Source organism: Paraburkholderia sp. MPAMCS5, assembly GCF_036016995.1.
In the GTDB taxonomy this organism is placed as follows: Bacteria; Pseudomonadota; Gammaproteobacteria; order Burkholderiales; family Burkholderiaceae; genus Paraburkholderia.
The window spans coordinates 228,885-286,090 of sequence record NZ_JAYXBK010000003.1 but is presented as its reverse complement, the minus strand read 5'-3'; the positions used below and the strand labels follow the sequence as shown (position 1 = coordinate 286,090).

General features: G+C 61.9%; 48 protein-coding genes, 2 pseudogenes and 1 riboswitch (1 of these 51 only partly in view). Of the genes and pseudogenes, 26 read left to right on the top strand and 24 right to left on the bottom strand.

All coding sequences use genetic code 11. The features are described 5' to 3' along the window. From ppsA to VOM14_RS08825, 3 genes are all read left to right on the top strand, one after another. A protein-coding gene (ppsA, locus tag VOM14_RS08835; RefSeq protein ID WP_327628340.1) for a phosphoenolpyruvate synthase crosses the window boundary here: on the top strand, nt 1-2,091 show its 3' portion. Its footprint begins 315 nt before the window's first position; 2,091 of the gene's 2,406 nt are visible here — the last part of the coding sequence; the start codon falls outside the window, past its left edge; the stop codon is at nt 2,089-2,091. A 177-nt stretch (nt 2,092-2,268) separates the two neighbouring features. Continuing rightward, nucleotides 2,269-2,706: an NfeD family protein gene (locus VOM14_RS08830; RefSeq protein WP_327628339.1), complete on the top strand. Its 438-nt coding sequence runs from the start codon at nt 2,269-2,271 to the stop codon at nt 2,704-2,706. A gap of 30 nt (nt 2,707-2,736) precedes the next feature. After that, complete coding sequence (locus VOM14_RS08825; protein ID WP_327628338.1) at nt 2,737-3,669, top strand: SPFH domain-containing protein; 933 nt, start codon at nt 2,737-2,739, stop codon at nt 3,667-3,669. A 120-nt stretch (nt 3,670-3,789) separates the two neighbouring features. On the opposite strand, the gene smpB is transcribed toward VOM14_RS08825, so the two are convergent. Further along, nucleotides 3,790-4,236 (bottom strand): SsrA-binding protein SmpB, encoded by a 447-nt coding sequence (smpB, locus tag VOM14_RS08820; protein WP_327628337.1) that lies wholly within the window; start codon nt 4,234-4,236, stop codon nt 3,790-3,792. 100 nt (nt 4,237-4,336) lie between these two features. Between smpB and VOM14_RS08815 the strand changes: the two genes are divergently transcribed. Next, nucleotides 4,337-4,774 carry a type II toxin-antitoxin system RatA family toxin gene (locus VOM14_RS08815; RefSeq protein WP_327628336.1) on the top strand — a complete coding sequence of 146 codons (438 nt, stop codon included), beginning with the start codon at nt 4,337-4,339 and terminating at the stop codon, nt 4,772-4,774. Further along, a complete protein-coding gene (locus VOM14_RS08810; RefSeq protein WP_327628335.1) occupies nt 4,771-5,103 on the top strand; it encodes an RnfH family protein in 333 nt (110 codons plus the stop codon). The genes VOM14_RS08815 and VOM14_RS08810 overlap by 4 nt, the downstream gene beginning before the upstream one ends. Nucleotides 5,104-5,184: 81 nt before the next feature. Here the strand turns inward: VOM14_RS08810 and VOM14_RS08805 are convergent, their stop codons facing one another. After that, the gene (locus tag VOM14_RS08805) at nt 5,185-6,165 is read right to left on the bottom strand and encodes a DMT family transporter (RefSeq protein ID WP_327628334.1); all 981 of its coding nucleotides are present in this window, start codon (nt 6,163-6,165) and stop codon (nt 5,185-5,187) included. Nucleotides 6,166-6,412: 247 nt separating this feature from the next. Between VOM14_RS08805 and guaB the strand changes: the two genes are divergently transcribed. The 3 genes from guaB to guaA all read left to right on the top strand — a co-directional run bounded on the left by guaB (nt 6,413) and on the right by guaA (nt 10,480). After that, the gene (gene guaB, locus VOM14_RS08800; protein ID WP_327628333.1) at nt 6,413-7,873 is read left to right on the top strand and encodes an IMP dehydrogenase; all 1,461 of its coding nucleotides are present in this window, start codon (nt 6,413-6,415) and stop codon (nt 7,871-7,873) included. Nucleotides 7,874-7,879: 6 nt separating this feature from the next. Next, a complete protein-coding gene (locus tag VOM14_RS08795; protein ID WP_327628332.1) occupies nt 7,880-8,689 on the top strand; it encodes a hypothetical protein in 810 nt (269 codons plus the stop codon). A 207-nt stretch (nt 8,690-8,896) separates the two neighbouring features. Next, nucleotides 8,897-10,480: a glutamine-hydrolyzing GMP synthase gene (guaA, locus tag VOM14_RS08790; RefSeq protein ID WP_327628331.1), complete on the top strand. Its 1,584-nt coding sequence runs from the start codon at nt 8,897-8,899 to the stop codon at nt 10,478-10,480. Nucleotides 10,481-10,991: 511 nt separating this feature from the next. On the opposite strand, the gene VOM14_RS08785 is transcribed toward guaA, so the two are convergent. After that, the gene (locus tag VOM14_RS08785) at nt 10,992-12,611 is read right to left on the bottom strand and encodes an outer membrane protein assembly factor BamB family protein (protein WP_327628330.1); all 1,620 of its coding nucleotides are present in this window, start codon (nt 12,609-12,611) and stop codon (nt 10,992-10,994) included. 553 nt (nt 12,612-13,164) lie between these two features. Here VOM14_RS08785 and VOM14_RS08780 point away from each other — a divergent pair. The 3 genes and pseudogenes from VOM14_RS08780 (at nt 13,165) to VOM14_RS08770 (ending at nt 16,848) form a co-directional block, all read left to right on the top strand. Beyond that, entirely contained in the window at nt 13,165-14,016 is an 852-nt protein-coding gene (locus VOM14_RS08780) for a fumarylacetoacetate hydrolase family protein (protein WP_327628329.1), read from the top strand. Between the two features lie 48 nt (nt 14,017-14,064). Beyond that, nucleotides 14,065-15,889 (top strand): annotated as a pseudogene (locus VOM14_RS08775) (FAD-dependent monooxygenase). Between the two features lie 17 nt (nt 15,890-15,906). Continuing rightward, nucleotides 15,907-16,848, top strand: a complete 942-nt coding sequence (locus VOM14_RS08770; RefSeq protein WP_327628328.1) for a VOC family protein — start codon at nt 15,907-15,909, stop codon at nt 16,846-16,848. A 93-nt stretch (nt 16,849-16,941) separates the two neighbouring features. On the opposite strand, the gene VOM14_RS08765 is transcribed toward VOM14_RS08770, so the two are convergent. Beyond that, complete coding sequence (locus VOM14_RS08765) at nt 16,942-17,349, bottom strand: OsmC family protein (protein ID WP_327628327.1); 408 nt, start codon at nt 17,347-17,349, stop codon at nt 16,942-16,944. Between VOM14_RS08765 and VOM14_RS08760 the strand changes: the two genes are divergently transcribed. Further along, on the top strand, nt 17,348-17,479 hold the full coding sequence (locus tag VOM14_RS08760; protein ID WP_327628326.1) for a hypothetical protein: 132 nt from the start codon (nt 17,348-17,350) through the stop codon (nt 17,477-17,479). The genes VOM14_RS08765 and VOM14_RS08760 overlap by 2 nt on opposite strands. A 116-nt stretch (nt 17,480-17,595) precedes the next feature. Here the strand turns inward: VOM14_RS08760 and VOM14_RS08755 are convergent, their stop codons facing one another. Together VOM14_RS08755 and VOM14_RS08750 are read right to left on the bottom strand one after the other, a co-directional pair. Next, nucleotides 17,596-18,234, bottom strand: coding sequence for a hydrolase (locus tag VOM14_RS08755; protein WP_327628325.1), 639 nt, complete (start codon nt 18,232-18,234; stop codon nt 17,596-17,598). Nucleotides 18,235-18,544: 310 nt separating this feature from the next. Next, nucleotides 18,545-19,591: a LysR family transcriptional regulator gene (locus VOM14_RS08750; RefSeq protein WP_327628324.1), complete on the bottom strand. Its 1,047-nt coding sequence runs from the start codon at nt 19,589-19,591 to the stop codon at nt 18,545-18,547. Between the two features lie 122 nt (nt 19,592-19,713). On the opposite strand from VOM14_RS08750, the gene VOM14_RS08745 reads away from it, so the two are divergent. Beyond that, entirely contained in the window at nt 19,714-20,448 is a 735-nt protein-coding gene (locus VOM14_RS08745) for a GntR family transcriptional regulator (protein ID WP_327628601.1), read from the top strand. 59 nt (nt 20,449-20,507) lie between these two features. Here the strand turns inward: VOM14_RS08745 and VOM14_RS08740 are convergent. The 4 genes and pseudogenes from VOM14_RS08740 to VOM14_RS08725 form a co-directional block, all read right to left on the bottom strand. Beyond that, a pseudogene (locus VOM14_RS08740) lies at nt 20,508-21,526 on the bottom strand (porin). A gap of 266 nt (nt 21,527-21,792) precedes the next feature. Then, nucleotides 21,793-22,845, bottom strand: coding sequence for an MFS transporter (locus VOM14_RS08735; RefSeq protein ID WP_327628323.1), 1,053 nt, complete (start codon nt 22,843-22,845; stop codon nt 21,793-21,795). After that, entirely contained in the window at nt 22,797-23,048 is a 252-nt protein-coding gene (locus tag VOM14_RS08730) for a hypothetical protein (protein WP_327628322.1), read from the bottom strand. Before VOM14_RS08730 ends, VOM14_RS08735 begins: the two co-directional genes overlap by 49 nt. A gap of 475 nt (nt 23,049-23,523) precedes the next feature. Further along, on the bottom strand, nt 23,524-24,417 hold the full coding sequence (locus VOM14_RS08725; RefSeq protein ID WP_327628600.1) for a pirin family protein: 894 nt from the start codon (nt 24,415-24,417) through the stop codon (nt 23,524-23,526). Nucleotides 24,418-24,543: 126 nt separating this feature from the next. Between VOM14_RS08725 and VOM14_RS08720 the strand changes: the two genes are divergently transcribed. Further along, complete coding sequence (locus tag VOM14_RS08720) at nt 24,544-25,449, top strand: LysR family transcriptional regulator (RefSeq protein WP_327628599.1); 906 nt, start codon at nt 24,544-24,546, stop codon at nt 25,447-25,449. Nucleotides 25,450-26,156: 707 nt separating this feature from the next. Here VOM14_RS08720 and VOM14_RS08715 read toward each other — a convergent pair. The 5 genes from VOM14_RS08715 to VOM14_RS08695 form a co-directional block, all read right to left on the bottom strand. Beyond that, on the bottom strand, nt 26,157-28,487 hold the full coding sequence (locus VOM14_RS08715) for a bifunctional diguanylate cyclase/phosphodiesterase (RefSeq protein WP_327628321.1): 2,331 nt from the start codon (nt 28,485-28,487) through the stop codon (nt 26,157-26,159). 12 nt (nt 28,488-28,499) lie between these two features. Beyond that, nucleotides 28,500-29,153, bottom strand: a complete 654-nt coding sequence (locus tag VOM14_RS08710; protein ID WP_327628320.1) for a methylamine utilization protein — start codon at nt 29,151-29,153, stop codon at nt 28,500-28,502. Further along, nucleotides 29,150-29,605: a group I truncated hemoglobin gene (locus VOM14_RS08705; protein ID WP_327628319.1), complete on the bottom strand. Its 456-nt coding sequence runs from the start codon at nt 29,603-29,605 to the stop codon at nt 29,150-29,152. Before VOM14_RS08705 ends, VOM14_RS08710 begins: the two co-directional genes overlap by 4 nt. After that, the gene (locus VOM14_RS08700) at nt 29,605-30,456 is read right to left on the bottom strand and encodes a DUF3034 family protein (protein WP_327628318.1); all 852 of its coding nucleotides are present in this window, start codon (nt 30,454-30,456) and stop codon (nt 29,605-29,607) included. The genes VOM14_RS08705 and VOM14_RS08700 overlap by 1 nt, the downstream gene beginning before the upstream one ends. Nucleotides 30,457-31,116: 660 nt before the next feature. Beyond that, a complete protein-coding gene (locus tag VOM14_RS08695; RefSeq protein ID WP_327628317.1) occupies nt 31,117-31,407 on the bottom strand; it encodes a hypothetical protein in 291 nt (96 codons plus the stop codon). Between the two features lie 493 nt (nt 31,408-31,900). Between VOM14_RS08695 and VOM14_RS08690 the strand changes: the two genes are divergently transcribed. Continuing rightward, nucleotides 31,901-34,378 (top strand): sialidase family protein, encoded by a 2,478-nt coding sequence (locus VOM14_RS08690; protein WP_327628316.1) that lies wholly within the window; start codon nt 31,901-31,903, stop codon nt 34,376-34,378. A 173-nt stretch (nt 34,379-34,551) separates the two neighbouring features. On the opposite strand, the gene VOM14_RS08685 is transcribed toward VOM14_RS08690, so the two are convergent. After that, nucleotides 34,552-36,600, bottom strand: a complete 2,049-nt coding sequence (locus VOM14_RS08685) for a hybrid sensor histidine kinase/response regulator (protein WP_327628315.1) — start codon at nt 36,598-36,600, stop codon at nt 34,552-34,554. Between VOM14_RS08685 and VOM14_RS08680 the strand changes: the two genes are divergently transcribed. From VOM14_RS08680 to VOM14_RS08665, 4 genes are all read left to right on the top strand, one after another. After that, on the top strand, nt 36,587-37,402 hold the full coding sequence (locus VOM14_RS08680; RefSeq protein ID WP_327628313.1) for a DeoR/GlpR family DNA-binding transcription regulator: 816 nt from the start codon (nt 36,587-36,589) through the stop codon (nt 37,400-37,402). The two genes, VOM14_RS08685 and VOM14_RS08680, sit on opposite strands and share 14 nt — an antisense overlap. Nucleotides 37,403-37,550: 148 nt before the next feature. Further along, on the top strand, nt 37,551-38,537 hold the full coding sequence (locus tag VOM14_RS08675) for a tagatose kinase (protein ID WP_327628312.1): 987 nt from the start codon (nt 37,551-37,553) through the stop codon (nt 38,535-38,537). Further along, a complete protein-coding gene (locus tag VOM14_RS08670) occupies nt 38,530-39,813 on the top strand; it encodes a D-tagatose-bisphosphate aldolase, class II, non-catalytic subunit (RefSeq protein ID WP_327628311.1) in 1,284 nt (427 codons plus the stop codon). Before VOM14_RS08675 ends, VOM14_RS08670 begins: the two co-directional genes overlap by 8 nt. A gap of 226 nt (nt 39,814-40,039) precedes the next feature. Next, nucleotides 40,040-41,374, top strand: coding sequence for an ABC transporter substrate-binding protein (locus VOM14_RS08665; protein WP_327628310.1), 1,335 nt, complete (start codon nt 40,040-40,042; stop codon nt 41,372-41,374). 99 nt (nt 41,375-41,473) lie between these two features. Here VOM14_RS08665 and VOM14_RS08660 read toward each other — a convergent pair whose 3' ends face one another. After that, nucleotides 41,474-42,964, bottom strand: a complete 1,491-nt coding sequence (locus VOM14_RS08660) for an argininosuccinate lyase (RefSeq protein WP_442955524.1) — start codon at nt 42,962-42,964, stop codon at nt 41,474-41,476. Nucleotides 42,965-43,876: 912 nt separating this feature from the next. Between VOM14_RS08660 and VOM14_RS08655 the strand changes: the two genes are divergently transcribed. Continuing rightward, nucleotides 43,877-45,805 (top strand): putative bifunctional diguanylate cyclase/phosphodiesterase, encoded by a 1,929-nt coding sequence (locus tag VOM14_RS08655; protein WP_327628308.1) that lies wholly within the window; start codon nt 43,877-43,879, stop codon nt 45,803-45,805. Nucleotides 45,806-45,866: 61 nt separating this feature from the next. Here VOM14_RS08655 and VOM14_RS08650 read toward each other — a convergent pair whose 3' ends face one another. Continuing rightward, complete coding sequence (locus tag VOM14_RS08650; RefSeq protein ID WP_327628307.1) at nt 45,867-46,790, bottom strand: LysR family transcriptional regulator; 924 nt, start codon at nt 46,788-46,790, stop codon at nt 45,867-45,869. A gap of 112 nt (nt 46,791-46,902) precedes the next feature. Between VOM14_RS08650 and VOM14_RS08645 the strand changes: the two genes are divergently transcribed. Next, entirely contained in the window at nt 46,903-47,952 is a 1,050-nt protein-coding gene (locus VOM14_RS08645) for an aromatic ring-hydroxylating dioxygenase subunit alpha (protein WP_327628306.1), read from the top strand. Nucleotides 47,953-48,205: 253 nt separating this feature from the next. Next, a complete protein-coding gene (locus tag VOM14_RS08640; protein WP_327628305.1) occupies nt 48,206-48,910 on the top strand; it encodes a PDR/VanB family oxidoreductase in 705 nt (234 codons plus the stop codon). Between the two features lie 271 nt (nt 48,911-49,181). Here the strand turns inward: VOM14_RS08640 and VOM14_RS08635 are convergent, their stop codons facing one another. Beyond that, nucleotides 49,182-49,634: a DUF3597 domain-containing protein gene (locus VOM14_RS08635; RefSeq protein ID WP_327628304.1), complete on the bottom strand. Its 453-nt coding sequence runs from the start codon at nt 49,632-49,634 to the stop codon at nt 49,182-49,184. A 197-nt stretch (nt 49,635-49,831) separates the two neighbouring features. Between VOM14_RS08635 and VOM14_RS08630 the strand changes: the two genes are divergently transcribed. Continuing rightward, nucleotides 49,832-50,107, top strand: a complete 276-nt coding sequence (locus VOM14_RS08630; RefSeq protein ID WP_327628303.1) for a DUF883 family protein — start codon at nt 49,832-49,834, stop codon at nt 50,105-50,107. A gap of 120 nt (nt 50,108-50,227) precedes the next feature. Here the strand turns inward: VOM14_RS08630 and VOM14_RS08625 are convergent, their stop codons facing one another. The 3 genes from VOM14_RS08625 to VOM14_RS08615 all read right to left on the bottom strand — a co-directional run bounded on the left by VOM14_RS08625 (nt 50,228) and on the right by VOM14_RS08615 (nt 52,598). Next, complete coding sequence (locus VOM14_RS08625; RefSeq protein ID WP_327628302.1) at nt 50,228-50,701, bottom strand: PRC-barrel domain-containing protein; 474 nt, start codon at nt 50,699-50,701, stop codon at nt 50,228-50,230. Between the two features lie 62 nt (nt 50,702-50,763). Further along, the gene (gene crcB, locus VOM14_RS08620) at nt 50,764-51,144 is read right to left on the bottom strand and encodes a fluoride efflux transporter CrcB (protein ID WP_327628301.1); all 381 of its coding nucleotides are present in this window, start codon (nt 51,142-51,144) and stop codon (nt 50,764-50,766) included. Nucleotides 51,145-51,223: 79 nt separating this feature from the next. Next, a riboswitch (Fluoride riboswitch) is annotated at nt 51,224-51,362 on the bottom strand. Nucleotides 51,363-51,395: 33 nt separating this feature from the next. Continuing rightward, entirely contained in the window at nt 51,396-52,598 is a 1,203-nt protein-coding gene (locus VOM14_RS08615) for an ammonium transporter (protein WP_327628300.1), read from the bottom strand. A gap of 415 nt (nt 52,599-53,013) precedes the next feature. On the opposite strand from VOM14_RS08615, the gene VOM14_RS08610 reads away from it, so the two are divergent. Then, nucleotides 53,014-54,669 carry a sensor histidine kinase gene (locus tag VOM14_RS08610; protein ID WP_327628299.1) on the top strand — a complete coding sequence of 552 codons (1,656 nt, stop codon included), beginning with the start codon at nt 53,014-53,016 and terminating at the stop codon, nt 54,667-54,669. A gap of 269 nt (nt 54,670-54,938) precedes the next feature. On the opposite strand, the gene VOM14_RS08605 is transcribed toward VOM14_RS08610, so the two are convergent. Then, a complete protein-coding gene (locus VOM14_RS08605; protein WP_327628298.1) occupies nt 54,939-55,265 on the bottom strand; it encodes a hypothetical protein in 327 nt (108 codons plus the stop codon). Nucleotides 55,266-55,381: 116 nt separating this feature from the next. Further along, nucleotides 55,382-55,963, bottom strand: a complete 582-nt coding sequence (locus tag VOM14_RS08600) for a DJ-1/PfpI family protein (protein ID WP_327628297.1) — start codon at nt 55,961-55,963, stop codon at nt 55,382-55,384. Nucleotides 55,964-56,172: 209 nt separating this feature from the next. Between VOM14_RS08600 and VOM14_RS08595 the strand changes: the two genes are divergently transcribed. Together VOM14_RS08595 and VOM14_RS08590 are read left to right on the top strand one after the other, a co-directional pair. Next, a complete protein-coding gene (locus tag VOM14_RS08595) occupies nt 56,173-56,640 on the top strand; it encodes a hypothetical protein (protein WP_327628296.1) in 468 nt (155 codons plus the stop codon). A 93-nt stretch (nt 56,641-56,733) separates the two neighbouring features. Further along, nucleotides 56,734-57,189, top strand: coding sequence for an Rrf2 family transcriptional regulator (locus tag VOM14_RS08590; protein WP_327628295.1), 456 nt, complete (start codon nt 56,734-56,736; stop codon nt 57,187-57,189). Nucleotides 57,190-57,206 lie beyond the last annotated feature (17 nt).

Genomic DNA, 57,206 nt, shown 5'->3' with positions numbered 1-57,206 from the left:
CCCCAACTCGAAGCCGACATTCGTGCGGGCTTCGACACGCTGCAAAACAGCTCGCCTGAAGAGCTGTCGTTCGCCGTGCGCTCGTCGGCAACGGCGGAAGACCTGCCGGACGCATCGTTCGCGGGCCAGCAGGAAAGCTATCTCAACGTCGTCGGCATCGAAGACGTGCTCGATCGCATGAAGCACGTGTTCGCGTCGCTGTACAACGACCGCGCTATTTCCTATCGCGTCCACAAGGGCTTCACGCATGCTGAAGTCGCGTTGTCGGCGGGCGTGCAGCGCATGGTGCGCTCCGACGTCGGCGCGGCCGGCGTGATGTTCACGCTGGACACCGAATCGGGCTTCAAGGACGCGGTGTTCATCACATCGAGCTACGGCCTCGGCGAAACCGTCGTGCAAGGCGCCGTGAATCCGGACGAGTTCTACGTCTACAAGACCACGCTTGCGCAAGGCAAGTATCCGATCATCCGCCGCTCCATCGGCTCGAAGCTTATCAAGATGGAATTCACGAAGGCCGGCGAAGAAGGCCGCGTGAAGACCGTCGACGTGACGCACGAGCAGCGCAACCGCTTCTCGATCACGGACGAAGACGTCATCGAGCTGGCGAAATACGCCGTCATCATTGAAAAGCACTACGAGCGTCCGATGGACATCGAGTGGGGCAAGGACGGCCGCGACGGCAAGATCTTCATTCTGCAGGCACGTCCCGAAACGGTGAAGAGCCAGGCCGCGGGCAAGGCCGAGCAGCGCTTCAAGCTGAAGGGCCAGTCGAACGTGCTGGCCACCGGCCGCGCGATCGGCCAGAAAATCGGCGCGGGTCCGGTTCGCGTGATCCACGATCCGTCGGAAATGGACCGCGTGCAACCGGGCGACGTGCTGGTCGCTGACATGACCGACCCGAACTGGGAGCCGGTCATGAAGCGCGCGTCCGCCATCGTCACGAACCGCGGTGGCCGCACGTGCCACGCGGCGATCATCGCGCGTGAGCTGGGCGTGCCGGCAGTCGTGGGCTGCGGCGACGCGACCGACGTGCTGAAGGACGGCGCGCTCGTCACCGTGTCGTGCGCGGAAGGCGACGAAGGCAAGATCTACGACGGCCTGCTCGAAACCGAGATCACCGAAGTGCAGCGCGGCGAACTGCCGCCGATTCCGGTGAAGATCATGATGAACGTCGGCAACCCGCAACTCGCGTTCGACTTCTCACAACTGCCGAACGCCGGCGTGGGTCTCGCGCGTCTCGAGTTCATCATCAACAACAACATCGGCGTGCACCCGAAGGCGATTCTCGAGTACCCGAACATCGACCAGGACCTGAAGAAGGCCGTGGAAAGCGTCGCGCGGGGTCACGCGTCGCCGCGCGCGTTCTACGTCGACAAGCTGACCGAAGGCATCGCGACGATCGCGGCGGCGTTCTATCCGAAGCCCGTGATCGTGCGTATGTCGGACTTCAAGTCGAACGAGTACAAGAAGCTGATCGGCGGTTCGCGTTACGAGCCGGACGAAGAAAACCCGATGCTGGGTTTCCGTGGCGCGTCGCGCTACATCGCCGAAGACTTCGCCGAAGCGTTCCAGATGGAGTGCGCGGCGCTGAAGAAGGTGCGTGAGGAAATGGGCCTCGACAACGTCGAGATCATGGTGCCGTTCGTGCGTACGCTGAAGCAGGCGGAGCGCGTGGTCGGGCTGCTGGAAAAGAACGGCCTGAAGCGCGGCGAGAAAGGCCTGCGCCTCGTCATGATGTGCGAGGTGCCCTCCAACGCGATTCTCGCGGAAGAGTTCCTGCAATACTTCGACGGCTTCTCGATCGGTTCGAACGACCTGACGCAGCTCACGCTCGGGCTCGACCGCGACTCCGGCATGGAACTGCTGGCCGTCGATTTCGACGAACGCGATCCGGCCGTCAAGTTCATGCTCAAGCGCGCAATCGAAACGTGCCTGCGTCTGGACAAGTACGTCGGTATCTGCGGCCAGGGCCCGTCGGATCATCCGGATTTCGCTCAGTGGCTGACGGACGAAGGCATCAAGTCCATCTCGCTGAACCCGGACACGATCGTCGAAACGTGGCAGCAACTGGCGAAATCGTCCACGAAGTAAGCGTTGTGCGTGCCGCCTCGTAAGCGGCACGCATAGCGAAGACTGCGGCATATCAAAGGCGCTTCAAAGCCGTGTCGAATTCACGCTGACGCGCGCCCTGGCTGGCGGTTATCCGCATCGGCTTCGTGCTATAAACACCCCGGTATATCCGGGGTGTTTTGCTTTGTGGAGGTCGACGTGGCGCCTGGTGGATTGTTCTGGTGGATCGGGGCGGGAGTGCTGGTCGTGCTGGAATTGCTCAGCGGCACTTTCTATCTGCTGATGATCGCGCTCGGCTGCATCGCGGCGGCCATCGCACATATCGCGGGCGCGGGCGCCGACGTGCAGTTCGCCGTCGCCGCCGTCGTCGCGCTGGCGGCCGTGCTGTTGCTCAGGCGCTCGGGATTTGGACGGAGAACGCGCAAGGAGGCGTCGAAAAATCCGGACGTCAATCTCGACATTGGACAGACGCTGAGCGTGTCGGCGTGGCACGAGCGTCGCGCGCGGGCGAACTATCGCGGCGCGCAATGGGACGTCGAACTCGCGCCGGGCGAGCCCGAAGATGCGCAGACCTACGAAATCGCGGAGTTGCGCGGCAGTTGCCTCGTCGTCGTGGCAAGACTTCCAAAAATTTAATTAATCGAACTAAAAGTCTGGAGGGCAGGAATGGATTCGACCATCGTCGGGGCAGTGCTGCTGGTTATCGTGATCGTGCTGGCGGCGCAGACCATCAAGATCGTGCCGCAGCAGCATGCATGGGTGCTGGAGCGGCTCGGCCGCTATCACCGCACGCTGACGCCGGGCCTCAGCTTCGCGTTTCCTTTTGTCGACCGGATTGCGTACAAGCACATCCTCAAGGAAATTCCGCTCGAGGTGCCGAGCCAGGTTTGCATCACGCGCGACAACACGCAATTGCAGGTGGATGGCGTGCTTTACTTTCAGGTCACGGATCCCATGAAGGCGTCGTACGGGTCCAGCAATTTCGTATTCGCGATTACGCAGCTCTCGCAGACCACGCTGCGTTCGGTGATCGGCAAGCTTGAACTCGACAAGACTTTCGAGGAGCGCGACTTCATCAACCACAGCATCGTGTCCGCGCTCGACGAAGCAGCGGCGAACTGGGGCGTCAAAGTCCTACGCTACGAGATTAAAGATCTGACGCCGCCGAAGGAAATCTTGCACGCGATGCAGGCACAAATCACCGCCGAGCGCGAGAAGCGCGCGTTGATCGCGGCGTCGGAAGGGCGCAAGCAGGAGCAGATCAATATCGCGTCGGGCGGGCGCGAAGCCGCGATCCAGAAGTCGGAAGGCGAGCGGCAGGCGGCGATCAATCAGGCGCAAGGTCAGGCGGCGGCGATTCTTGCGGTCGCCGAAGCGAATTCGCAGGCCATCCAGAAGATCGCGGCCGCGATCCAGTCGCATGGCGGCATGGAGGCGGTGAACCTGAAGGTGGCCGAACAATATGTGAACGCATTCGGCAATCTCGCGAAGCAGGGCACCACGCTGATCGTGCCCGGCAACCTCTCGGAGATGAGTTCGATGATCGCGTCGGCGCTGACCATTGTCAGCAAGGGCAAGGGCGTGCCGGACGCGCGTTGAAGCGCTCGCCGAGCGCGGTCTTGCGAACTGGCGCTGAAAAAAATGGCCCGCATCTTGGCGGGCCATTTTCGTTGTACTCGTTGAGAAAGCGCGACGCATTCGCGCGACGCTTCGCGCGTGTCAGGTCGGCGAACGCATCAAGCGCGCTTTTTCGCGTTCCCAGTCGCGCTTCTTCTCGGTCTCGCGCTTGTCGTGCAGCTTCTTGCCCTTGGCCAGTCCGATCTCGCATTTGACCCGGCCGCCCTTGTAGTGGAAGTTCAGCGGCACGAGCGTATAGCCGCGCTGTTCGACTTTGCCGATCAGCTTGCTGATTTCTTCGCTGTGCAAAAGGAGCTTGCGCGTGCGCACGGGATCGGGGTTGATGTGGGTCGAGGCTTCGGGCAGCGGGCTGATGTGCGTGCCAATCAGGAACAATTCGTTGTTCTTGATCACCACGTAACCTTCCTTGATCTGGCCGCGCCCGGCGCGCAGCGCCTTGACCTCCCATCCTTCGAGCACGAGCCCTGCCTCATAGCGTTCTTCGATCGAGTAATCGTAGAACGCTTTTCTGTTGTCGATAATGCTCATGAATGGAAAGTGCTCAACTCGTTTAAAATCACGATTTTAGCAAAGCGGGACAAGGAAAGCCCGCGGCGCTCGTCCACCCTTGCCACGCGCTGTTCAATTTATGGCAGATGTCCAGAAAACCGTGTTGATCCGCCATTCGGCGGAACAGATGTTCGACCTCGTCACCGACGTCGCCGATTACCCCAACTTCCTGCCTTGGTGCGGAGGCGTCGAAATCCGTCATCGGGACGACACCAGCATGGAGGCGAAGATCGACATCAACTTCAAGGGCATCAAGCAGCATTTCGCCACGCGCAACAGCATGGAGCGGCCCACGCGGATCGACATGGAGTTCGCCGACGGCCCGTTTCGCAAGTTCACCGGTTTCTGGCGTTTCACGCCATTGCGCGCGGACGCCTGCAAGATCGAATTCGCGCTGCACTACGAATTCACCAATATTCTGCTCGAAAAAATTATTGGGCCGGTGTTCAGCCACATCGCCAATACGTTCGTGGAATCTTTCGTGAAGCGCGCCGATCAGCGCTACGGCAAGGCATGAGCGGGCGTCTGTCGATTCAGGTCTGCTACGCGCTCGCCGATGAACAGGCGCTTGTCGCCGTCGAACTGCCGGCGGGCGCCACGCTGCAGCAGGCGATCGAGGCGAGCGGCATCTTGCGGCGATTTCCTAAGATTGATCTGAGCACGCAAAAAGTGGGCGTGTTCGGCAAGCTCAAGCCGCTCGATACGGTGCTCGCCGATCACGACCGCGTCGAAATCTACCGGCCGCTGCTGGTGGACCCGAAGGTGTCGCGCCAACGCCGCGTCGAGAAAACCCGCAAGGCGGGCTCGATCGAAGGGCGTCGCTGGCAGAACAAGGATTCGCGCTAGGCGCTGTCCTCAAGCGCGGCTGCCGGTCTGGCGCCGCGGCCCCGCGCAGGCTCCCGACGCGCGCCCACACGCGCCCACACATCACGGCGCCGAACCCTGCGCCTTTTTGCCGATGGGCGTGGCGGCGGCGCCGGAATCGTCGTCCGCATGCTGGCGCACCGACCAGCACACACCCGCCACCAGCAACAATATGGCGGCCGTCTCCAGCGGACGGGGCAGGCGCGCATCGTAAATAAACGCGTAGAGCAGCGCAAAGAGCGTTTCGAAGACGATCATCTGGCCGGACAGCGTGAGCGGCAGCCGTTTCGACGCCGCGTTCCACAAGCCGTTGCCGAGCCACGACGCGCCGACTGCGAGGCCCAGGTTCAGCACCCAGAAGCTGTGCCAACGGCCGTCGGCGAGTTCGCCCTGCGGGCCGCCCGGCGGCAGCACGGCGATCACGAGCCACAGCGCGGCGCCCAAGAGGCCCGTCACGACGCCCCACAGCACCGACCACTCGTTGCCGCTGAAATGCGTCTGCCTTTGCAGATAACGGGCGTTTTCGACCGCGAACCAGGTCCAGCAGCCGAGCGCGCCGGCCGCGCAGGCGAGCCCGAGCAACTTGGTGGCGACGCTGACCGGCGTGCCGTCGGCGACCGTGAAGACGTCGATATTGATGCAGACGATGCCGGCCATCACCATCGCGAGCGGCCACGCGAGGCGCGCGAGCGGCACCGCGCCGCGGTCGCCGCGGCCCGCGAGCGTCACCGTGACGGGCAGCACGCCGACGATCAGCGACGCCGGCGCGATGCCGATCAGATGCACGGCGGCGGTCAGCAGCAGGTAATACAGAAGATTGCCGGCCAGCGCGAGCTTGACGAGCGCGGCGAGGTCTTCGCGTGTGAGGCGTTTGAGCAGCGAGCGGGCCACGGGCAGCGCCGCCGCCAGCGAGACGACTCCGTACATCGTGTAGCGGCCGGCCGAGAGCAGCAGCGGCGAAAAGTCCGGCAGCACGCGCGGGACCAGAAAAACCATGCCCCAAAGGGCTCCGGCCATGACTCCATATGCCACACCGCGCTGCATCGACTGCTCCTGCAAGAAAAACGGGAATGGTGCGCAGAATAGCCGTTCGGCGGCAAAGGCGTCTTGTTTGATTCTGCATTCGCGCCCGAGCAAACGAAACGCGATCGAACTCAACGCGAAAGGCGAAGCGAAATCGCGGGGTTGCAAGCCACGAAAAAAGCCGCGGAAATTCGCTAAGCTGCTGTTCGCGCAGTGAAAAGCGGGGAGGTATCGCGTATAATTCGCTTTTGCGCCTATAGGATTTGCCATGCGTCTGATCCAAACAGCACTCACGTTCGATGACGTGCTCCTCGTCCCGGCCTTCTCCGATGTTCTGCCGCGCGACACCAGCCTCAAGACCCGGCTGACCCGCAACATCTCCCTGAACATGCCGCTCGTGTCCGCCGCCATGGACACCGTCACCGAAGCCCGTCTCGCCATCGCGATGGCGCAAATGGGTGGCGTCGGCATCATCCACAAGAACCTCACGGCGGCCGAGCAGGCGCGTGAAGTGGCCAAGGTCAAGCGTTTCGAGTCGGGCGTCGTGCGCGATCCGATCACGGTGCCGCCGCAAATGAAGGTGCGCGATGTCATCGCGCTGTCGCGCCAGCATGGCATTTCGGGCTTCCCGGTGGTGGAAGGTTCGCAACTGATCGGTATCGTCACGAACCGCGACCTGCGTTTCGAAGAGCGTCTGGACGAACCCGTGCGCAACATCATGACGCCGCGCGAGCGTCTCGTGACCGTCAAGGAAGGCACCTCGCTCGCCGAGGCGAAGGCCCTGATGCACAGCCACCGCCTCGAACGCGTGCTGGTCATCAACGACGCATTCGAACTGCGCGGCCTCATGACGGTGAAAGACATCACCAAGCAGACCGAACATCCGGACGCGTGTAAAGACGAGCATGGCAAGCTGCGCGCGGGCGCCGCGGTCGGCGTGGGCGCGGACAACGAAGAGCGTGTGGAACTGCTGGTGCAGGCGGGCGTGGACGTGATCGTCGTCGATACCGCGCACGGCCACAGCAAGGGCGTGCTCGAGCGCGTGCGCTGGGTCAAACAGAATTTCCCGCATGTCGAGGTGATCGGCGGCAACATCGCCACCGCGGCGGCGGCCAGGGCGCTCGTCGAACATGGCGCGGACGGCGTGAAGGTCGGCATCGGCCCGGGCTCGATCTGCACGACGCGGATCGTCGCCGGCGTCGGCGTGCCGCAGGTCACGGCGATCGCCAACGTGTCGGAAGCGCTGAAGGGCACGGGCGTGCCGGTTATCGCCGACGGCGGCGTGCGTTTTTCGGGCGACGTCAGCAAGGCGCTCGCGGCCGGCGCGAACGCCGTGATGATGGGCAGCATGTTCGCCGGCACCGAAGAAGCGCCGGGCGACGTGTTCCTGTATCAGGGCCGCCAGTACAAATCCTACCGTGGCATGGGTTCGGTCGGCGCCATGAAGGACGGCGCGGCGGATCGCTACTTCCAGGACAACTCGGCGAATATCGACAAACTGGTGCCGGAAGGTATCGAAGGCCGTGTCGCCTATAAGGGCTCGGTCAACGCGATCCTGTTCCAGTTGATCGGCGGCGTGCGCGCCAGCATGGGCTACTGCGGCTGCCGCACGATTGCCGAGATGAACGACAAGGCCGAGTTCGTGCAGATCACGGGCGCGGGTTTGCGCGAATCGCACGTGCATGACGTGCAGATCACCAAGGAAGCGCCCAACTACCACGTGGACTAAACGCCAATGAAGCCGCTGCTGCGCGCTGTACTCATCGTCGATGCGTTATTGCTGCTGGCGTTCGGCCTGCTGTTTCTGCTGACGCCGTGGACTTCGTTGTACAACGCGCTGCTGCTGGTGCAAACGCAGCCGGCGCTGGTCGGCCAGGCGTTTGGCGTGGCGCTGATCGGGCTCGCGTGGCTCGCGCTGCATGCGTCGGTCGACGGCGGGCTGACGTCGTCGGTGGCAAGGGCGGTGGGCCATGTGAACTGGCTCACCGGCGTGTTGATGCTGATCTGGCTGCTCGGGTTGCATACGCCTGAGTTGACCGGCTTCGGACAGATCGTCGGCGTGTTGACGGCGGTTGCGTTGCTCGTGCTGGGGCTGGGCGGCGTCCGTTTGGCGAGTGCGGTGCGGCGGCGCGAAAAGTTGCGCGTCGCCGAAGCCGTAGCCGCCGAGCGCGCGGAACGGCAGGCTGCGAAAGACGCCGCGAAAAATGCGGCGAACAGCGCGGGCAATACGGCGGCTGGTAACGCGTCCAATAACGCGGCAAGCATCGCTGAGCGGCGCGAGCCGGTTGTTCCGGCCACGGCGGGTTTCCCGGTGTATCGCGCGGAGCCAGTCGTCGAACCGGTCGTGCCGGTCGTTCCCGCAGCGTCCTCTGCAACCTCGGCATCTGTCACGCCCGCAGCCTCGGGCATGCATGCGGTCAATCCCGCTTCGTCGGGGCCGTTGCGTGCCACGACGGGCGAGGGGCCGAGCGCCTCGGAGCTTGCCGCCCGCGACGACGCCCGCAACGCCGCCGCCGATCCGCCCCGGCCTCCGTTTCATGGCTGACGCGCTTTGCGCCGCTCTGTCCGCCGAGGTCGTGGCCGGAGCGAGGCGCGCGCCGGCACGCTTCATCGCCGTGTTTCGCCGCAGTAACGGCTGGCTTGGCTGGCCGATCCGCTGGCCGATCGTTCCCACGTGGACCGCTTTGAATTCAACGCCGCGCATTCGTGCGCGGCATATCGTATCCGCTCACTTTTGACTCCGTCCGCTGCCATGCACGACAAGATCCTGATCCTCGACTTCGGTTCGCAAGTCACCCAACTGATTGCACGTCGCGTCCGCGAAGCCAACGTGTATTCCGAAATTCACCCGTACGACGTGGATGCGTCGTTCATCCGCGACTTCGCGCCGAAGGGCGTGATCCTCTCCGGCGGCCCCAGTTCGGTCACCGAAACCGACACGCCGCGCGTGCCGCAAGCGGTGTTCGAACTCGGCGTGCCCGTGCTCGGCATCTGCTACGGCATGCAGGCCATGGCCCAGCAACTGGGCGGCAAGGTCGACATCGGTCATCTGCGCGAGTTCGGTTACGCCGAAGTGCGCGCGCGCAATCACACGAGCCTCCTGGAAGGCATCAGCGACTTCACCACGCCGGAAGGCCACGGCATGCTGAAGGTGTGGATGAGCCACGGCGACAAGGTGCTCGAAATGCCGCCGGGCTTCGCGCTGATGGCGTCGACGGAATCGTGCCCGATCGCGGCCATGGCCGACGAGCAGCGCCACTTCTACGGTCTGCAATGGCACCCGGAAGTCACGCACACCGTGCAGGGCCGCGCGATGATCGAGCGCTTCGTGCTGCAGATTTGCGCCGCGAAGGCCGACTGGGAAATGGGTCATTACATCGACGAAGCCGTCGCGAAGATTCGCGAGCAGGTCGGCAGCGAGCACGTGATTCTCGGCTTGTCGGGCGGCGTGGATTCGTCGGTGGCGGCGGCGCTGCTGCATCGCGCGATCGGTGACCAGCTGACCTGCGTGTTCGTCGATCACGGTCTGCTGCGTTTGAACGAAGCCGAGCAGGTCATGGCCACGTTCGCGGATCACCTCGGCGTGAAGGTGATTCACGTCGACGCGAGCGACGTGTTCCTGCGCAAGCTGGAAGGCGTGACCGATCCCGAGGCGAAGCGCAAGATCATCGGCGCGGAATTCGTCGAAGTGTTCCAGACGGAAGCCGGCAAGCTGACGGACGCGAAGTGGCTCGCGCAAGGCACGATCTATCCGGACGTGATCGAGTCGGCGGGCAAGGGCAAGAAGGCGACGCAGACCATCAAGAGCCACCACAACGTGGGCGGCCTGCCCGAGACGCTGAATCTCAAGCTGCTCGAACCGCTGCGCGAGCTGTTCAAGGACGAGGTGCGCGAACTCGGCGTGAAGCTCGGTTTGCCGCCCGCGATGGTGTACCGCCATCCGTTCCCGGGCCCTGGTCTGGGCGTGCGGATTCTCGGCGAAGTGAAGCGCGATTTCGCGGACCTGCTGCGTCGCGCGGACGCGATTTTCATCGAGACGCTGCGCACGTTCATCGACAAGGAAACCGGCAAGTCCTGGTACGACCTGACGAGCCAGGCCTTCGCGGTATTTCTGCCGGTGAAGAGCGTGGGCGTGATGGGCGACGGCCGCACCTACGAATACGTGGTCGCGCTGCGCGCGGTGCAGACGCTCGACTTCATGACCGCGCATTGGGCCCACCTGCCGCATGAGTTGCTGGGCCATGTGTCGAACCGGATCATCAACGAAGTGCGTGGCATCAACCGGGTCGTGTACGACATTTCGGGTAAGCCGCCGGCGACAATCGAGTGGGAGTGATTCAGACGGCTCTCAAGTCGTTTCTGGAGTACCGGTTTTTCCTGTTTTCCGTTAAAAAACAGTGGGTTATTGTCCGTGGTGATCCGCTGCGATCCTGGCAGTGCCAGCAGGAAATGTCGGTATCGCTAACGGTACGGAGATTTCTCCCTCGAACGGCCTTGTCCGATACCGTCAAATCGATCTGACGGTATCGGCTGACGGTCTACGTTCGAGGAGTTCATAGGCCCACAGACATGCAGTTGCGAACGCTGAAGCCGGCCAGGAAGATCTACGAGATTGCCGATTAGCGGAGTCTGGAAGATCAGGAAGAGGGGCGCCGCGGCGCCTGCCGTGCAGACACGCGACATTGTTCTGCAGGTCTACCGTTTCGTGCAGGCGCGGGGTCTAAAGGTCAAGAACTCCGGCGGCCGCCACTGAGGTCGCTGACAACGCGGGCGTGCCACACGTTGTCCGCTCCGGGTGCCGACCGGCAAGGCTAAGCTAAGCTAAGCGCCCGCTTCACCAGCTCGCATTACTGCTTCTTCAACGCGAACGCATACAGTTTGCGATTGTCCCCGGCATAGGGCAGGCCGAGCACCTTTGTGTGATAGCCGGAGCCCCAGTAGACCGTGCCGTCGACGATCGCGGCGCCTGACACGATCGCGCCACCGCTCTCGAAGCTCCACTTGATTTTCCCGGTGGCCGCATCGAGCGCGTACATGTTGGCGCCCGTTCCAGCCAGCGACCCCGCGTACACCACTCCATTCGCCTCGGACATCGCGACAGTGTCCATGGCTTCCTGAGGATCGGCGGTGCGCCAGAGTACCTTGCCAGTTGCTGCATCGACGGCAGCCCAGATTCCGCCTTTCGTCGTGGATTTTCCTTCAGGCATATCCACGGTAATGGTTTCATGGTTCAGGTTGCCGATTGACACATAGATGCGCTTGCCGTCTGCCGCGGTGCCCCACAGCATGCCGCCGAGCAGGCTACCCGGGCCGACCGGTGATTTCCATACGACCTTTCCGGTACTCGGGTCCAATGCCCAATAGACGCCGCTTTTCTGGCCGGCCCCGACGAGCCTCTTCGGCTCTCCATCGATTGTGGCCGTGAAGAGGTTCGGGCCTGAACCGAAATCGTAGTCCGGGCCGTCCTTGTGGTTATAGTTGGTCGACACATCGGCCGGAAGAGTTCGGGTTGACCACACGATCTTCCCTGTCTTGAGATCGAGAGCGACGAAACTGTCGATGAGATTCGCCGCAGCACCGGTTTTACAATGGGTTTGCGTCGGATAGCGGCAGACTCCTTTCGGCACGGAGAAGTTGTTTCCGGTGGTGACGTACAGCAAGCCCGTGGTGTGGTCGACAGCAGCCGTGTTGCCCCAGATCGAGCCGCCCGTATAGCCCTTCGGCACCATGTAGGTCTTCCATAGAAGCTTGCCGCTGTTGGCGTCGAGCGCTACGACACTGCCGCGATATTGAGTCGCCCCTTTGAGCGCTTCGGCCCGCGAGGACACCCCTGTATAGACGACGCCATCGTCGATCACCGGTGAACTGGTGATGACTGCCGTCGGATCTTTTTCGACTTGCGTGCGCCACAGCGGTTCGCCCGTATCGGCCTTGATGCCGAGCATGTAAGCGCCCGTCGGGTTGTTGACGATCTGCGTGCCTTGCCCGATTACCAGAATGTCTTTCCAGACGGCGGGGCTCGTGCGCGATGCGTCGTTGGGGATGCCGCTATAGTCACTGACTTCTCTTTTCCATTTCACTTGCCCGCTTGCTGCATCGACGGCCCACAACATGCCGCCGAAGTCCGGAACATACACGGTTCCATTTGCGACAGTCGGTGTGGCCGAAACATTACCGGCTGTCTCCACGCTCCAGCGCGGGCTGAGTTGAGCGACGTTATCTGTGCCGATCGTGTGTTCGTTCGGCGCGCTACGCGTATTCTGTGCGTTCTGCCCGGCCATCGCCCAGGCGTCCATGTTCTCCTGTGCCGCAGCGGGCACAACCGCGACACCACCGCAGAGAAAAAGCGCGCCGACTGCGCGAATACGAGTCGGTTCTATCGAGTTCCACACTGCGAGGACGTTGCCGTTCTGCTTGTTGCGTTCCTTGTGCATGACATCACCTTTCGGAAGATTGAATTGCGACATGGCCGGTGGTCCACCGGTCGACGGAACTTAAAGCGCTTTCTGAGCCGGGAAGTGCAATACGACAGGGGAATGTGTCGGGTAGCTGCTTCTCCATTGAAAGGATGTGCAGTAGAAGAACGAGTTGAAATCGCGATGTGACTTTGTCCTTCAAGGTAGGCGAACGCTGTTGCGATTTCAACGAGGAGAACAAAATAAAGTTGAGTACGCGGCAACCACCGGCGCTATGAGGCGCTCCGTTCTTTTTTATCGAACACTGTGTTCGATAAACGCCGCCTACTAAGATTGCCGGGGCGCATGTCCTTAACGCGACCCTTCAGATTTAACATTTCGAATGGCGATGTGTCACGTGTAGATAATTGGTTGTGCTGATCTAATGGATAACCTCAAGGCCGGCGCTGTGAATCGGCCTCCTGCGTCCAGTCCGATCCTTTCAGAAACCCGAACGTGTGCCGGGATCGGGTTAACGATAAAAGACAAAAATATATATATTTTATATTTTTGTATCTGTCGACGGCGCTTGTTCCGGTGCCGTCCTATCAGACCCGGAGAACCCATGCGTTACGTGAATTTTTTGACCGATGGAAAGCAGCGCCAGCTCGGCGTCCTTCAAGGTACGTCGATCGTGTCGCTGGGCAATGCGACGCTCGAGGAGCTGTTGGCCCAGGGCGAGGATCTGGTTGCCTATGCGAACGCCCAACGCGCGTCCGGCACCGAATACAGGGCTGATCAGGTCACTTTTCTGCCGCCCCTGACGCATCCCGGCAAGATCATTTGCGTGGGGCTGAACTATGCGGATCACACGAAGGAGAGCCCGTACGACCAGCCTTCCTACCCGACGCTTTTCCCGCGCTTCAATACCAGCCTGATCGCGCACGGTGAGCCGATGATCCGTCCTGTCATCTCCGATTCTCTCGACTTCGAAGGCGAGATGGCTGTGGTCCTGAAGCGCGGCGGCAGGCATATTCCGCGAGTGAATGCGCTCGATTGCGTGGCCGGCTACTCGATCTTCAACGACGGCTCAGTGCGCGAATATCAGTTCAAGGCGCCGCAATGGACGGTCGGAAAGAACTTCGACGGCACGGGAGCATTCGGACCCGCGCTCGTCACTGCCGACGAAGTGCCGGAGGGCGGCAAGGGCCTGAAGCTGGAGACGCGGCTGAACGGCAAGACCGTGCAGTCCGCCAATACCGACGACATGCTGTTCGATGTGGCCGCGCTCATTTCCATCATCAGCGAAGCCATTGCGCTCGAAGCGGGCGACGTTATCGTGAGCGGTACGCCCGCCGGCATCGGCTGGGCGCGCGAGCCGAAACTGATCATGCGCGACGGCGACGTGTGCGAAGTAGAAATCGAAGGACTCGGCGTGCTGAGCAATATCGTACGGGACGAGGCGCCGCGACGCTGAGCATGCGCAACGGACAGAACATCAGAGAAGCAGAGCACAGGAGCAGACATGAGACAGATTCGCATACCGGTTTTCGTGGCAGGCGCAGGCCCCGCTGGACTGACGACAGCCGCGTTGCTCGCGAAGTACGGCGTGGACGTGCTGGCCATCACCCGCTATCCCGGCACCGCGCATTCACCGCGCGCGCATATCACGAACCAGCGCACGATGGAGGTGTTTCGCGACCTCGGCATCGAGGACCGCGTTCGCGCGCTCGCCACGGCAAACGAACTGATGAGCAATAACGTGTGGGCGACGAGTTTCGCCGGGACGGAAATCGCGCGGCTCCAGACATGGGGCACGGGCGCGAAGCGCAAGGCGGATTACGAGTCGGCCAGCCCGTCGCAGATGTGTAATGCGCCGCAGCATCTGCTCGAACCCGTCGTTCTGACGACGGCGCGCGAGTCCGGCGCCAGGGTGCTGTTCAACACGGAACTGATCTCCATCCGGCAGTCGGAAGAAGCGGTGTACTCGCGGGTCGTCGATCGCGTGACGGGAGAAGAGTTCGAGATCGTGTCGGACTACGCAGTCGGCGCGGATGGCGCGCAAAGCGTTGTGGTCAAGGAACTGGGCTTCGAACTGGAAGGGCAGATGGGCCTCGGTTGCGCCGTCAACTGCTGGCTCGAAGTGGACCTGGAGAAGTACGTCGCGCACCGGCCGGGCGTGTTGTACTGGATGTGCCAGCCCGGCAGCGATTATTGGGTGGGTAGCGGCACCTGGATCAGCGTGCGCCCGTGGAATGAATGGGTGTTGCTGTTCATGTACAACCCGACGAACGGCGAGCCCGACCTGAGCGAGGACGCGGTGATCGCGCGCGCCCGCGCGACGATCGGCGATCCCGACATTCCGATACGCGTCAAGGCGGTATCGAAGTGGACCATCAACCAGATGTACGCGCGTACTATGGTGAAAGGGCGCGTCGCCATTGCTGGCGATGCTGCGCACCGCCACCCGCCCGCGAACGGGCTCGGCTCGAACACATCGGTGCAGGACGCATTCAATCTCGCATGGAAGCTTGCAATGATCGTCAAGGGCAAGGCATCTCCGGCGCTGTTGCAAACCTATTCGGACGAGCGTCAGCCGGTCGCGGCAGGCGTCGTGAATCGCGCGATCCGATCGGTCGGCGAGATGCTGCCAATCGCGAAGGCACTGGGCTTCAGCGAAGGACAGAGCGCCGCCGACGGCTGGGCTTCACTCGACGAACTATTCTCAGCGGGCGAGAAGGGCAAGCAGCGTCGTAAGGCGTTGGCCGAGGCGGTCGAACTCCAGAACTATCAGTTCAACTGCCACGGCGTGGAACTCGGTCAGCGCTATACGTCGGCCGCGATCGTGCGTGATGACGCCGTGTTTGCCCGCACCGGCCCGCGACCCGGAACTGCACTATCACCCGACCACGACGCCTGGCGCGTACACGCCTCACGCGCGGATCGAACACAACGGGAATCTGGTTTCCACGCTCGACCTCGTGGGCCAGGGCGTCTTCACGGTGCTGACGGGTGCGGGCGGTGAGGCATGGCTCGACGCAGCACGGCAGGTTGCGGATGAATTCGGCGCCGCGGTGCGCGCGGTATCGATCGCGCACGGCACGCCTACTTTCGACGCCTACGGAGAATGGGCCGCGCAACGCGAAGTGGAAGACGACGGCTGCGTGCTGGTGCGTCCCGACCGTTTCGTCGCCTATCGTTCGACGTCGCTTGCGGCTGATCCTTCCAACGAATTGCGCCGCGTGTTCGCGCAGATTCTCGGCGCATCGCGCCATGCGGCCGAAAGCGTGAAGAGGGGTGCGGCCGGCTTAGGTGCGGCAGGCGTAGGCGCGGCCGGCGTTCCGGCCTGACGTGACGGAGTATGTTCATGACATCATCGACGACGCGCCATGCGCGGTACGGCATTCACTCGATCGACCACTTTGCGCTGGAGGTGCCGAGCCTTGCCGATGCCGCGCATTTTCTGTCGGCGTTCGGCCTCGAGGCGCAAGCGCAGCCGCAGCAATTGCTGGTTCGCACCCACGGCGGCACGCATGTGTGGGCGAGAGTGAACGAAGGCGTGCGCAAGCAGCTCGCCTATCTCGCGTTCAACTGTTTCGCCGACGACTTCGAGCCTCTTCGTGAGCAGATCATCGCAGCAGGCGGCCGTGAGGCATCGCCGGTAGCGGGCGCACCTCACGAGGGCTTCTGGTTCGACGACCCGGACGGCAATCGGCTGCAAGTGAAGCCCGGCGTCAAAACCACGCTGGGCTGCAAGCCGGACGCCAGTCCCGGGTCCGGCAAGCGGCGGCTGCGCGGTGCGTATTTTCGCGCCGAAGCGCCGCAGGCGCGGCCCACGAGGCTCTCGCATGTGCTGATGTTCACGCCCGACGTGCGCCGTGCCGTCGCTTTCTACGAAAGTGCCCTTGGCTTGCAGTTGTCGGATGGATCGGATGGGATCGTCGCGTTTCTGCATGCGCGGCATGGCAGTGATCATCATCTTGTCGCGTTCGCGCAAGGCAAGACGAAAGGCTGGCATCACAGTGCGTGGGACGTGCCGACTGTCGACGACGTGGGGATCGGCAAGATGCAGATGCAGCGCGCAGGCTACGCGAAGGGATGGGGTGTCGGGCGCCATGTGCTGGGTTCGAACTACTTCCACTATGTGCGCGACCCGTGGGGCTCATTCTGGGAGTACTCGGCCGACATCGACTACGTGAATGCGGGCACCGAATGGCCAGCGGGAAATCATCCGCCGGAAGATTCGCTGTATCTATGGGGGCCCGACGTGCCCGAGTATTTCTTCGAAAACACGGAAGAGCGCACGTAATTGCTCACGTAATTGCTCGCGTCATTGCGGCATCCGGCAACACGCGGCTCGACGTGCGATGCGCGCCGCGCGACGCGGCAGCCCGCCGGCCGGTCACGCTGCATGCAGCGTCGTGTCAATCCGCGTGCCGCGCTTGATGAACCGCGTGACGGGCGTTTTTTCGCAGATCTCCGCAAGCCGCGTGCGTTGATCGTCGTCGAGCGGACCTTCGATCGCAACGCTGCGCCGGATGTACTGCGTCCCGTCGTGCTCGACATGCAGGCTCACCTCGACGCCGATCGCGGCGTCCGGCCAGGTTTTGCGCCGCATATACATGCGCAGCGTCGCGGCCGTGCACGCTGCGAGTCCGGACAATACGAAGGCGAACGGCGCGGGGCCACGGTCCTTGCCGCCTTCGTGCGGACCTTCGTCGCCTGTCAGCACATGGTGGCCGGTTCCGATGGTCACGAGATAATCGGGCGCATCGGCGTCGAGGCGGGCTGTAGCGGAGGCGAGCGGCATGAATCACTCCTCGAAGGCGGTGAAGTTGCGCGAGTTCACGGTGCAATGGGATGCGTCGTACGAGGCGCGCGCAGCGCGGATCTCCGCTGATTCTCTACGCACCAGCGCACGCACCAGCGGACGCGACTGACTTCGATTATGGACAAAGCGACGAGGCGTCGTCTAGCGCGGGCTCGATCGTGGGCATACTCGCCAAAGACGATTCGCGCCGCGAAAAGGGCGCGGGCATGGCGCCCGCGCCTTTTTTCAAGTGCGGTCGTACGAGAACTGGATGCCCGCCGTTCCGCCCGTTTCCACGAAGAGGTTCATGAAGGCGGGGACCGTATCGCTGCGCGACCAGTCGCGCTGCAGCTCGCAGAAGAGTTGTGCGACGCTGATCATCTTGCCGCCCGCCTGTTCGATTCTGCGGAGCGCGGCTTCGTGAGCAGCCACCGACGTCCCGCCGACCGCGTCCACGACCACATAGACTTCGTAGCCTTCCTTGAGCGCGTCGAGGGCGGGAAACGTCAGACATGCTTCCGTCCACAGCGCCGTCATGACCAGCTTCTTGCGCCCGGTGGCTTTCACCGCCGCACGGAATTCGACGTCTTCCCACGAGTTGATCGAAGTACGGTCGTACGTCGGGTAGTCGCCCAGAACGGCTCGCAGCTGCGGAATAGGCGGTTTATTCAGGCCCGTCTTGACGTTGACGGTAGAGTGAACGATCGGCAACTGATACGCAATTGCCGCCTTGGATGTGCCAACGATGTTGTTGATCAGCAGTTGCCGGTCCATCGACGCAATCGAATTCACTTGCACCGGCTGATAGTCGATGATGATGAACGCTGCGTTTTGAGGTGTCAGCAGATGATCGTTTTGGGGATCGCGAATCGGTTCGCTAGCCATAGCTTTCTCCTGTCCGGGAATAGGGAGATGGTCGTGTGTCGACATGCATTGGTGCGACGAAATGCATGTGCGTGCGTCGCACGCTTTTCCTGTGCCGATGGGCTCGTACAGGTGATGCCGGGCCCGCGCACGACAGGGCAGGCAAGCCGGCATTCCCGGTGAGATCGTACGGAGTCCATTCGGTGGAGCTGGATCAGCGTTACAAGAATAGGCGAAGTATCGTTGCGAGAGTGAGAGGCATCTGTCGAACACCACGTTCGATATGCTCGAACGTCTCGAACGTCTCGAACGTCTCGAACGTCTCGAACGTCTAGGCGGCCTTTGACGGCGCGTTGGCGGCGACGAGCGCGTCCCACGGCGGATTGATCAAGGCAACGCGGATATGGTCGATAAATGCGCGCAGCTTGCTGGCCGTATAGGGCGTGCGCGGGTAGACCGCATAGATGATGTCATCGACAGGATGTTCGTCCGGAAGAATCCTCACGAGCCGCTTGGCCCCGAGGTCTTGCGCGACAACGAAGGTGGGCAGAACCGCGATCCCGAGCCTGCGCACGGCGGCGTCGCGCAGCAAATCGCCGTTGTTGGATGTGAACACGCCTCGCGGAGAAAGCGTGCGAGGTTTCGTTATGTCTGTCGCGGCGGCTCGAAAGGACCACGTCTGCGAGATCGCAGCGTTGCTATAGCATAAGCACCGATGGTTCATCACATCGTCGAGCGAAGCCGGTGCTCCGTGCTTGCGAATGTACTCAGGGCTGCACACGAGCACGCGACGGCTGACCCCGACGCGACGGGCGATCAGCGCGCTGTCGGGCAGACGGGCCACGCGTATCGCCACATCGAATCGCTCGGCCTCGATGTTTGCAATCCGGTCGTCCAGCTCCACTGCGAGGCGAAGATCAGGATGCGCCGCCGCAAAGCTTGCCATCACATCGCCCAGCCACAATTGGGTCAGACTGACGGGTGCCGCGATGCGCAGTTCTCCGGATACGGTGTGGGTGCGCTCCGAAATGGCCTCCACGGCTGCGTCGAGACGCCGTGTCGAGTCGAGTGCGGCGTCGTAGAACGTGAGGCCCGCATCGGTCGGCACCGCGCCGCGGGTCGAGCGCAAGAGCAACTGGTTGCCGACGTCGCGTTCCAGGTCGCTGATGCGCTTGCTGACCACGGACTTGGAAAGATTGAGATGTCTCGCCGCCCCGGTAATGCTGCGTCGTTCGACAACAAGCATGAATGCCCGAATGTCTTCATAGTCGAGAGATCTCATGGATTGTTCCTTCCGTCGCACAACGTCGGCCGCGATAGCCAGCTTGACTGGAGGGCGACGGCGAATCGGCTTGTGGCCGCACGCCGTCGCCGCCAAGCTTCGATCATACTCTGAAAAACTTCAAAATAAATAAAAATATATGTTTTTCCGCAACCGCTTCATCCTGCGGAATGAATATAATTATTGGAAAAACGCAGGGAGGATCGAACGTGAATGACATGCAGGACATCCCGGCGGTGGCGGGGTCCAGGACGATGGCATCCATGCTGTCGGAGCGGATTCTGAGCGACATCGTGACCGGCGAACTCGCTCCCGGCTCGAAGCTGAACATGCGCGAGCTGGCGGCCCGTTACGGCGCAGGCATGATTCCGCTGCGCGAAGCCTTGTCGCGTCTGGCGACGAGCGGATTTGTCGAGGCGGAAGACCAGCGCGGATTTCGTGTCACGAGAATTTCCAAAGAGGATCTGGAAGACATCGTCGCGGTGCGGCAACGGATAGAGTCGGACGCGCTGCGAGACGCGATCGAGAGCCGTAATCTGGAATGGGAAGGCGCTCTGCTCGCGGCGTTACACCAGGTGAACAGCATCCAGACGTGTGCACCCGACGATCCGCAACGGATGAACCCCGCATGGGAACGGGCGCACGAGCACTTTCACACAACCTTGATCGCGGGCTGCCGCTCGCGCTGGCTCAAGCAATTCGCCGCGACGTTGCGGGTGCAGTCCGCGCGCTATCGTCACCAGTCGATCCGCAGCGTGCATGCGCCTTCGCGCGATGTGGCGCGGGAACACGAGAACATCGTGCGGGCCGTGCTGGCACACGACGCGGACCGCGCGTGTGAACTGCTGCGCGACCACTTCGGTACGACCGCCCGGCTGGTTCTGGGACAGGACAAGCCGAAGAAAAGCGGCGCCGCCCGTCGCAAACGCGGCGAGGAGCGGGCCGACGCATGAGGACCGTGGCCGTCCGCGTGATTCTCGTGGGAGAGCGTCGCGGCACGGCTCGGAAGTCGTCAAAACCTCGTCTGCAAGCCGATTCGCGCGAGCGTCTGTGAGCGGCCGCTCGTTGCGGCGTTCGGCTGAAGCAGGCCATTGATCCATGCATGCGTCGTCTCGCCGTTGCCGCTCGCGCGTTGATAGACGGCTTCCGCGTAGGTCATCGTCCGTTTCGAAAAATGATATTGCACGGCGGAGGTGATCTGATGCGCCCGGTTGTCGTCGAGCACCGCATTTCCTTTCATGTACTGATAGTCGAGCCCGGCCGTCCAGCTGCCCGAGATTGTCCATAACGCGCCGGCCTTGTAGACATCGATCTTCGCGCCGCTCGCGGTGTTCTTTGTATTCGTGTACAGCAGCATGCCGAGGACGCCGCCGAATCGGTAATGGACGCCCGCGCCGAAGTTGCGGATGCCGTCATGACCATTTCCCAGCTCGGGATATCTGGCCTCGACATACGCCACGCCGGCACCGAACGGACCGTTTTCATAGTTCACACCGGCACTGATCGTGGAATTGGCGGAAAACGAACCCGCCACGCCGCCGAAGCCGTATAGCGCACAAAGCTGAACCCCGCGAAAGTGGGGCTGCGATATTTGACCGAGTTCGCGACGCGCGTCGCGCCGGCGAGACGGTCAAAGTCGAAAGAGCCGGTCGGATTCTGCGGGACGCCCAGCGCACTAAATGGTCCCTGGCGGAAATCGTAGAGGCCGCCGAACAGGAACGCGCCGTCGAAGAGCCCGAGCGTCAACGTGTCGAACATGAAGTCGTACTGATTACCCAGTGTCAGCGTGCCGAGCCGCTCGCCGGAGAGACCAACGTACGCCGTGCGATTGAAAATCTGGCTGGCGCCGGGAATCGTTGCGCCACTGCCAAGGTCGAACTGCGAAGTCAGATCGAAGACCGCTTTTGTTCCGCCGCCGAGATCCTCGCTTCCTTTGAGCGTCAAGAGGTTCGGCGCAAAGATGCCGCTGTCGAACTGCGTCGTCGATCCGCCATGCTGGTTGTTCACATACGTCACACCGCCGTCGATCATGCCTTGCAACGTAACGCTACCCTGCGCGCATACGCTGCCAGGTAGAAATGCCGCGGCCACGCAGCCTGCGAGGCCGATCAGCGCCGTCTGTCTGTTCATGATGATTGGTTTCCCGTCTGACTACGTTCGGGCGTGTTCATGCTGCGGGCCGCGCCATTCGGCAGCGGCTCTGCGGGAAGGCCGTGCGCCTCGCGAGTGCGCGCTTGCGCTCTCACCGCAAGCGCCACAGGGACGCAACTGCTATACGCGCCGCATGTCGATGGTGATCAGCGTGATAGCGCTGCGGGAGTGGCAACGGTTTTCAGCCGGGCCGGTGCTGTTTCCTTCAGAGACACGGCGACGATCAACCCAATGGCCAGCGCTCCCATGCCGAGCTGCATGATGTACTGGATGCCAAAGTGCTTGGCGACGAAACCCGCCACGGCGGGCGCAATGCGCCGCCAAAAATCTCGCCGATGCCGCTCACCAGACCGGACGCCGTCGTCATCAATGTCGCCGGCACGGCCTCTGCGCTGATCGGTCCGACGCGTCAGCATGATCATGCTGAAAACAAAGAAGATCGTGGCCATCAGGAAGGCAAAGAGCAGGGCAGGATTCGGCCCCGTGCGCGACAGCAGATAGAGCGAGACGAATGCACCGAGCACGCAGAGAACCATGACGGGCTTGCGGCCAATCCGGTCCGATAGGGCCGGCATCGTCAGCGAGCCGAGCGTGCCGCCCGCTCCGATTGCGGACAGGACAAAGCCCATCTGCTGAAGACTCAGGTGAAGAAAGTCGATGAGGTAGTTGGGAAGCAGCGCGCTCAGAACGATCAGGCAGGTCAACCAGCAGAGCATGCCGACCACGTTCAACGGCACGTTGCGGTAGCGCAGGACATCATGCGACTTGTGACTGGCGCAATCATGCGTTTCGGTATGGAGCGCGGCTACACCTGGTGGGATATCGCGCAGCAGCTTCCACGTGAAAAAGCAGATGACGAGTCCAGGCAATGAGACCATCGCGAATATCCAATGCCACGGCATCACCTTGAGCAACTGTGTGACGAGGATGGGTGCGATTCCTAGCCCGAAGAGCGGTAACGCGGTCTGCTGAATTCCGACATTCTGGCCATGACGCTCGGGACTTGACGCATCCAGCGTGGCTGTAATGCTCGATGGCGCGTATGCGCCTTCGGCGAAACCCATCAGGGCGCGGATCAGGATCAGACTACCGACGCCCGTCGCGAGACCCGACGCGCCGGCGAGCAGTGAAAACGCGATCGCGGCCGGGATCAGGATTTTCCTGTGGCCGAACCGGTCGGCAAGCCTTCCCGTGAACATGGCCGACACACCCCACGCGATGGCGAGCGCCCCGTGATGTGGCCGAGATCCTGATAGTCGAGCCGCAGATCGGCCATCAGCACAGGGAAGAGCGGCATGATCATGAAGCGGTCCACGCCGACGAGTCCAAACCCAAGCGACAGCAGGGTCACGATTTTCCATTCATACGCGACGTCCCACGCGCGTTGGGGATCACTGTTCATGGCGGTTCTTCATAGACAAAACTGCGGACTGTTTCGCAGATGACGGCCGGTTGCAGCTGCTTCTACAATATATGCAACTGTACGGAATATATATTGTTATATGTTTTAGTTGTTTACGCCTACGGTGTTTTCGCGAGATGCGCCCGGAAGCTGCCGTAGAAGTGTCGTGGGATGCAAAGGGAGCGCCCGGACCGCGTGCCGGCGGTTGCGTCGAAGTCGATCCCTCGGCGCGCGATGCACGTGTGCGACGAAGAACGGGAAGAAGGAACGCGTCCGGGCACCGGACGCGAATCGAAGAATTCGTGGACTACGTGGGCGATGGGTCGCGAATGACTGTCAAAACGATGACGTGACCCCATTGTGACCAGGGCCGATCCTGGACCGGCCTTGTCGGTGCGCAGCATGCGCTCCCGTCCCGACTTCGTTTTGAGAAATCAGGTTGGGAGCGAGCGCTGCGGGTGCCGTCTTTGACGGCTTACTGCGCCGTCGCCCGCTCGCTCGCAGGCGTCATCTGTCCGAAACGGCCGCTGTTGAAATCCTCGACCGCCGCGCGGATTTCTTCATTCGTGTTCATGACAAACGGGCCATAGGCGACAACCGGTTCGTCGATGGGCTCGCCGCTCAGCACCAGCACGGTTGCGTCGCTGAGCGCGTCGAGTTGAACATCCGTGCCTTCCTGCCCGAGCAGAACCAGTTGCGCGTCGCTCGCGACCGGTTCGCCGCCGTTGACGCGAACCTGCCCGCGCAGCACGACGAGTGCAAGCGTCCTGCCGGCCGGCAGTCTCAATGTCGTCCCGCGTCCGGCATTGAGCCGCAGATCCCAGACGTCGATGGGCGTGAACGTATGCGCCGGTCCCTGGTTGCCCGCATAGTTGCCGGCAATCACGCGCAGTTCTCCGGCATCATCCGGCAAGCCGATCGCAGGAATCTGGCGGGCAAGAATGCTCTGATAGCCGGGGGCCGTCATCTTGTCTTTGGCGGGCAGATTGACCCATAGCTGGACCATCTCCAGCGTTCCGCCCGTTTTCGCGAAACCTTGCGAGTGGAACTCCTCGTGCAGGATGCCGGCGCCCGCGGTCATCCACTGGACGTCGCCGGGACCGATCCGCCCGCCGCTTCCCGTGGAGTCCTGGTGTTCCAGCTCGCCCTCGTACACGATCGTCACCGTTTCGAAGCCGCGGTGCGGATGTTGCCCGACGCCCAGACGACGGGCCGTGGGGGAAAAGTGCTTCGGTCCGGCGTAATCGAGCATCAGAAAGGGGCTCAGGTGGCGGCCCATGGTGTGATGCGAAAACAGCGTGCGTACCGGGAAACCGTCACCTACCCAATGCGAGCCGGCGTTGCTATAAGTGCCGAGAATCTTCTTCATCATCGAATGTCCTGAAGGCCAGCGGCCTTGTTTGCCTGGCTTCAAGAATAGAGGACGGGCGATGACACCGGTAGACAGTGAGCGTTATCCTCTGTGTCTCATTGATGGAACGATGGGATGCATCCAATGCAGGATCTCAACGATCTGTATTTCTTCGCCCAGGTGGTCGATCATCAGGGCTTCGCCCCCGCCGGTCGCGCGCTCGGCATGCCGAAGTCGACGCTGAGCAGGCGAATCGCGGTACTCGAAAAGCAACTCGGGGTGCGTCTCGTGCAGCGCTCCACGCGTCGCTTCTCGGTAACGGAAGTCGGCCAGAGTTTCTATGCTCATTGCAAGGCGATGCTGGTCGAAGTCGAGGCGGCGCAGCAGGTCGTCGACGCGAATCGCTCTGAACCGCAGGGTATCGTTCGCATGACCTGTCCTGTGGCGCTGCTGCACGCGCGCGTCGGTGCGATGGTGGCGGACTTCCTTGCGGCAACGCCGCGAGTGACGGTGCATCTCGAGGCGACCAATCGCGTCGTCGACGTGATCGGCGAAGGTATCGACGTGGCGATTCGCGTGCGTCCCCCGCCGCTCAAAGACAGCGATCTCGTGATGAAAGTGCTGGGCGAGCGGGCGTGGTTGCTGGTGGTCGGGCCTTCATTGCTGCAACAGCATGACATGCCTGCAGTGCCGGCCGATCTCACGACGATGCCAAGTCTCGATTTTGGTCCGCCGCATCAGGACCACGCCTGGCAGCTCGAAGGGCCGGACGGCGAAATGGCGACGATCCGCCATACGCCGCGTTTCGTCACGGACGACATGCTCGCGCTGAAGCAGGCCGCGATCGCGGGAGCCGGCGTCGTCCAGTTGCCGGTCATGATGGTGCAGGAAGAACTGAGGAACGGTACGCTCGCCGCGGTCACGCCGGCATGGAAGCCGAAGGGCGGCATCATTCACGCGGTGTTTCCGTCCAGACGAGGACTGCTGCCGTCCGTGCGGGCGCTGATCGATTTTCTCGCGATGCAATTCGAGCGGATAGAGGAGGCTTAGCAGGCTGTTGAAAAGCGCCCCGTGATGATGAGCGAAGCGGGTGTTGGTCTTCGCGGTCTCGCACTTTCTGCGTTGCTGGCAGCATCCGGATACGCCGCGGCAAGTGAGTATGGCTGCAAAGTACGTCTATGCCTTGCAAATCCAGCATCGAATGGTGGACCAAAGCCTTCAAAGATTGAAATCAAGCTTGGCAGCAGTACGTTGGCATGCGCAAACAATCCAAATCACGCATTAATCGCCCAGTTATGCGATGACCTGCACGCACTTCGCTCAGATGGCATTCATCCAATTCTGGTGACGTCAGGAGCCGTACAACTTGGTCGATGCGACATTGAGCCAGGTAGTGACGCGACTATAACGCGCGCCTGCCGGGCCGCCATTGGGCGGATTCGGCTCGTTACGGCTTTCTCTAAACACCTGTCCACCTGTCAAAGATTGGGTATTGTGCGGCGCAAATGCTGCTTAGCCGTCAAGACTTTCGCTCGCCGCGCGCAAGCGCCGGAATTGCCGCGGCCATCGACGCTATCTGTTACAGCAAAGGCATACCCATAACGCCCGTCCCTCAAACCCCGTTTACGCGGGAATCAAATTCAACTGCCTGCGAGGTTGACCTCCATGCGGTACGCGCGCGCATGCTTGCCTGCTCTTTCTTTTGACGCCGCTCCAGACCGCGGCGCTCTCCGGCGTCAAGGCGCTCCGAAACGACATCAAGCCTCGTCAGCGGTCTGCTGCATTTCCCACTCGATCAACCACGATTCCAGTCGCTCGGGCGGCAGCGGACGGCTCAGATGGTAGCCCTGCGCAAGATCGCAGCCAAGCTCGCGCAGTCGCCCGAGAACGTCTTCGTTCTCGACGCCTTCAGCCACGACCTTTAAGCCCATGTTGTGTGCGAGATCGATAGTCGAGCGCACAATGGTCTCGTCGTCCTTGTGCTGCGTCATGCCCATCACGAACGACTTGTCGATCTTCAGTTCGTCGACGGGCATCCGCTTCAGATACGAGAGCGACGAATAGCCGGTGCCGAAATCATCGACGGAAAGGCGAATGCCCAGCGCGTGCAGACGATCGAGCGTTTCGATCGCGTGATTGGGGTCGTCCATGATCGCGCTCTCGGTGATCTCGATCCACACCAGTTCGGACGGCACGCCGTGCTTCGACAGCAGCGCGCGGAAGGTGTCGGGCAGCGTCGACTGGATCAACTCGCGCGCCGACACGTTGACGGACACGGCGAGCCTCACGCCCGCCGCGAGCCACATCGCGCACTGGCCGATCGCCTTGTCCGCGACCCAATGCGAAATGGCCTTGATGTAGCCGGTCTGCTCCGCGAACGGAATGAATTCGTCGGGCGCCACGAAGCCGCGCGTCGGATGTTCCCAGCGCACAAGCGCTTCCACATACTTCACGCTGCCTGTCGCGAGATCGAGCTTGGGCTGGTAGTGCAGCGTCAACTGATCGTGCTCGACGGCCTGGCGAAGTTCGCTCATCAGCGAAAGCCGCTCGGCGCTGCTGTGATCGTGCTTGATGTCGTAAATCGCGTAACCGGTATTGGTGCGCTTCGCGACGTACATCGCGATATCGGCGCGGCGCATCAGCACGTTCATGTCCGCGCCGTCCTGCGGGTAGGTAACGATGCCGATGCTCGCGCCGACATCGACGAGCTGTCCTTCGATCGTGGTCGGCGTTTCCAGCACCTTGATCAGACGCGCGGCGAGGCGCTGCGCGTCGTCGTTCGTGTCGCCGGGCAGAAGCACCGCGAACTCGTCGCCGCCCAGACGCGCGACAACGTCCGTGCCGCGCAGCGCGGCGCGCAGACGTGTCGCGACTTCCACCAGAAGCTGGTCTCCGATCGGATGGCCGAGCGTATCGTTGACATACTTGAAACGATCGAGGTCCATCATCAGCACACTGAAGGTGTGTTGCGCGGGATCATCGCCTGTCTGCGCCTGGTCGATGGCGGCCTGCAAACGGTCGTTGAACATCGCGCGGTTTGCCAGACCTGTCAGCCGGTCCATGTACGCGAGTTCGGTGATGCGCCGCTCGCGTTCCGAAATGACGTGCTGCATGTGGTTGAACGCTTTCGTGAGCTGGCCAAGCTCGTCCTGATGCGCGACCTCGATCGGCTGATCATAGTTGCCGCTCTCCACGCGACGCGAAAAGCGCATCAGCGCCTGCACGGGTTGCGTCACGCTGCGCGCGGTGAGCATGCTGCCGACAATGGACAGCAGCACGCCGAGCGCCGTGATGAGCGCGAGCGCCGATTGCAACTGGTGGAATGGCGCCATGATCTCGCGCAGCGACCGCTGCAGCATGACGGCAGTCGGCTCGCCGCTCGACTGCAGCATTGCGATGCGTGTCGCGTAGTCCTGGTCGGCGAGATCCGCGACACTCGCGCGCGCATGCCGCGTGACGGGCCGCGAACTGGCGAGCACGGTCCAGCGTCCGTCAGGAAGACGGTTGAGAAACGACACGTCGAGCGACGTAACCCCCGCGATCTCGCGCGCCGTGCTGTCGTCGATCAGAAAGCCCATCGCGACCCACGCGATCGTCAGGGGCGCCTTGACGGGCACGGCGACAACCTGGTACAGCTTGCCGTCGATCGTCAGGATCGACGAAGCATCGCCTTTGCGCACGGCGGTGCGGATGAGTTTGGCGAGCGCAAAGGCCGCGTCACTTTGCGATGGACCGCGGCTGTCGGCCGTCACGCTGCCGTCCGGGTTGGCGAGCATCACGATGTCCGCATTGACACGGCTGCCGTGATTTCTCAGCGCAGAGACGACGGTGTTTTCGTCGTGCGTCGCCACGGCCTCGCGAAAGCCGAAGTCCGCCGCCACGACTGTCGCCGCCTGCGTGAGCTTTTCGCCGTTCGCGCTCAGGACCTGGCGGAACACGTTTTCGGCGACGACGAGCTGCGTTTCGGAATTACTGCGGGCGTTACTGCGGATCACCGTGCTGATGACGGCATAGCCGGCAAGCTGCACCGCGAGCATCAACAGCACGACGACGATGGCTATACGGGTACGCAGGCTGTGGAATCGCATTGCGTGTCCCAGTCAGTCCGGGTCGGCCGACAGGGTCAGTCTGAACGACGCTTTCGTGTCGTCCCTGACCGCCGTGGCTTGCACCGGGAGTCCGTTGACATCGGCGAGCCGGTGGTGCCACGCGGTGACTCTGTAATTGTCGGGAGGCACGTTCTCGATCGTCGCCTGGCCGTTGTGGTCGGTCTTTGCGAACCAGGGGGTGTCGACGACGAGCAGGTAGGCGACCATCGAATCGTGAATGTTGCACCCCATCACGACGAGGCCGGGCTTGTCGAAGACGACCGGCTTCGCGGGCACGCCGTGATACAGATTCAATTCGAACCTTTTCGCAGGCGAAAACGAGTAGACGTCGTGCTCGAAGTTGTCTTTGTTTGGAAACTTGATCGCCGTACCGGTTTGTACGACGGACACCTTCGGCACGAATTTGCGCTTGATCTGATCGATGATCGCGGTGCCCGCTTTCGCCGGAGGCAACTTGCCGCTGACGGGCGTCGCGTAGACGATTGCGTCGGGCACGGGGGCCCCCGTCTGGTCGAGCACGGACACTTGCAGGCTCGCGGCGCTAGCTGTAACGAAGTGGCCGCCAAGTGCAAAGGCGGATATCGCGAGCAGAGCGCCCCGGCAGTGTTTAACGTCGAATTTGAAGCGATAAACGGAAGTATTCATTCGCGGTCCTGGATATCGCGGTACATCGGCGCGAGTTTCGCGAGTAGCTTGTTCTGCGCGCGAAACGGCACGCCGTTTCTGTCCATCGCGGTTTGCAGGTCTTCAACCATGGCGTCGAACGCGGCGCGGTCTATGTTCTGTCCTTCGTGCGTACGCTTCATCGTGCGGCCGGTATACGTGCACGGACCACCCAGCAGCACGCACAACTGCTCGCCCAACTTCTGCTTGATGCGCTTGACGGGCGCGCCGTCGAAATACGACGCGGTGCGCGGGTCCTTGAGCACGAGATCGTATAAATCGTCGATGATCTTCGCGAGGCCGGGCTGACCGCCGAAGGTCTGATAGAGCGAATCGTCGGCATGCGCGGGCGCGGCGAAGAGCAGCGCGGCAAGCGGCAATGCGGCACAGGCTGCGCAAGCGAAGCGCCGAAGAGGTGAACGTGTTTGTCTCATCAGAAGCCCACTTGCAGCGACGCGTATGCGCCGCGCTGATTCCGGATCGTCGCGATATCGCCTAGCGACACGTACGCGAGCGTGAGCGAAACGTGTTTGTTCGGCGCCCACGCGATGAACGCGTCATAGGCGTTCTGCTCGCGCGCGAAGCCGAGGTTGTCAGGCTTGCTGCGATATTCGGCGCCCACGGCGACATGGCGCGACAGCAGATACGCAACCGACGACTCGAATTCCGGGTGATAGGCATTCGACTTGTCGCCGCCGAACCCGAGCAGGCCAAACTGGTTTGCCTTCGTGAGGCGCAGCGTGCCGTTGAGCAACAGGCTCTGTGAGAGAAGCAGCTTCGTTGCGGACACATATAAGTCAGTGCCTGAATTGCTCTTCGCGCCGACTGCCGTCACGACGTCGCCCTGTTCGTTGTGCTTGAACTGGATGCCGGCGGCGATCTGTGGCATCCACGTGTCCTGATCGAGCACGGCATCGCCGAGCACGCGCACTTTAAAGCCGATCGTTTCCATGCCGAACCTGAAGCCCGAGCCGAGGCCGAGTTGCGCACCGGCATCACGCGTATCGAAGACCTGACGCGCAATCGAAAACTCGACGCGGTTCGCCACGCCCACGAGTGCGCCGTAGGTGTTCAATCCGAAGTCGCGTGTGCGCACATAGGTGGCGTGCGCGTTTGCGCCCACTTGCGAGGCCGTGCCATAGCCGCCGATCACGGCCCATGGTGTCAGGCCGCCGCCCGCACTGCCTTCGATTTCGGAAACTCCGCCCGTGAGCAGCAGCTTGCCGCCCGTCGTGAGAGAAGAGGGCGCGTCGGTCACGCCCGGTTCGTCGGCGCGACCGGCCACGGAGTAAATCCCTAACGCCGCGAGCAAGGCGCTAGCGATTACGCTGACAGGTGTCCTACAAAACATATATCGTTTGAATAGAGTGATTGCGGCTCACCTTGCGGCGAGTCGTTTCCCACTGTGCAGCTCGGTGCTTCACGACCTAGGGGAGAGATTTTTCGTCGCGCGTCGGATGATCGGGGCTGTGATCGATCGACGGTTCTCTGCTGACATTCCATCTATCGGCATCTCGCCGTGACAACTTGAGCGGTAATCACGCCTCAATCTGGAATCGGCCAGGCGTTGGCGAGGTGTTGCCGAACGGTTTTTCGCCAAATGAGCGCTATATGCGTGCAAATGATGATGCGCAAAGGTTTGCGCATTTAAAGGCCCGGGACGGAAAAAAAGCCTGTTTTTTTCACCCTCGGTAAGCCGGGGAGGGGTTGTTGCATATCGGAAGATCGGCTTATGGGCGAGATCGCCAGATGGCTCCGGTGCGAATACGCAGGCCGGCCGAAAATCTTCGGATAGCTATGGAGAGCTTATCAATAGCCTTTGTCGGACGAGTACATCTGTTTAACGAACTTTCCATTCCCTGACACGCAGTGCTGATCGATTGGGAATGCCTGCTATAGCCAGAATGGCCTGGCATCTGTGCGCCACCGAACGCCGCGACAGAGTTTATGGCTTTTCCGTGTTGGTTGCCGGAACGCCGGGTTGAGGTTTTGCACCCGCAAGAGGACGCCGCCCTTCAGGTGGCAATGTCGATGGATCGACTGGCTGGGCGCCTTTTTCAGCTTTAGGATGCACCCCTTGAAACGGCGGAGGCGTATCGTCAGGCGAATCGCAAAACGGCACAAACCCGCAATCGGCGCCGCCGCTTTTGCAGTGCCAGCCCCAGTGACATGCAGCACTCGCGGTGTTCGAAGCCATCGCCAGAAGAAACAGGGTTGTGGTAATCAGTCGTCTCATTGTCCTCTCCAGAAACATCGCGTCTGGCAGGTTCAGAACGCGTTTGTCGCGAAGGGCAATTATCGAAGGTGCGGAATATGAAAGAAATATTTCGCATCACGAACGGTTTGCGAAAAACAAGGTCTGGGAAGTCTTGCGTTCGGTTGTGTTACGGACTATAACCAAATCCACACCGTTGTCTAGCTCCGAATAGTATCCGACAAGACTTCTCCTCTGACGATAGCGCATGCCATCGGAAAAGCCGCGCCGGTAGCAAGGTTGCGCCTCGCCGAAAGTCCTTCGACGCATTCGACTTTAAAACCCATGCGGCGACGGTCTTTTCTGATTGCATTTGTTTTATCGCAGTAAATTGCCGCGTTACTTGTATTGCTATTTACCGGATATGGATTGGGCCCGGAAAAACTATTGCCACGGCAAATTCCGAGAGGCGATTATCTTGTCAGGTACTTCGCCGGCAAGTCCGTATTCGTATTCAACGAGGAAGGAGACACCGATGCTTATTGCAAATACTCTCGGCCGCCCATTATCACGTTCTTTGGGAGCGGTGCTTGTAGTACTCGGCTTGCATTCCATTCCCTGCATGGCGGCATGGGTAGAACAGGGGCCCGGAGCCATACTCAACGGACAAACGGAAGGACTGTCAGGCAACCCGGTGTCGGGTGCTTCGATAGCCATTGCGCCTGATTTAACTCATCCGGGCGTCGTCTACATTGGCACCGTGAATGGAGGCGTATGGAAAACAGCAAACATAAATGCTGCCACGCCTTCGTGGGTTCCGCTCACGGACCTCAAATTGCCTGCGCTCTCGATTAACTCGCTAGCTCTCAGTCCTTTGGACTCCCGTGTGATATTCGCCGGCACCGGCAGCACGAGTTCGGACGCATTCGACGGCAGCCCGGGATTCGGCGTGGCAAGGTCAACCAATGGCGGATCGAGCTGGAAGATTCTGGCGCAATCGACGTTTGCCGGACGTCGCATCAACAGTATTGTGCCGACGACCATTTCCACGAACGGACTCGGCGGACAGGTCGTCCTTGCCTCCACCTTGTTCGATGGCGGCGGCGTGTATCGAAGCACGAACGGCGGCGCGGCGTTCACTCGCGTGTCGGGCGCTTCGGGACTCCCCGATGCTGGCGTGAGCAGCCTGGTTGCCGATCCGACGAATCACATGCGCTTTTATGCCGGCGTGCCGCAGGGATTCGGCGGCGGAACTGGCGCAGGCGTGTACCGCAGTCTCGATGGCGGCGCCACCTGGTCGGTTGCAAAAAGCGGACTTTCCGCACTTGGCACGTCGGAACGGATTCTTCTTTCCGTCAGTAGGAACACGGGCGTCGTGTACGCAATGGTCATTAACGCCAGCGGGACTTTGAGTGGCGTATTCCGATCGACTAATGCAGGGGGAAACTGGACATCGATGGGCGTTCCTTCGCCTTCGATCCTTCCCGGAGAGCAAGGCATCATTCATGGTGCGATCCTCGCGGACCCCAACAACGGTAGCGTCGTCTACTTGTCGGGTGATCGACAGGATCTGCCCAACCCAAACGGCTGTACGAACTTCTCAGGCAATGTGTTTCGCGGCGACGCGTCGCTCGCTTCGCCATGGCAAAACATCGTGTGTGACGCAGCGCAGGGCACGTCGCCCCATGCCGACTCGCGCGCGATGGCGTTCGACACCAACGGCAATGTAATCCAGGCGAACGACGGCGGCGTGTACCTTCTTTCGAATCCCAATAGCGCCGCCCGTGTGTGGTCTTCTTTAAACGGCAACGTTCGCCCGACCGAGTTTCATTCAGTCGCCTACGACTCGGTTTCCCAGACGTTGATCGGTGGAGCGCAGGATACGGGAACGCCCATGCAGAACAAAAAAGGCGGCTTGACGTGGAGCGATTTTCTGCAGGGCGACGGCGGCGTTGTCGCCATCGATCTGAGCGCGTCGCATCCGGGCAACTCGATCCGCTATACGAGTTTCGACTTCCTGGGTAACTTCAATCGTTCGACCTGGAACGCCAGCAACACGCTCGTCAGCGGGCCGACGCGTGTTGCGCTGCAGATCGTATCTGGACCGGGCGCGGGCCGTACGCTCTTTCAGGCGGACCCGAACATTCAGTTCTACAACCCTTATGTACTCAACGCGATCGATCCATCCCGAATGCTGATCGGAACCGCCAGCATTTATGAATCGACCAATATGGGCGACTCTCTGGCCAACCTCGGTTTCACCGATCACTTTGTTTCGTCACTCGCATATGGAGGGCGCAGCAAAGGCCAAAACAATCCCGGCGTCTTTTATGTTGGTTTAAGCGGAACCGCCGGGCCTTTCATCCTTCATCGCGCGACATCGTCGTCCGCTGTTGTGCCGCTTAATACTTATCCTGGAAGCGCCGTGCGCAGTCTCGTGATGGACCCACAGGACTTCAGGCACGTTTTCGTGGTCGACGATCAAAGCCGGGTGTGGGTGTCGCTTAACGAAGGGACGACCTGGACGGAGATCACATTTAATTTGCATTCCCGCATTGAGGACGTCAGGACAATCGAGCTTATCCGCGCATCGACTGGCGAGAGTGAGTTTGCGTCGCCTGTTCTGGTTGTCGGCGGTCTGGGGGGCGTTTTCCGCCTTCAGGGAGCGAATTGGGTCAAGCTGAGCACTCGACTGCCCCACGGACTTGTGTCAGACCTGCATTACAACGCCACCGACAATCTTCTGCTCGCCGGCTTGCTTGGCCGAGGCGCCTGGACGCTTGCGCGCCCGCTGAATGAAACGGACGGCGAAGACGAGTCTGAGTCGGATTCTGAGTCTGGGTCTGGGTCTGGGTCTGGGTCTAACGCGACGATGAAGCAAGTGAATAACGTCAGCTCCGCGGCGCTCGAAACAACGGAAGTGCGTGCGGCTCTGACGACCCAAGGCGAACTAGTCAAAGCACCGCCGACAGTTCGACCTAACGCGCCAAAGTTGACAAAGCCTTCCGAGTGAACCGGTGAGGCGGCTGCAAAGAAGCTGAGTCACAATAACCCAGCGCGGCTTTCGCCCAACGTGCAGGCTCGTGTTTCCTGGTGAAGGAAGCACGAGCCGGGTTAATCGTATTTGTCGCGTGGTCGCGCGGTCGCGTGGTCGCCGGGCAACAGCACGGTCATTCGCCTGGCACGTCACGCTGCGGTTTGGGCGCGACTGCGATATTCGCGGTTCGAGAGTATGAGCCGGAGTCTGTCGAGCGAAAGTGGTTTAGTCAGATGGTGGTCGAATCCCGCGGCGAGAGCGCTGCATTTGTCCGACTCGGATGCGTAGCCGGTAAGCGCGATCAGCAACGTGTCGTCGAATTCCCGAACTTGCCTGATGGCGCGCGCGAATTCCAGACCATTCATCTCCGGCATGCCGATATCGACAATCGCGACGGCCGGGTGTCGTTCGGACATCAAACTAATGGCATCCGTTCCGTTGTCGGTTTTGGTGACCTGATGGCCTTCCAGCTCAATGAGCAGGCCAAGAACTTCCAGCGCGTCGATGTTGTCGTCAACGAGCAATATGTCGGCGGCTTGCGAGACCCTCACTGTTGCAGGGCGTTCAGCTTTCGCATCGTCGGGCGCGCAGAGTATGGGCAAGCGAATCGTTACGCGAGTGCCGCGACCCGCTCCTTCGCTATGGACCGAGATCGTTCCGTTGTGAAGTTCCACCATGCGCCTTGCGACGGCGAGTCCTATCCCCAAGCCTCCATCTGAACGTGAGCGGCTGCGCGCGGGCTGAGTGAAGAGTTCGAAAATATGGGGCTTGACGGCCGCGTCTATGCCGATGCCATTGTCCACGACGCTCAGCGTGACGAGTGTCGGCGGCGCGGCGTCGGAAGGGTTTTGTTCGACGCCCGCGTTCAGCGCTATCGTTCCGCCCGCCGGCGTGTACTTCGCGGCGTTCGACAGCAGATTGCCCAACACCTGAGTCAGACGCACGTGGTCCGCATGCACATGGACCGGATTATCGAGCCCGTTGATTTGAAGAACGTGCCTGCGGGATTCGATGTGATGGCTGACGGCCTTGACAGCGTCGGACACAATGTCGTTGAGCAGGGTATCCGAGTACCGGATCGCAATCTTGTTGTATTTCACTCGCGCGGCATCGAGCAGGTCATCCACTAGCGCGCGCAAATGCTTCATCTGCCGGTGTGCGATTCTCAGCACGTCAACGGCTTGCTGCTTGTCACTGCACAGGCGCATTGCCGTGGTGATCGCGCCGTCGATGGGCGTCATCGGGTTTCTCAGTTCGTGTCCCAGCATCGCGATGAACTCGTTATGCTGGCGGTCCGTCTCCTGGCCGCTGTCGCGCGCATTGACCACGGCGAGCGCCGAGCCGGCGAAAACCGATAGGTCGGTGAGCAACCTGACGTCTTCCAGGTCGAACCGGCAGGCGTTTGTGTGCGACATCACCCAGATGGCGCCCAACTGTTCGTCGTCAGCCTGAATCGGAACAACGATTCCTTCGGGAACCTCGACACCGGGCCACGCGAGGCATGCGAATTGTTCTTGCGGCCGGACAAAAAGACGCGGCGCGCCGCCTTCCAAAGTCAACCCGCACGGGCACTCGTCCCAGGCGGTGGTTTTACCCTGCAGGGCGGCACACATTCCCGATACCGCCAGCCACCGGAAGACGGGCTTGCCATCGATATCTTCGATCAGGCTGATGCCCGCGCTGCCTGCACGGCAAAGAGACAGCGCGGTATCCGCGATGGATTGCAGCAGGTCTTGCCGCGGTCCGGTTTGCGCTCGCGCGAGGGCGACGAGCGCCTGATTCTCGGCACGATGGTCGGCGGCGCGAGCGGTCCGGCCGCAGAGTGCGTCCGCGCCACCATCAACTGGATTACTCACCATAGCGACGTAGGGAAGAGAAAAACGGGTGCCGACGGTTGAAAGCTCAATGCCAGAAAGACAGGCAGACGCCGCGGGGGAATGGAGCCCCACACTACGGGACGATTTATGCAAAGTCAACGAGGGGTCGCACGGAGGCGGCCGCCTCCTGTTCACCGTGATGGGTGACGTCGGATAAGGCCGACGACGGGCTTCCAACCGGTGGGTCGAGGCGACGATCCAGCCCAGGGAAAACCTTGTACCGGTCCCGCCAAATTCGCTTTGACCTTCTTTCGATTCGAAACTACACTCTTTCGAAACAAAAGAGTTTTCTTTCGAGATCGGAGACATGCTGGCAAACAAGAGTTCCCTCAAGCGGCGGCTGCAAATCGTCGAACTGGTCCGCAAGCGCGGCGAGGTGTCGGTTGACGAACTCAGCCAGGCATTCGACGTGTCGAGCGTCACCATCCGCACGGACCTGACCTATCTGGAGCAGCAGCGCTACCTGATCCGGTCGTTCGGCAAGGCGCGGTATCTGGCGCAGAAGCTCGGGGACAACGTATTGGTGCCCGTGGCGGACGGGGCAACCCGAAAGGCGTCGGAAACCGCGATTGCGCGATTTGCCGCCGAGGCCGTCGACGACCATCAATCGCTGATGCTGGGCGCGGGCGAGATCGTCCACAAGATCGTGCCGTTCCTTTCTGACCGCTCCAATCTGGCCTTGCTGATGCAGGACATTGGGATGGCGCAAACGGCACAGCGGTTTCTGCATTGCGAGCTGTTGTTGACAGGAGGGCAGCTCGAAGCGGGCGCCTCGGCGATGACGGGCCCCGACGCCGAGGCCTCGCTGACGAGGCGATCCATCGACCTTTGTTTTCTGGAGGCCTCCGGGCTCGACCGCGACGGCAATCTGCTGTGTGCGGACCCCGGCGTGGCGCGCGTGCTTGAAGCCGCGCGGCGCGCGGCCAATCGAACGATTGTGGTTGCGTACCAGCCGCAACTGAACGAGCGGGACGGTGAAGTGATCGCCAATGTGTCCGACATCGACGCGCTGCTGATCGATGACGGAATCGATCCACCCGTCATGGAGCTCATGCCGCGCAAAGGCCTTCAGCTTCATCGAAGGGAAAGCGGAATTCTGGAGTTCCGCAAATCCAGCAGCTAGCGTTGCCCGCGAGTCGATAGGCGCTTTCATCTTCGGCGTCATCGACACGCGTATGAATTTGATGAGCACTGCGTAGTTTAATCAACTGATCGAAAAGGGGCGTCGTCTTTTCGTCGCCGTTTGCATCGAAGTCAAACGAATAAGCGCCATGGCTAACACTGAACTGCATCGCGCCGGCAAAGCCGGCTACATCCTGACGATGGGCGAAATCCTGGTCGAGATCATGGCCACCGAGCGCGGGCAGTCGTTCCGTCAGCCCGGCGCCCTGATCGGTCCGTACGCGAGCGGCGCACCGGCGATCTTTATCGATCAGGCCGCGAAAGTGGGGAGCCGCTGCGCGATCATCGGCTGCGTCGGCGATGACGACTTCGGCGCACTCAATGTCGAGCGCCTGCGCGCGGACGGTGTGAATGTCTCGGGAATCTCCGTCATCAAAACCGCTACGACGGGCAGCGCATTCGTCACCTACCGCGAAAATGGCGAGCGCGACTTTATCTACAACATTGCAAACAGCGCCTCGGGGCACCTGTCGGTCGGCAACATTCGCGACGATCTTCTGAAGCAGTGCGGCCACTTTCATGTGATGGGTTCGTCGCTTTTTTCATTTCGCATTATCGAAGCGATGAAAAAGGTCATAGAGACCGTGAAAGGACACGGCGGCACGGTGAGCTTCGACCCGAACATCCGCAAGGAGATGTTGCGCATTCCCGAAATGCGCGAGGCGCTCGACTTCATTCTGGACTACACCGATGTATTCCTGCCGAGTGGCCACGAAGTGATGCTGCTCGCCAGTGCAAGCAGCGAGCGCGGCGCGGTCGAGGAGCTACTGAAGCGCGGCGTGCGTGAAGTGGTGGTCAAGCGCGGCAAGGACGGATGCAGTTACTACGATGGAACGACTGAGTTGAATCTGCCGGCGTTCCCGGTCGAGGAGGTCGATCCGACGGGCGCGGGCGACTGCTTCGGCGCGACGTACATCGCCTGCCGCGCTCAAAGCTTCGGCGTCGAAAAGGCGCTGAGCTATGCGTGCGCCGCTGGCGCTCGGGCAGTGACGTTTCGCGGGCCGATGGAAGGCACCGCGACGCAGGCCGAACTCGACGCATTTATCGCGAACCCTTCGGAGCAACATCATGGCTAATGTCGTGTTCCGCCTCTCAGGCGACGAGGGCGCGGCGAACAGGCTCAAGGGCATCTATTCGATTTGCTCCGCGCATCCGTGGGTGCTGGGCGCAGCAATGAAACAGGCGCTCGACGACGGCACGCCGCTCCTGATCGAATCGACATCGAATCAGGTTGACCAGTTCGGCGGCTATACGGGAATGAAGCCGGCGGATTTCGTGCGCTTCGTCTATCTGATCGCCGATCGCGTCGGTCTGCCGCGTTCGAGATTGATACTCGGGGGTGACCATCTCGGACCCAATGCATGGCGCAGCCTGCCCGCGAAGGAAGCCATGCAACGCGCGGAAGCGCTTATCGATGCTTACGTGTCCGCCGGCTTCACGAAAATTCATCTCGACACCAGCATGAGTTGCGCAGACGATCCGGCGCGTCTCTCAGATGATGTCGTCGCCGCGAGAGCCTCGCGCCTGTGCGCAATCGCCGAAGCCGCTGCCAGGCGCGAAGGCAGAAGCGAAAAACCCGTGTACATCATCGGCACGGAGGTTCCGGTCCCCGGTGGCGCTGCCGAAGAACTGGCCACCGTGGAAGTCACGCATCCGGAAGCTGCCCTGGATACGGTGGCGATTCACCGCAATGCCTGGCGAGAGCGCGGGCTCGATCATGCCTGGCAACGCGTGATCGCCCTCGTTGTTCAGCCTGGCGTCGAGTTCGATCACACGAAGGTCGTGGACTACCAGCCTCAGCTTGCCACGAAGCTTTCCGGCGTGCTTGAACAGTTACCCGGCATGGTATTCGAGGCTCATTCGACCGACTATCAGAAGCCGGAATCTCTCGCCGTGCTGGTGCGGGACGGATTCGCAATTCTGAAAGTGGGCCCAGGCGTCACCTTTGCCCTGCGCGAAGCACTCTATGCGCTTTCCGACATCGAGGCCGAACTCGTTGCTCCGGACGCAAGGTCGAACCTGCGTGACGTGGTCGAAAGAGTCATGATCTCGAAGCCCGGAAACTGGGAAAAGTACTATCACGGCGACGATCAGGAAAAGCGGCTGCTGAGAACTTATAGCTATAGCGACCGCGTGCGCTACTACTGGGCTGACCCTGAAGTCGATGCGTCGGCCCGGAAGCTCATCGGCAACCTGACGTCCCTGACCATTTCAGAGAACCTGCTCAGTCGCTTCCTGCCGGCGCAATACTGGCAGTTCAGGCGTGGGCTGATCGACGCGTCGCCGATGAGCCTGATCCAGAGCAAGGTTCGCGAAGTCATCGGCGTGTACGCCGCCGCATGCAAGGCATGAAGCGCATTCCATTCAGAAGAGCGCGCCGAAAGCCGCAATGAAACACGACCGGGCTACCCGGCATTGAGCGCGTTGTGCGTTCGACAGCCGATCATTGCGCTCGCGTCGACATTCTATTGATCCACGGTGGCAGAACACCGTTCTACAAGAGCTGCAAAAAGCCGGGTGGAGCGGAGAAACACAGTAGTCCAAATGAACTGGAAGAAACAGATCAACGGAGACAGACATGAAGACGAAAGCCTCAACCCGCCGCGCGGTCATCCGCCAGGCTGTACTCGCCGGTGTCACGATTGGCGCAGCACAATTCGCCAGCGCGGCGAACGTGACGATTGCGACGCTCAACAATCCCGACATGCTGGAGTTGAAGAAGCTCTCGGCAAATTTCGAAAAGGCGAATCCGGATATCAAGCTCAACTGGGTGATTCTCGAAGAGAACGTGCTGCGCCAGCGCGCGACCACCGACATCACGACAAACAGTGGCCAGTTCGACGTCGTTGCGATTGGCACGTATGAAGCGCCGCAATGGGGCAAGCGCGGCTGGCTGGCGTCCATGACCGGTCTGCCGGCCAGCTACGATCTCGACGATGTCGTCAAGACCGCGCGTGACGGGCTGTCTTCGAACGGCCAGTTGTGGGCCTTGCCGTTCTATGTCGAAAGTTCGATGACCTTCTATCGCAAGGATCTGTTCGCGGCAAAGGGCCTCAAGATGCCGGATCAACCTACCTACGACCAGGTCAAGGAATTCGCCGACAAGCTGACCGACAAGGCCAACGGCGTGTATGGCATCTGTTTGCGCGGCAAGGCGGGTTGGGGCGAGAACATGGCTTACGTCTCGACAGTAGTCAACACGTACGGCGGACGATGGTTCGACGAGAACTGGAAGGCGCAGATCGACACGCCCGAATGGAACAAGGCGGTCACTTTCTATTCCGACCTGCTTAAAAAAGACGGCCCTCCGGGAGCCAGTTCAAACGGCTTCAACGAGAACCTGACGCTGATGTCGTCGGGCAAATGCGCGATGTGGATCGACGCGACCGTCGCGGCCGGCATGCTTTATAACAAGGCACAGTCGCAAGTCGCGGACAAGATCGGCTTCGCCGCCGCGCCGATTGCAACGACGCCGAAGGGATCGCATTGGCTTTGGTCGTGGTCGTTCGCTGTACCGAAGACCTCGAAGTCACAGGACGCCGCGAAGAAGTTCGCCGAATGGGCGACGTCGAAGGAATACATCGACCTGGTGGCGAAAGACGAAGGCTGGGCTTCGGTTCCGCCGGGCACGCGCAAGTCGACCTACGCCCGACCGGAGTACAAGCAGGCTGCGCCGTTTGGCGAGTTCGTTCTGAAGGCGATTGAAACTGCGAGTCCGAATGATTCGACACTGAAGAAGGTGCCATACAGCGGCGTCCAGTTCGTAGGCATTCCTGAGTTTCAGTCATTCGGCACCGTCGTGGGCCAGTCCATTGCCGGTGTCGTGGCCGGGCAGACGGACGTGGCGTCGGCGCTGAAGGCGGGAAATGCCGCCGCCGATCGCGCGGTTCGTCAGGCCGGCTATCAAAAGTAAGCCTGGAGCGTGCTCAGGATGCGGGGCGCTGGCAAGCGCCAGTGCCGCCGCGAATTCCTCGACCGTCAGTCGCTCGCGCCGCCCTAGGAGCCTGGATAATTATTGCCCGGTCAGTAGCTTGTCGAAGTCGCGATCGAGCCCGGCCAATGATGAATCGATCTTCGCGCGCTTCTCTTTCACCCACGCGTCCTGTTGCGCGAGCTTCGCTTTCGCTGCAGTCAGCATGCGCTCCATCTCAGCCGGTTGAGGGCCGCCGACGGTGCGCCTGTTGTTGACGATCGCGGCCGGATCGAGCGTCGAGCGAAATTCCTCCTCGCTCATCGGAAGCACGCCATTGCCGTAGCCGCCGGTGGTGTCGGCATAGATTCGCTGCGCCTGATCGTAGGGGAAATCGCTCGGCTTGATATCGTGCGCTCTCGCATATTCCACGACCTCCGACGCAAAGTGGTGCCCGAGTCTGAAAGGCAGCTTGTATTTCCGCATCAACACGTCGGCGACTTCCTGCGATGCGGTCCAATCGCTATTCAACTCGTCCAGTGCCCGGCCCTGATCGATCACCAACGCGCCGAGGATCTCGTCCCACTTTCGCAAGACGCGAATGGCGCTGTTCACCATGTCCTTGTTGTCCCTGACTTCCTTTGCATCGGGCATACCCGGCGGCAGATTGTGTGCGCGAATGACCGGGCCCATGGCGAGCGTGATGGCTGTCGATGCATCGGCGCGCGTCGAATTCAGCAGACCCGGATTGCGTTTCTGAGGCATGGCGCTGGAAACGTAGGTGTTGTTGCCGCCCTCCTGAAGCAGAATCCACGGACGCGGCTGCGCATATTGCGTCATGACGTCTTCGATAAAACTGCCCGCATGAAGCGCGATGCTCGTGACGATCGAGCCGACTTCCACCGGATGATCGACGGCGGCGATCTGATGGGCATCGTAGGCGTTATCAAGGATGTCGGCGAAGCCCAGATACCGCGCCATGCGAGAACGGTCCAGCGGCCAGCTCGTGCCGTTCAGAACCGTTGTGCCCATCGGGCACAGATCGATGCGCGCGTACGCTTCGCGAATGCGTTGAGCGTCCCGATCGAGAGCCGCGGCGTAGCCGAGAAGATAGTGGCCGTAACTGTTCGGCTGGGCGGCGACGCCGTTGGTGTAATTCGGCACGATGGTGCGCTCATGCTTCTGGGCGAGCGTCACGATCGTCGCGGACGTCTTGTTCAGCTGTTCGGCGAGGCGGAGCATGTCGTCGCGCATGATGGCCGCGCGATAGGTGGCATGCATGTCCTGGCTCGAGCGTCCCGCGTGCAGGAGCGTGACATCCATTCCTGCAGCCTGAATCAGCAATGGCTCGAACGTGATGACGGTGGAAGGGCGCTTGCCGCCGGGCTGATTGCCATCATGAAGAACTTTCGAGAGCCCTGCCGCGATGCCGGGCGCCAACTTCTTGTCCAGCAAACCCTCCTGGGTGTTGATGACCGCGGTAGCCTTGTTGATTTCGCCAAGCCAGTAAAACTCGTCCCGGTTGGTTGACTGCTGGGCGCTTGCGGGCAATGCATGGAGAAGAACAGCGAAAGCGAGCGGTACTAGCTTCATTTTGAACATGGTCTCGATCGTCCTTGTCGCTCCGGCAGGAAAAACCTGTTTGAGTCGTCACCGCACTCGGAGCCGAAAAGCATTTTAGTTAAGGCCGCACCCGGATATCGGCTCATCCTCGCGAATAACGGCATCGTCGGCGGAAATCTTAAAGCTTTTGGGCGACGGCATCGATAATGCGGGTTCCAACGCGTTCGACGCCCTGAGCGGCAAGCTCACTGCGGACCTCCGTGGATGCGTTTGTCTTCATCCGGCATTGGGAAGTCGCTCAGATTCAGGTTCGCCGTGCAGCACATGATCGAGGGCGATGCGTCATCGCGCCCGCTCATGAATGACCTCGATCAGAACCGGGCGGCGAACTCCTTCGCGCGATTGCACGGGAAATGAGTCAGGTGGCCCGCCTCGGTGGCGACGAATTCGTTCTTCTCGTGGAGAATGCGCGCAGTGACGGCGAGCTGCATGAACTGGCCGCGGATCTGGTCGATGTTTGATTTATCGCGAACGGGCGTTTTTTTAATGCCGGCGGATCAGTATTTTTTACTTGCGCACGAGCTGCCCGGATTATCGTGGACGGGTATTGTCTGACTTATACAAAATACGCATTACTATGATGTAAATTGCGCGCTCCTTTTGGTAGTATCAGCAGAATCATGGGAAAGCGGGCGCGGCTGCGTAAAAGAGGATTGCGAGATTCCAGATGCAGATGACGAGAAATCGAAAATGCTGAATGTTCTTCTGGCCTGTTTAGCCATTAGCTGTAAACAGCACCGGATAAATGACTGACCGCCGGTGGCCGTTAAAGCCTGCGAGATACGCCGGAAATACATTTCGGGGCAGCGGGAATATCGGCAGCCCGGTCCCACGCAGTTTGCATGACAACAGCACAATAATATTTCCTGAGAGACGACATTCATGAAGTGTCCGCCCATACTGGCCAGTGAGGAACTGAGGCTTGAGGCGCTATCCGCATATGGGCTGTCGGAGGATCAGGCATTACCCGATCTCGATCCCGTAGTCCGGATCGCCGCGCGCGTACTCGATATGCCGGTCGCGGCCGTGAACATGATCGCGAGCGACCACGTTTTTCTGGCCGCAAGCACCGGCCTCGATGACGTCGATGTCGATCTGCGTCGCGAAGTGTCCTTCTGCGCACACGCCATCGCACAATCCGGGCTCATGGTCGTGCCGGACGCCACGCTCGACGAGCGTTTCCATGACAACCCGCTGGTCAGCGGCCCCGCCGGGATACGCTTTTATGCCGGCATACCTCTTTTCTCCCCGCAAGGTCACGCGGTGGGAGCACTGTGCGTAATCGACCGGAAACCTCGCGCGCATTTCACGCGCGACGAGCAGGCGCGCCTGCGCGACCTGGCTCAAATGGCTGCCGACAGACTGGAGCTTCGCCGTGTCGAATTTTCGACCCAGTCGGCAGAACACGAAGACGACAAGCCGGCTTTCCAACCATCGCCCGCGGTTGATCGGCTGAATGACGAAGATGAACTTCATCGTCTGGCCAACACCGACATTCTCACGGGACTGGCCAATCGCCTGTCCTTTTATCGCCGTGTCGAAAGCAACCTCGCGCGAGGATCTCGCGCGGCGATCGTGCTGGTCGATCTCGACGGCTTCAAGGACGTGAACAATGCACTTGGGCACGTGGCGGGTGATCGTCTCCTTTGCGAGGTAGGCCGCCGTCTCAAGAACGTCGTGGGGGCGGTCGGTACGGTGGCCCGGATCGGCGGCGATGAATTCGCCATCCTGCTCTCAGATCCTCCCAGCCACGAACACGCGACGCGCGTGGCCCGCGCGGCGATCGCCAGCATCGACGCGCCAGTCATCGTGGACGGGGACGAGGTCCGGATTGCGGCCAGTTGCGGTGTGGCGTTTGCGCCGTTCCATGCGCGTGAGGCATTTGAACTGGTCAGCAACGCGGACCTGGCTCTGGTCAAGGCAAAAAGCCTTGGCCGCGGACAGTCGTTCGTGTTCGTTCCCGAACTGCGAACCGAAGTGGTCGCGCGCCGGCTGAACCTGGTCGAGTTGGACCGGGCCGTCAGCGACAGCGAATTCGTGCTGCTTTACCAGCCGCAAATCCGTCTGTCCGACGGCACGTTGACTGGCGCGGAGGCGCTGATCCGGTGGCGGCACCCGCAGCGCGGCGTTCTTTCGCCAGCCGCGTTCCTGCCCGCGCTGGAGAGCGGGCCGCTCGCCGCGACGGTGGGGACCTGGGTGCTGGATCAGGCCTGTGCCCAGGCTGCGCTATGGCGGCGATGGGGCGCGGAGCACTTCCGCATGGGCGTGAATCTCTTTAGCGCGCAGCTTCACGTGGGCGACCTGGCCGGCGAGGTCCTCTCGACGCTGGAGCGGCACGGCCTGCCGCCCGAAGCACTCGAAATCGAAATCACCGAGCACACTGCTTTTGACGACGACCAACACGCGCTGGAAGCCCTGCAGCGGTTGCGGCAATCCGGCGTGGGCATCGCCTTTGACGATTTCGGCACCGGCTATGCGTCGCTCAGCTCACTCAAGCGCTATCCCATCACCCGCCTCAAGATCGACCGCTCCTTTGTTCACGGCATGCTCGATGCGAATCAGGATGCGTCCGTCGTTCGCGCCATTCTCGGGATGGCGGACAGCTTCCGGGTGCAGACAATCGCTGAGGGTGTCGAGAACGAAAAGCAGCGGGACGCCCTGACGGACCTCGGCTGTGAGGAGGGCCAAGGCTATCTGTTCGGCCGGCCGCTCTCCGCGTCGAAGTTCGCCGGCATCTTCGGGATCGCGCCGCCGCTTCCCTTATCGCAAGATCGCCTTTACGCGGAAGCAGACAACGCCAATCCTTCGTGAACGTCCGAGGCAGTGCGCCGAGCGACCGGGTTGCCAGCGAACCCGGTCGCTGGCGTTAGTCTCACTCTTTCACGTCCGGATAATTCTCGAATGTCTCCTTGATCAAATGACGCAGCCACACGTTGGCCTGGTCGGTATTGAAACGCGCGTGCCAATGTTGCCGCAGTGCGAATGGCGGCAGAGCAACAGGCGGCGGAACGATCCTGATCGTCCCCAACCGGGAAAAAACTGTCCCGAGTTCCAGTGGAACCGTCGCAATCATGTCTGGCTGGGCATCGATCAGATGCGGCACGGTGAGGAAGTGCGGCGTGGTGAGGTAGATGTTTCGCCGGATGCCATAAGCGTCGAACGCATTGTCGTACGCGGCGCTCGCGCGTCCGGTCAACGATACGACAATCTGCGGCATCGTTTCGAACTGTGCGCGCGTCAGCGTTTTTCCCACCTTCCGGTTTCGCACGCTCACGAGCGTGACGAACGAATGCATGAACAATTGCTGCTGGAAAAGTCCTTCGGGCGCTGCGTGAATCGAACCGAGCGCCAGGTCCGCTTCGCCTGATGCGAGCATGCCCTCGATCTGTTCGAGCGGCACTTGCACCGAGCGCAACGCGCAATTCGGCGCCAGCTTGCGCAGCCGCCTGATCAAGGGCGGCAGGAAAACGAGTTCGCCCATGTCGGTCATGCAAAGCACGAAAGTGCGTTGAGCGGTCAGCGGTTCAAAGCCCGCCTCTGCGACGATGTTTTGACGGATCGTCGCGATCACTTCCGAGACCGTTGCGCCAAGCTGCTCGCCCTTCGGCGTGGGCGTCATGCCGTCCGTCGTCTTGACGAATAACGGGTCTTCGAAAAATGCGCGCAGACGGTTGAGCGCATGACTCATTGCGCCTTGCGTCAGCCCGATGTCTTGCGCGGCGCGCGTGACGCTCCGCTCACGCAACAAAGCCTCGAAGACGATCAGCAGGTTCAGATCCAGGTCGCGTATATGCATGGCGTGCATTGTAACTATTGATGTCATTAGCTTGACGCATCATGACGACGAACCTATCGTCCAGTCAAGCGCTGCAGGCACCGGCGCAAACAATAAATGAAGGAGACAAACCATGTTCATCATGAACACGTGGTACGTGGCCGCCTGGTCACATGAGGTCGCGCCGGACTCGCTATTTCCTCGCGTGATCGCGGAGAAACCCGTCGTCATGTATCGCAAGGAAGACGGCAGCGTGGTCGCGCTTGAAGACCGGTGCTGTCATCGCGGCGCGCCGCTTTCGGTCGGGCGTCGCGAGGGCGATTGCGTGCGCTGCATGTATCACGGGCTGAAGTTCGACAGCGGCGGCGCATGCGTCGAAGCCCCGGCTCAACAGCGGATTGCGCCTCGCGCGAAGGTGCGGAGCTATCCCGTTGTGGAACGGCATCGGTGGATCTGGATCTGGCTGGGCGATCCTGCGCTCGCCGACCCTTCCACGATTCCCGATACGCACTGGGTCGATGATCCGGCGTGGCGCAGCTTACCCGGCTACATCCACTATCACGTGAACTATCTGCTCATCTGCGACAACCTGCTTGATTTCTCGCATCTCCCATTCGTGCATCCCACCACGCTCGGCGGCTCCGAGGATTATGCGAAGGTGCAGCCCAAGGTCGAGCGGATCGACAAGGGCGTGCGCATCACGCGCTGGGTGTTGAATACGGATGCCCCGCCTTTCGCCGCAGCGGTGAAGGGGTGGCCAGGCAAGGTGGATCGCTGGAATATCTATGACTTCACGCTGCCGGCGATCCTGCGTATGGACTCGGGGATGGCGCCGACCGGCACGGGCGCGCGCGAGGGCATGCGGGTCGACGCGGCGGAATTTCGCGGATGTCAGGCCCTGACGCCCGAAACCGCGAATTCGACGCATTACTTCTTCGCGCACCCGCATAACTTCGCAATCGATCAAGCCGAGGTCACGCGATCGGTTCATCAGGCGGTCGTCGATGCGTTCGACGAAGACCGCGACATCATCACCGCGCAGCAGAAAAATCTTGCGCTCGATCCGGACTTCGAAGCGATGCCTTTCGGCATCGACTCGGCGCTGTTGCAGTTTCGCTCGCTCGTGAAGGAACAGCTCGATGAGGAACGGCTGGCGCGGCAGCCGTCCATTGAGGAGAGTTGACATGATCCAGGCCAAAGTTATTGCTATCAGGCTTGAGGCGGACGGCATCATCGGCATTGAATTGCGCGCCGCGGATGGCTCGCCGCTTCCGCCATTTGAGCCCGGCGCGCATATCGACGTGCATTTGCCGAATGACATGACGCGCCAGTATTCGCTGTGCGGCGACTCGCGCGACACGGCGACATACTGTCTCGGCGTCGGACGGTCCTCGACGTCTCGGGGCGGATCGGCGTATCTCCATGAGAAGCTGCACGTGGGCGACGTGCTGACGATCGGCGAGCCGCGCTCGCTGTTTGGATTGTCCGCCGAGGCGAAGCGTCATCGATTCATCGCGGGCGGTATCGGCATCACACCGATTCTCGCGATGATCCGCTCGTGCATGCATGACGCACTGCCTTGGGAACTGCACTATTGCGTTCGTTCGCGCTCGCACGCGGCGTGGCTGGACGAACTCCGCTCGTTCGGCGGCGACGTCCATCTTCATGCCGACGATGAGCAGCCGGCCGCTTTTCCCCGCGACATCGGTGCGCTGATGAAAGACTTGCGCGACGACGAACATGTCTATTGCTGCGGCCCGGCCGGGCTGATGGATGCGGTCGCGGCGCATGGACAGCGAGCGGGCCTGTCGGGGGCGCGCATTCACTTCGAGCGATTCACTGCGCCGGCGCCCGAAGCGTGTCCGTCGGATAACGGATCATTCGCCGTTGTACTGGCTCAGCAGGGCCTGCGGTGCGTCGTCGGAGCCGACGAGTCGATCCTCGATTGTCTCGAGCGGCATGGCGTGCGTGCCGCAAGCTCATGTCGCGAGGGCCTGTGTCGAAGCTGCGAGGTCGCGCTGCTCTGCGGAGAAGCAGATCACCGCGACTACGTGCTGGGCGACGATGAACAGAAGGCGAACAAGTCACTGATGATCTGCGTATCCCGTGCCCGGTCTGCTGAACTGGTGCTGGATCTGTAGACGCGCGTGAGGGTCCAGTGAGTTAGAAAATCGCGGTTGGATTCCCTCATTGGAAAACAGACTTTGGCGGCGCGGCGCCAATGCGAGTCACACGAAAATTCGAGGCAGGGAAGAGCGCGCCGCGGCGGACTTTGTTGCATGCCTATACCGGCTGGCTGCACAAGCGTCCCACAGCGGCGTCCCACAGCGGCGTCCCACAGCGGCGTCCCACAGCGGCGTCCCACAGCGCAGTCCGCCGCGGCCGCGTCAGTTCTTCTCCGCCGCGGCCGCGTCAGTTCTTCAAATCGTCCGGCACCTTGCCGCCGTTTTCCGCCAGCTTCTGCATGACCGCCTTGTGCAGCCAGGTGTTCATCGCCGCCGAGTCGTCGGTGCTGCCGGTGTAATGCAGCTCTGACGCGAGTTCCTTGCGCGCGGCGAGACTGCTGTCGAGGCCGAGCAGCTTCAGCAGGTCCACGATCGACGTGCGCCAGTTCAGTTTTTCGCCCGCGCCTTCCTGCATTTTCGTGAGTACCGCTTCCACGTCGACCGTCGGCATGGGTGTGACGGGCGGCTGGGCGTTGCCTGCCGCGGCAGTCGACGGCGTGGGCTGCGTTCCCGCCGGCGCCGTCGCGCTTCCGAGCGCCGCCGTGGCGGGTGCGGCCGCGCCGGCTGTCGCGCCGGAACCGGTGTTGGCGGGATGGTCGGACGGGAAAATCTTGTTGAGGATGGTCGAGAAAATGCTCATTTGTCGCTCCTGGTTCGGCGCCGGTCAACGCGGCCGGCGCTTGGGGCGCGCAACGCGCATGCCTGTGCGCGGGGCGCGGCGGCTTGGCACGCAGGCACGCAGGCGCTTGCCACGCGGCATCATCGTTATCCTAAGCAAATGGAGCGCGGCACAGCGTTTGCTGGATTTTGGCCATTCAACGAGAGAGGGAGGTTCACATGGTCGAGTCTTATCAAACCAGTTCCACTTCCGCCGATGCATTGCGCGACGACACGCTCGCGGCGGCGTCCGGCGCGGTGGACGAAGTCCGCGCGCGCAGTGCCCAGACACTGTCCGATCTGAAGGGCAAGCTGGCCGACGCGCAAGATGTGGTCAAGACGAAATATCGCGTGGTGTCGGAATCGACCGACGATTTCGTGCACGACAGTCCGTGGAAGGCGCTGACCATGGCGCTGATCGGCGGGCTCATCATCGGCATGCTGGCTGCCCGGTAGCGCGGTCCGCCATTTGAAGGAAGGAATGCCGGCTGGCGTCGCGCGAAAGCTCCATGCCGCCCGCGCGGCGGCATGGAGCGGCGCGGGCCTCAGGCGCCGATCGCCCGGCGCCTGCCCGCGTCAGTGCTCGCTTGGCCGGATGACGGGGTCGTCTTCCATGACCTCGCGCGTGGCCGACCAGTACGGCTGGCGGTTGTAGTAGCTATAGGTCGATTCGCCCCAGGCCGCGTCGGCCATCGACGGCCAGTGGTCCTTGTCGAACCCCGGATCGTCCTTCAGGCGCTGCGCCGTGATATCGACGAAGAAGCACTTCTGGTCCGTATCGAGCGTCAGCGCACTCCACGGAATCGCGTGCAGGTTCGCGCCCATGCCGAGGAAACCGCCTTCCGACAACACGGCGTAGGCAATGCGTCCGTTGCGGACGTCCAGCATGATGTCGGAAATCTTGCCGACGTGTTCACCGTCCGACGACATCACCTTGGTACCGTCGAGCGTCGCCGCGGCCATGACCTCCGGCCCCGGACCGTCGCCAATTCCCTCGCCGACGATCTTCGCTCCGCCCCGAGTCGCGCCTTGCGGATTGATTGAGCCCATCTCCCACCTCCTTGAAGAAAAAGGATGCGCCGATGGGCGCGCAAGCCACGTGCCCGTCGCGCTCAGCGCGTCAGCAGCGTGACCGTGGCGATGCCGAGAATCGTCATGATCACCGACGCGCAGACGTGAATCGCGATCTCGCCCGCAGCCCAGCCGAGGCGGCCGTCCTGCAGGTGCTGCACGACTTCGGCGGAAAAGGTGGAGAAGGTGGACAGGCCGCCCATCAGCCCGGTGATGACAAACAGACGCCACTCGGGCGCGAGCTGCGGCGCGCGCGCGAAGCCCGCGACGGCCACGCCGATCACGTAGCCGGCGATCACGTTCGACGCGAACGTGCCGAGCGGCAACGCGGGAAAAAGGGCGTTCAGACGCAGGCCGAGAAACCAGCGAAACAGCGAACCGAGCGCGCCGCCAATGGCGACCGCGACAATAGACAGATACATGAGAGTGCCTCGCGAAACCGAAGAGTCAACAAGCCGGGTCAGGCGGAAGGGCGCATGGGCGCCTTTCCGCGAAAGACCGGGGGAAGCAGGCATCATCAGCACGAGGCGGTTAATGGCCGGTTGAGCGTGGCTTGAGCGTTGATCGATCGTTGCTTGATCGCTGATTACGCGTCGGCGAGACGCGAAGGCCATCGGAGAATGCCATCTCCAACCCGCAACTCTAACATTCGCGGGTTCTGGGGACAGGTGACTCAGCCGAGGCTTTCGCGCTCCGGCGTCGCCGAAATCTTGTGGATCGACAGGTCGGCGCCGTTGTATTCGTCTTCCTGGTCGAGCCGCAGACCCACGGTCAGGCGGATCGCGCCGTACACGATCGTGCCGCCGAGCGTCGCCACGACGATGCCGCCCACCGTGCCGAGCACCTGCGCGCCGAATGACACGCCGCCCATGCCGCCGAGCGCGCGCAAGCCGAAGATGCCCGCCGCGATGCCGCCCCACGCGCCGCACAGGCCGTGCAGCGGCCAGACGCCGAGCACGTCGTCGATACGCCAGCGGTTTTGCACGCAGGTGAACATATAGACGAACAGCACGCCGGCGATGCCGCCCGTGATCAGCGCGCCGAGCGGATGCATCACGTCCGAGCCCGCGCACACGGCGACCAGCCCGGCGAGCGGCCCGTTGTACGTGAAGCCGGGGTCGTTGCGGCCCGCGAGCCAGGCCGTCAGCGTGCCGCCGACCATCGCCATCAGCGAATTCACGGCGACGAGGCCGCTGATCTTGTCGACGGTTTGCGCGCTCATCACGTTAAAGCCGAACCAGCCGACCGCCAGCACCCACGCGCCGAGCGCGAGAAACGGAATGTTCGACGGCGGATGCGCGGCAATGCCGCCGTCGCGGTGATAGCGGCCGTGGCGCGCGCCGAGCAGCAGCACGGCGGGCAGCGCGACCCAGCCGCCGAACGCGTGCACGACGACCGAGCCCGCGAAGTCGTGGAACGGCGCGCCGAAAACCTGGCTGATCCAGTTCTGCACGCCGAAGCGCTCGTTCCACGCGATGCCCTCGAAGAACGGATAGACGAAGCCGACCAGCACGAAAGTCGCGAACAGTTGCGGATTGAATTTCGAGCGCTCGGCGATGCCGCCCGAGACGATCGCCGGAATCGCGGCGGCGAACGTCAGCAGGAAGAAGAAGCGCACGAGCGCATAGCCGTTGTGCGCCGCGAGCGATTCGGCGCTGCCGAAGAACTGCACGCCGTAGGCGATCGTGTAGCCGATAAAGAAATAGGCGATCGTCGAGACCGAGAAGTCCACGAGAATCTTGACCAGTGCATTGACTTGGTTCTTCTTGCGCACGGTGCCGAGTTCGAGAAACGCGAATCCCGCATGCATCGCGAGCACCATGGCGGCGCCGAGCAGAAGAAAGAGCGTATCGGTGCCGGTTTTCAAGCTTTCCATCGATTATTTCCGCTTATGCCAAAAAGAGGGGCATCAAATGCAAGAAGCGGGCCAAAAGAGTGCCTCGGGGCTTTGCGCAGGTGCACGCCGGGGCAAACAGGCACTGAACTGGGTTTCGCGTCTCCTTCGAGCGCGAGACGGCGCAGACGATGCACCTTTCTGATCTGAAGTCAGCACAAAATGTGTGCGTTCGACGTCCCGTTTTGGTTCTCGTGACTCATTTCGGGGCGTGAATTTTCGTCTTCATTACGACGAGATTTCGCTACGCCAACTTACGTCGCCCACAGTGTGGAATCCACGCGCCGCCCGCTGGCGGCAAACGCCTGGTTTCTGGCGTCGCGCTTTGTTTCCGCGGCAAACGTCGACATAATGTGCCGTTCCGTGCACGACCCGCCGGCTCACATCTCCACTGCGCATGCGACTTACCACTAAAGGCCTGCTGCTAATCGCGATTCCGGCCCTCTTCGAGCTGGCGCTTCTGTCCGGACTCGTCAAGGCGCAGTCCGACGCCGCCGAAGCCGAGCGCTGGGCCGTTCACAGTCAGGAGGTGATGCATCAGAGCACCGCGATTCTCGATCCGGTGCTCGGCGAATCGGTCGCGCTGCGCGGCGCGGTGCTCGCCGGCGACACTCGCTTTGTCACGCCGGTGTCCGTCTGGGTCGATGTGGACCGCCGGATCGACCAGCTCGCGGAACTCGTATCGGACAACCCGGCCCAGGTCGAGCGCGTGGTGCAGGTGCGCCAGGCGGTGCAGGCCTGCCGCCAGTGGTCCGACCGGATTCAGGATCTGTTGCATTCGCGCCGGCGCAAGGACCTCGTCGACCGGTTCGGCGATCTGACGCAGTCCGACGGACTGGACGATTTTCGTCAGCAACTGAGCGTCTTTCAGATGGAAGAGCGGCGCCTCGACGCGCTGCGCACCACCGCCGCCGAAGCCGCCCGCGAACGTCAGCAGACGCTCGTCGTCGCGGCGGTGTTCGGCTCCTTGCTGTTCGTCGCGCTCGCCGTGTGGCTCTTCACGCGCGGGGTGCGCGGCCGGCTCGCGTTGTTGTCCGATAACGCCGGCCGGCTCGCGGGCAACGAGCCGCTCGCGCCCGTCGCGCCGGGCCGCGACGAAATCGCGCGCCTCGATCTGACCTTGCACGAGACGAGCCGGCGGCTGCTCGAAGCCGAGCGCATTCAGGCGCGGTTTCAGGCTGACCTCGCGCGCCGCGCGGACGAACTCGCGCGCATCAACGAGACCTTGCGGCAGCAGACCCAGGAAAACGAGATGTTCATCTACAGCGTGTCGCACGATCTGCGGGTGCCGCTCGTCAATCTCCAGGGCTTTTCAAACGAACTGACGCGCGCGTGCGACGAACTGCGGGCGGCGCTGCGCGAGTCGTCGCTCGCGGCGCAAATGCGCCAGCGAATTGAGCGCGTGGTCGACGATGACATCGGCGAGGCGCTGCATTATCTGCAAACGGCGGTGCTCCGGGCGTCGCACATCATCGACGCGCTGTTGCGGCTCTCGCGCATCGGGCGCGTCGAATACCGGCAGCAGAGGGTCGAGGTGCGGGACATCGTGCCGCGCGTGATCGACGCGATGCAGGGCTCGATTCGCGCGCGGCGCGCGCAGGTGCAGGTGGGCGAACTGCCGGCTGTGTGGGGCGATCCGACGGCGCTCGAACAGGTGTTCGCGAATCTCATCGGCAATGCGGTGAATTATCTGGACACGTCGCGCGAGGGCAGGATCGAGATCGGCACGACGCCGGCGCCGCCGGGCGTGCACTCGCTGCGCATCTTTTACGTTCGCGACAACGGGCTCGGCATTCCGGCGATCGCGTTGCCGCGGCTCTTCAATGCGTTTCAGCGGCTGCACGGCACGGCCGTCGCGGGCGAGGGCATCGGCCTCGCGCTCGTGCGCCGTGTCGTGGAGCGGCATGGCGGGCGGGTGTGGGCGGAATCGGCGGAAGGCGTGGGCACGACGTTTTATCTGTCGCTGCCCGAGGCCGGCGACACGCGTGCGGCGCCCGAGGCGGCGAACGATCACGCTATGGACGGGCAAAGGAATCTGCGCACCGGACCTTGAGGGGCTTTGAAAGGCGCTGGATGAAGGGCTTTTGATGGACGCTGGAGTGTCCGCTGGAGTCCGTTCGAAGACCCCGCTTGGTGGCCTTGAATGGCCACTGCAACACTGCTGGAGACCGCGTGAATAGCTGCTAAAACACCGCTTGAACACCGCTTGAACACCGCTTGAACACCGCTTGAACACCGCTTGAACACCGCTTAAAGACCGCTCGAAGACCATCTGAAAACCGCAAGACGCGACTACATCGCGCGCGCCAGAAGCGAAGCCGGTCAGCAGGAAGCGAATAGCCGGCGCGACTTGAGCAGCTTGCTGCCGCGAATCGACCAGTAGCAGCCGCACGCCATCAGAACCGCGACGACGCCCAGCACTTCGTGCGGCGTCGGGCGCAGCCCGAGCAGGCCGTCGAACGCGAACATGCAGCGCGCGACGATCAGCAGCGCGGCCCACAGCGAGCACGCGGCTTGCGCCAGCAGGCGCGTGCCGGCGAGGCGCCGCGCGCGGTTCTCGCGCGACCAGCCGGGCGGCATGCGTGCGCCGCGAAAAGCAATCGTCACCAACGTGACGGCAAGAATGACGATCCAGTCGGTCAGTTCCATCGAAGAGCGCTCCCAAGTCAGGCGGTGACTATAGGAATGCCCTTCGACGCGAACCATAGGACGACTCTCAAATGCCGCGCCGGCGTGCAATTGCCGCGCGCGGCCCATGAACCACCTCAAAGTTCGATACGCGTGCCGAGCAGCACGAGGAACTGGCGCAGCCATTCGGGATGGGCGGGCCACGCGGGCGCGGTGACGAAATTGGCGTCGGTGATCGCTGCGTCGACGGGAATGTCGGCGTACTCGCCGCCTGCCAGTTTCACCTCGGGCGCGCAAGCGGGATACGCGGAAATGCGCTTGCCGCGAATCACGTCGGCGGCGGCGAGCAGTTGCGCGGCGTGACAGATGGCGGCGATCGGCTTGCCCGCCTCCGCGAATTGCCGCACGGCGTCGATCACCTTGGAATTGAGCCGCAGATACTCCGGCGCGCGGCCACCCGCGATCGCGAGCGCATCGTACTGACGCGGATCGATGTCGTCGAAGGACGCGTTCAGCGTGAACTGGTGCCCTGGCTTCTCGGTATAGGTCTGGTCGCCCTCGAAGTCGTGAATCGCGGTCTTGATGCGCTCGCCCGCTTTCTTGCCCGGACAGACCGCGTCGACCCCATGCCCGACAGCCTGTAGCGCTTGAAACGGCACCATCGTTTCGTAATCCTCGGCGAAATCGCCGGTGAGAAACAGAATTTTCTTTGCCGCCATCGTATGCCTCCAATTGGTCAACGGAACACTGCGAACGCTCGATTGCGCCGGCCAGTCTAACGCACGACGTTTGACAGAACGTCGACCGCGCGCGCCGCGCTGAGGTGTTGACCCGGCATGCATGACGCCGTTGCGCGGCACTTCCCGGCAACGGCGTATGATGAGCGCGTTTTCGATAGCTTCGCCGCTTCGCGCGGTTCAAATCATCCATGACATCATCCATCCGTTCGCCGTTGCTGCGCCGTGCCGCCGTGGTCCTGCTCGTGTTCGGCGCACTCGCGGCTTGTCAGAAGAACGACGCGTCGGCCGGGCAGGTCGCCGGCAAGCTCAACGACGCCGCGCAGGCCGCCGCCCAGAAGCTCGATCAGGCAGCCAGCTACGTGGGCCAGAAGGTCGACGAGACGAAATCCACCGCGCAGCAGAATATCGAGTCGGCCTCGGCGCCTTCCGTCACCATCGATCCGAATGCGCTGGCCTCGACCGCGCAGACCAATCTGCAAAATGCGGCGAGCGCGGCCAACGCGCAACTCGGCAAGGCGGCGTCGCTGACGGGGCAGAGTCTCGAAAACGCGGGGCGCAAGCTGCAACAATGGTCGGCACAAAACACGGCTTCGACGACGAGTGCGGCGGCTTCGTCGTCGGGATCGGCCGACGCGCAGAAGCAGATGGACAAGTGATATGCACACGCGTGTCTTGAACGCCGCGTCGTTTGACAGGTGGGTTAAATGTAATTACGATGGTTACACATTGTCGTCGCGGGGCGGGTCGTTGTGAACACGAGTAGCCGGTTTGCATTTGCGGTGCATGTGCTCGCGTTGCTGTCGTTGCAGGAGGGCGAGCCGCTTTCCTCGGAGATGATCGCGGGCAGCGTGAACACCAATCCCGCGCTGATCCGGCGGCTTTTGACCATGCTCGCCGAGGCGGGTCTGACCACCTCGCAGCTCGGCGCGGGTGGCGGCGCGCTGCTCGCCCGCGCGCCTGGGCAGATTTCCTTGCTCGACGTGTACCGGGCGGTGGACGACGCGCAGTTGTTCGCGCTTCATCGCGAGGAGCCGAATCCGGCGTGCATGGTGGGGCGCAATATCCAGGTCGTGCTGCGCGGAATCATCGACGAAGCGCAGCAGGCCATGGAAGCGTCGCTTGCGCGGCGCACGCTCGCCGACGCCACGGCGGATTTGCAGCGCGCGGAGCGGTCGAGGGAACGCAAACGGCGGCCGCACGGCTAATGCCTGTATGCGCAACG

Bases quoted from the DNA above. Each gene is read 5' to 3' on its own strand.
- VOM14_RS08825 (WP_327628338.1), top strand. From the start codon at position 2,737: ATGGATTCGACCATCGTCGGGGCAGTGCTGCTGGTTATCGTGATCGTG.
- smpB (WP_327628337.1), bottom strand. From the start codon at position 4,236: ATGAGCATTATCGACAACAGAAAAGCGTTCTACGATTACTCGATCGAA.
- VOM14_RS08815 (WP_327628336.1), top strand. From the start codon at position 4,337: ATGGCAGATGTCCAGAAAACCGTGTTGATCCGCCATTCGGCGGAACAG.
- VOM14_RS08810 (WP_327628335.1), top strand. From the start codon at position 4,771: ATGAGCGGGCGTCTGTCGATTCAGGTCTGCTACGCGCTCGCCGATGAA.
- VOM14_RS08805 (WP_327628334.1), bottom strand. From the start codon at position 6,165: ATGCAGCGCGGTGTGGCATATGGAGTCATGGCCGGAGCCCTTTGGGGC.
- guaB (WP_327628333.1), top strand. From the start codon at position 6,413: ATGCGTCTGATCCAAACAGCACTCACGTTCGATGACGTGCTCCTCGTC.
- VOM14_RS08795 (WP_327628332.1), top strand. From the start codon at position 7,880: ATGAAGCCGCTGCTGCGCGCTGTACTCATCGTCGATGCGTTATTGCTG.
- guaA (WP_327628331.1), top strand. From the start codon at position 8,897: ATGCACGACAAGATCCTGATCCTCGACTTCGGTTCGCAAGTCACCCAA.
- VOM14_RS08785 (WP_327628330.1), bottom strand. From the start codon at position 12,611: ATGTCGCAATTCAATCTTCCGAAAGGTGATGTCATGCACAAGGAACGC.
- VOM14_RS08780 (WP_327628329.1), top strand. From the start codon at position 13,165: ATGCGTTACGTGAATTTTTTGACCGATGGAAAGCAGCGCCAGCTCGGC.
- VOM14_RS08770 (WP_327628328.1), top strand. From the start codon at position 15,907: ATGACATCATCGACGACGCGCCATGCGCGGTACGGCATTCACTCGATC.
- VOM14_RS08760 (WP_327628326.1), top strand. From the start codon at position 17,348: ATGAATCACTCCTCGAAGGCGGTGAAGTTGCGCGAGTTCACGGTGCAA.
- VOM14_RS08765 (WP_327628327.1), bottom strand. From the start codon at position 17,349: ATGCCGCTCGCCTCCGCTACAGCCCGCCTCGACGCCGATGCGCCCGAT.
- VOM14_RS08755 (WP_327628325.1), bottom strand. From the start codon at position 18,234: ATGGCTAGCGAACCGATTCGCGATCCCCAAAACGATCATCTGCTGACA.
- VOM14_RS08745 (WP_327628601.1), top strand. From the start codon at position 19,714: ATGCAGGACATCCCGGCGGTGGCGGGGTCCAGGACGATGGCATCCATG.
- VOM14_RS08735 (WP_327628323.1), bottom strand. From the start codon at position 22,845: ATGTTCACGGGAAGGCTTGCCGACCGGTTCGGCCACAGGAAAATCCTG.
- VOM14_RS08730 (WP_327628322.1), bottom strand. From the start codon at position 23,048: ATGAACAGTGATCCCCAACGCGCGTGGGACGTCGCGTATGAATGGAAA.
- VOM14_RS08725 (WP_327628600.1), bottom strand. From the start codon at position 24,417: ATGAAGAAGATTCTCGGCACTTATAGCAACGCCGGCTCGCATTGGGTA.
- VOM14_RS08720 (WP_327628599.1), top strand. From the start codon at position 24,544: ATGCAGGATCTCAACGATCTGTATTTCTTCGCCCAGGTGGTCGATCAT.
- VOM14_RS08715 (WP_327628321.1), bottom strand. From the start codon at position 28,487: ATGCGATTCCACAGCCTGCGTACCCGTATAGCCATCGTCGTCGTGCTG.
- VOM14_RS08710 (WP_327628320.1), bottom strand. From the start codon at position 29,153: ATGAATACTTCCGTTTATCGCTTCAAATTCGACGTTAAACACTGCCGG.
- VOM14_RS08705 (WP_327628319.1), bottom strand. From the start codon at position 29,605: ATGAGACAAACACGTTCACCTCTTCGGCGCTTCGCTTGCGCAGCCTGT.
- VOM14_RS08695 (WP_327628317.1), bottom strand. From the start codon at position 31,407: ATGAGACGACTGATTACCACAACCCTGTTTCTTCTGGCGATGGCTTCG.
- VOM14_RS08690 (WP_327628316.1), top strand. From the start codon at position 31,901: ATGCTTATTGCAAATACTCTCGGCCGCCCATTATCACGTTCTTTGGGA.
- VOM14_RS08680 (WP_327628313.1), top strand. From the start codon at position 36,587: ATGCTGGCAAACAAGAGTTCCCTCAAGCGGCGGCTGCAAATCGTCGAA.
- VOM14_RS08675 (WP_327628312.1), top strand. From the start codon at position 37,551: ATGGCTAACACTGAACTGCATCGCGCCGGCAAAGCCGGCTACATCCTG.
- VOM14_RS08670 (WP_327628311.1), top strand. From the start codon at position 38,530: ATGGCTAATGTCGTGTTCCGCCTCTCAGGCGACGAGGGCGCGGCGAAC.
- VOM14_RS08665 (WP_327628310.1), top strand. From the start codon at position 40,040: ATGAAGACGAAAGCCTCAACCCGCCGCGCGGTCATCCGCCAGGCTGTA.
- VOM14_RS08660 (WP_442955524.1), bottom strand. From the start codon at position 42,964: ATGAAGCTAGTACCGCTCGCTTTCGCTGTTCTTCTCCATGCATTGCCC.
- VOM14_RS08655 (WP_327628308.1), top strand. From the start codon at position 43,877: ATGAAGTGTCCGCCCATACTGGCCAGTGAGGAACTGAGGCTTGAGGCG.
- VOM14_RS08650 (WP_327628307.1), bottom strand. From the start codon at position 46,790: ATGCATATACGCGACCTGGATCTGAACCTGCTGATCGTCTTCGAGGCT.
- VOM14_RS08645 (WP_327628306.1), top strand. From the start codon at position 46,903: ATGTTCATCATGAACACGTGGTACGTGGCCGCCTGGTCACATGAGGTC.
- VOM14_RS08635 (WP_327628304.1), bottom strand. From the start codon at position 49,634: ATGAGCATTTTCTCGACCATCCTCAACAAGATTTTCCCGTCCGACCAT.
- VOM14_RS08630 (WP_327628303.1), top strand. From the start codon at position 49,832: ATGGTCGAGTCTTATCAAACCAGTTCCACTTCCGCCGATGCATTGCGC.
- VOM14_RS08625 (WP_327628302.1), bottom strand. From the start codon at position 50,701: ATGGGCTCAATCAATCCGCAAGGCGCGACTCGGGGCGGAGCGAAGATC.
- crcB (WP_327628301.1), bottom strand. From the start codon at position 51,144: ATGTATCTGTCTATTGTCGCGGTCGCCATTGGCGGCGCGCTCGGTTCG.
- VOM14_RS08615 (WP_327628300.1), bottom strand. From the start codon at position 52,598: ATGGAAAGCTTGAAAACCGGCACCGATACGCTCTTTCTTCTGCTCGGC.
- VOM14_RS08610 (WP_327628299.1), top strand. From the start codon at position 53,014: ATGCGACTTACCACTAAAGGCCTGCTGCTAATCGCGATTCCGGCCCTC.
- VOM14_RS08605 (WP_327628298.1), bottom strand. From the start codon at position 55,265: ATGGAACTGACCGACTGGATCGTCATTCTTGCCGTCACGTTGGTGACG.
- VOM14_RS08600 (WP_327628297.1), bottom strand. From the start codon at position 55,963: ATGGCGGCAAAGAAAATTCTGTTTCTCACCGGCGATTTCGCCGAGGAT.
- VOM14_RS08595 (WP_327628296.1), top strand. From the start codon at position 56,173: ATGACATCATCCATCCGTTCGCCGTTGCTGCGCCGTGCCGCCGTGGTC.